This window comes from Streptomyces sp. NPDC102283, assembly GCF_044766265.1.
In the GTDB taxonomy this organism is placed as follows: Bacteria; Actinomycetota; Actinomycetes; order Streptomycetales; family Streptomycetaceae; genus Streptomyces.
In genome coordinates this window covers 1-54845 of record NZ_JBIWLQ010000017.1, presented here as the reverse complement: position 1 = coordinate 54845, position 54845 = coordinate 1, and the positions used below count along the sequence as shown (strand labels likewise).

Below are 54845 nucleotides of genomic sequence, written 5' to 3'. Positions count from 1 at the left end.
TCCAAGCTGCGATCGTGCTGATCGCCCAGGGGAGCGCCCATCGGCTTCGTGAGGCCGTACGACTCGCCATTACCGACTGGCGCGACCTGCTGATCGCGGCTGAGTTGGCTCACGAAAGCTGGCCCGACCGCTTGCGCGCCGAACTGGGGCCTCGAACGTGATCGGGCTCGGAGCCAGAGACGGATCGAGGCAACGGTGACAGCGCCGTGGAAGACGTACCAGCACGCGCTGGGCCCGAGAAGGGGGGCCCTGGACCGGCGAGGCACTCGCGGCGCCTGAGCAGGAAGATCCACCTCGCCTGCGTGGTCCCGCACAATCGTCGAGTCGACGTACACGATCGACCGGTCGACCTCCCCGACCGCATCCGAGGCTGCTGGACGTGGGCCAGGAACTGGTATCAGGTCCCGTCCGCCCAACAGTGGCGGAGCCGTTCGTAGACCGTCTTCCACGGCCCGTACCGTTCCGGCAGGTCCCGCCGGGCGGCACCCGTGGACAACTTCCACAGGATGCCGTTGAGGACCCGCCGCCGGTCCCGCACCGGCCGCCCCATCCGAGGCGCAGCCGGCAACGGCCCGACCGCTTCCCAGCCTTGATCAGTCACTTCATGACGACGCACCACGAACGGTCCTACGCCCCACCGACATTGCGGGTCAATACACCTAGGGCCGCGGCACGTTGCGGAGGTTGGAGCGGGCCATCTGGAGCATCCGGCCCACCCCGCCGTCGAGCACGATCTTGCTGGCGGAGAGCGCGAAGCCGGTGACCATGTCGGCGCTGATCTTCGGCGGGATGGAGAGCGCGTTCGGATCGGTGACCACGTCGATGAGCGCGGGGCCCTTGTGCTTGAAGGCGTCCTGGAGCGCGCCCTGCAACTGCTTGGGCTTCTCCACGCGTACGCCGTAGGCGCCGGCCGCGCGGGCGATGGCGGCGTAGTCGGTGTTCGCGTTGTTCGTCCCGTACGACGGCAGGCCCGCCACCAGCATCTCCAACTCGACCATGCCGAGAGAGGAGTTGTTGAACAGGACGACCTTCACCGGCAGGTCGTGCTGGACCAGGGTGAGGAAGTCGCCCATCAGCATGGAGAATCCGCCGTCGCCGGACATCGCGACGACCTGCCGGTTCAGGTCGGTGAACTGGGCGCCGATCGCCTGCGGCAGGGCGTTGGCCATCGAGCCGTGGCTGAACGAACCGATCACCCGCCGCTTGCCGTTGGGTGTCAGATAGCGGGCCGCCCACACGTTGTTCATGCCGGTGTCGACGGTGAACACGGCGTCCTCGTCGGCCATCTCGTCCAGCACGGAGGCGACGTACTCGGGGTGGATCGGAACGTGCTTGTCGACCTTGCGGGTGTAGGCCTTGACCACGCCCTCCAAGGCGTTCGCGTGCTTCTTCAGCATCCGGTCGAGGAACTTGCGGTCGGACTTGGGCTTCACCCGGGGCGTCAGGCAGCGCAGGGTCTCGCGCACATCGCCCCAGACCGCGAGGTCGAGCTTGGAGCGGCGGCCGAGGTGCTCGGGGCGCACATCGACCTGGACGATCTTCACGTCGTCCGGGAGGAAGGCGTTGTACGGAAAGTCCGTGCCGAGCAGGACGAGGAGGTCGCACTCGTTGGTCGCCTCGTACGCGGCGCCGTAACCGAGCAGCCCGCTCATCCCGACGTCGTAGGGATTGTCGTACTGGATCCACTCCTTGCCGCGCAGCGCGTGCCCGACCGGAGACTTGATCTTCTCGGCGAACTCCATGACCTCGGCGTGCGCCCCGGCCGTGCCGCTGCCGCAGAACAGCGTCACCCGTTTGGCCTCGTCCACCATGCGGCAGAGGTTGTCGATCTCGTCGTCGCCGGGCCGTACGGTCGGCCGTGCGGTGACGAGGGCGTGCTCGATGCTCTTCTCCGGGGCGGGCCTGGAGGCGATGTCGCCCGGCATCGAGACGACGCTGACGCCGCCGCGCCCGATGGCGTGCTGGATCGCCGTCTGGAGCAGCCTCGGCATCTGCTCCGGGTTGGAGATCATCTCGTTGTAGTGGCTGCACTCCTGGAACAGCAGCTCCGGATGGGTCTCCTGGAAGTAGCCGAGGCCGATCTCGCTGGAGGGGATGTGCGAGGCGAGGGCCAGGACCGGGGCCATCGAGCGGTGCGCGTCGTACAGGCCGTTGATCAGGTGCAGGTTGCCCGGACCGCAGGAGCCGGCGCAGGCCGCGAGCGCTCCGGTGACCTGCGCTTCCGCACCGGCCGCGAAGGCGGCGGTCTCCTCGTGGCGGACGTGGATCCAGTCGATGGCCGGGTTACGCCGGATGGCGTCCACCACGGGGTTCAGACTGTCGCCGACAACGCCGTACATGCGTTTGACGCCTGCCCTGGCGAGGATGTCGACGAACTGCTGCGCCACGCTCTGCTTGGCCATGGGTGCGCACCCTTCCTTGCCCGTGCTCCGTGCACTTCGGCTGTCCGGACTCCGGAGCACGAAACGCCGTTCCGCCCGGCTCCGGAGTCCATCAACCCACGGCGTGCCCGGTTACGCCTCCCAGACGGCGGCGCAGGTGCGGTCGTCGGCGTACCCCTTGATCCGGAGCTGGGTGTCGGCGAGGAAGGCGGGCAGTCCGGGCGGTCCGCCGCTCCCCCAGCGCTCGGCCAGCTCGCCGGGGAGCACGGCCTCGCCGCGCATCGGCTCGGCCAGTCCGTTGCTGCACAGCAGCAGGGTGTCGCCGGGCCGCGCCACGGAGGCCCGGAAACGGAACGGCTCGGCGGGCTGTCGGGCGGGGCCCTCGGCGTTCGGGGACGGTGGCGCGGCGATCTGGAGATCCATGGTCAGCCGGTCCCCGTCCGGGCCCTCCTCCTGCTCGTCGCCCGCCCGCCCGGTGCCGCCGCCCTCCGGGGCGAAGGGCTCCAGGTCCTGCCAGATTCCGTCGCGGAGGCGGAAGAGGCCGCCGCTGCCGACGCCGAAGAAGACCCGGGTGCGGCAGTCGGGGTCGGCGGACAGCAGGAGGCAGCGGAGGCTCGCGGTGTACGCGTCCGGTGCGACGCCGAGTTCGGCGGCGCGGGCGCGCAGCTTGCCGTACGTACGGTCGGTGAGCCGGTGCAGCCCGGCCTTCAGGTCGCCCCTGCGGCCCGCTCTTATGTCCTCGGAGAGCCGGATGTGGCTGCGGGCGACGGCCCCGCCGATCCAGCGGCAGGCGTCGGCCGCGGCGAGGTGGGCCGCTTCGCCGTCCCGTCGGCCGCCGGCCACGGCCACGAGGACGAGGGCGCTCTCGGCGGCCCCGAAGCGGGCGGTGAGCAGCCCGTCGCGCCGGGGTTCTCCGCGGAAGCGGGCGGAGTCGCCGCGTACGGAGGCTGCGCGCAGGGTGTACGTCCCGTACCGCGCGCCGTCCAGGACGGTGTCGGGGCCGAGACCGTCCAGATTCTCCGAAGTGGCGGAGGGCAGGGCGGCGGGCTCGGCGTCGTAGGTGGGCGGCCGGTCCCCGAGGTGCCCGACGGCCGGCCGGCCGCCGTCCGTGTCGGCCGCGGCGAGGTCCGGCAAAAGCACGTGCGGCGCGCTGGAGCCGGGCACGAGGTCGGGCTCGGACGCCTCCGGCACGCGCGGTGCGGCGAACGTCCGGGGGCCCGGCTGCCCTGCGGGTGCCTCCCAGGGAGCGGGAAAGACAGTGGTGCGGGGTACGACCGGCTCCGGCCCGGCGCGCACGGCCGATTCTGATTCCGGCACCGGATGCTGCTTCGGCACCGAACGCTGACCGGGCACGGCATCAGCAGCCCGCTCAGGCTGCCGGTCGCGCTTCGCATACGGGTCCCAGGCCGACCGGGGGTCGGGCATGAGCTCCGGAGCCGCTTCAGGATCCGGGGCGGGGTCCGGCAACGGCTCCCGTCGCGTCACCACGGACCGGCCCTGCCCGGGCGGCGGGTACGCATCCGCGTCCGGCTCCTCGTACCGGTCGGCGTACGGGTCCCCGTACGCGTCCTCGTACGGGTCCGGGACGGTCTCGCGCCCGGTGTCCCGATGGTCGCCCACCGTGCTCTCCACCGGGCTGCCCACCGTGTCCGACACGGAGTCGAAGCGGTCGTCGAGGCTGTCGGCCGCACGGCCGGGGCCGGTGTCCCGCGCGGTCCCGTCGTACAGCTTGCGCCACCAGTCGTCCTCGTGGGCGGCGGGCTTCTCCCCCTGCTGACTCATGCCCATATTGTCCACCGCCGAGGCGGCCCGAAAACGGGGCATCGGGAAAATGTGGCCCGTAAATGGGCCCGCCGGGCGGCCCCACCCCCCACGGGAAGGACGCCCGGCGGACCGGTCGGGGTGAGCGGCGTCCCGGTGATCGGCCGTTCGTAGGATCGGCCGATCACCGGTTCAGCGGCTCATGAGCTGCTCGCCGCTTCAGCGCACGACGTACGCGTCCTTGACGGTCTGGACCACGGAGTTGCCGTTCGCGTCGATCAGTTCCGTCCGCAGCGTGACGGACTTCCCGGTCGCGTCCGCGTGGTCGACGGTCGCGGTCCAGCGGCCCGCCTGCTGTGCGGTGGTGGCCGCGTGCCAGGTTCCGCCGCCGTCGTAGCTGAAGGAGACCTTCGCGCCGGTGAGTTCGCCCGGCGCGTATCCGGCGTGCCCGGTCACGCCGAGCCCGATCTTCTGGCCGTTCTTCGCGGGCACGGTCTTCATGCCGTCGGACGGCACGTCGTAGCGCGGGAAGAGCAGCGGGAGCCCCTGCGACGCCACGTCCGGCTTCCGCTCGGAACGGAACGCCCAGGTGGTCTCCGTCCGCGTGGACCGCTTCCAGACCGCCGCGGGCGCACCGATCTTCGTGGTCATCAGGGTCAGTTCGTACGCGGCGTCCTCGGCGGGCACCGCGAAGGCGCCGAACGGATAGCCACTGCTGCCGACGAGCTCGCCCTCGCGTTCGAGTCGCATTCCGCCGATGTCGCCGAACGATCCCTGCTGGCCGATGTGTTCGGAGTCGGTCATGAACGCCGGCGCGGCACCGATCATGTTGTCCTGGCGTTCACCCGCGAGCAGCTCCGCACCCGCCGCGTCACGCGGGGCACCGGGGACCAGCAGGCCCCGGTACCACTCCTCCTCGACGGTCCGACCGGCTTGGTACGTACGGGGGTTGCCGGTCATCTGCTCGCCCCAGGGAAAGCTGGAGGAGAGCGTCTTCTGCCAGACGGTGTCCCCCGTCGTGTAGAACTCGGTGCGCTTCCCGGGGGCCGCGACCACGGCGAGCGAGGATGCGCCGAAGGTGGCGCCGTAGGGCCGGGAGACCAGGAGGGTGTCGACGAAGTCGGCTGCCACGCCCATGGATTCATGGGTGGAGACGACCGAGCCGAGCTTCTTGTCGCGGACCTTGTAGGTGCGGTCGGAGGTGATCTGCCCCGTCTCCGGGAACGACAGGTTGTACACGAACGGGCTGACGGCCGTGGCGGTCCAGGAGAACTCCGCCTTCCCCTTGCCGAGCGCCGTCCTCAGCACGGCCGCCTCGTCCGCCCGCAGGCCGAGGACCGGAAGGGGCGCCGCCCCGTAGCCGACGGACGGCTTCCAGTCGCCTGCCGAGGGGCGGTGCACCAGAAGCGCGGTCGCTCCGGCGGCCTTCGCGGCCCGCGCCTGGGCCAGGACGGTCGCGGACTCGTCGCCCACTTCCACCAGGGCGATCCGGCCCTTCACTCCGGCGGCCTCCAGCTCCGCGGCGCTGCCCGCACCGGCGTCGACGACCTCGGCGCGGCCGGTGCCGTCGAGGTTGACCGCTCCCGTCGTGGCGGGTCGGGGGTGCAGGTCCGCTCCGCCGGCCAGGGAGAACTTCTTGACCTGCGGAGCGTAGGCGCGCCAGACGGAGGCGAACTCGAAGTCCCCGTCACGCGCCTTGCCCTGGACGTCGACCAGGTAGTCCTTGATCAGCCCGGTGCCGGCGATGGACCCCGAGTGCAGCCAGGTGTCGTCCCACGAGCGCCCGAACGCGAGGGTCGCACCGCGTGTCTCGGCGACCCGGTCCTCGGTCCGTACCTTCAGGCGGTGGGCCTTGCGGGCGTCGAGGACCAGCGTGGTGTCCTTGGTCACGTTCAGCTGAGGACGGGCCAGATAGCCCACGGATCCTACGAGTTGGCCGGTCGCGTCCGTGGTGTCGGGTGTGGCGATGAAGCTGGAGACGAAGTACGCGCCGGGGCGGACCCGGAAGGTCTGGTCGGTGGCGCCCTCGTTGAACCGACGTTCGCCGGAGGCGGTGTCGGTGCCGATGAGGTCGAGGGACGAGACGCCGTCGGCGGGCTTGCCGCTGCGGTCGACGAGCTTGACGCGCAGCGTGACGGTCTCCGGCGCCACGTACAGGGAGAACGGGGTGGAGACCTTCACTCCCCCGGCGCCTGTGGCGAGGACGCGCCCGGTGACGTCACCGTACTGGGCGGCGGTCAGCCGGGCGTCGGGCGCGAGGGCGAGCGGCACCTCGACGGTCGCCCCGGCGGGCACGGTGACGGACTTCCGGCCGAGCGAGGCGATCGTGGAGCGGACGGTCGAGCCGTCGTTGCCGGTGACGCCCGCGACCTTGAGCGAGAGGGTGACGGGCTTGCCGCTCGTGTTGGTGTAGGGCACGGCGACGGTGGTGCGGTCGCTCTTGTCCTGGGGCCAGTTGAAGGTGCCGCCCTGCACGGCCGGGGCGCCGAGCACGGGCGTACGGATCGCGCGGTCGACGTCGAGACGGCCGCCTCCGGTCTCGCGCACGTCGCCGGGGACGGCGCTGTGCGCCGAGGAGACGAGGGCTGCCTTGATCTGCTGCGCGGTCCAGTCGGGGTGACGCTGCCTCACCACGGCCGCCGCGCCCGCGACGTGCGGGGTCGCCATCGACGTACCGGACAGGGACCGGTAGGACTGTGAGCCCCGGCCGCCCGCGGCGGCGGCGGAGATGGCGACGCCGGGCGCGGCGATCTCCGGCTTGAGGGTGTGCGCGACGATCGCGGGGCCGCGGCTGGAGAAGTTCGCGGTGGAATCGTCGCGGTCGACCGCTCCGACGGTCAGCACGCCGGGTGCGCAGCCGGGCGAGGAGACGGTGTTCAGGGACGGGCCGAGGTTTCCGGCGGCGACCACGAACAGGGTGTCCTTGTTCTTGCCGAGTTCCTCGGCGGCCAGGCTCATCGGGTCGGTGCAGTCGGTGGGTTCGGCGCTGCCGAGGCTCATGGAGACGACGTCGGCCTTGCTGTCGACCGCCCACTGCATGCCCGCGATGATCCAGGAGGCCGCGCCGGAGCCGCTGTCGTTGAGGACCTTGCCGACCATCAGGTCGGCGCCGGGCGCGACGCCCTTGTTCTTTCCTCCGCCGGCCGCGCCGGAGCCGCCGACGGTGGAGGCCACATGGGTCCCGTGGCCCTGGCGGTCGTCGGTACTGGCGGCGTCGGTGAAGTTCTCCGAGGCGGTGATCCGTCCCTGGAGGTCCGGGTGTTCGGCATCCGCTCCGGTGTCCAGGACGGCGACCTTGGCACCGGTGCCGTCGTAGCCGGCGGCCCACGCGAGGTCGGCGCCGACCTGCTTCGTCGACTTGTCGAGACTGGCCTGAACCTTGCGGTCGAGCCAGAGCTTCTTGAGCCCGGCCCCCGAACGGGAACGGGGCGCGGTGAGATCGGCCCAGAACTCGCCGGCCCGCTTCTTGTCGGCCTTCAGCGCGAGTCCGTCGATGACGTCGAGGGCCGCTCCGCGCTCGGCCCCGCGCGGGGTGAGCGGGGCGCGGCGGGCGGTGTCGCCGGTGTAGGTGGCGATCAGCGGGACAGCGTCGGCGCGGCTGTCGTCGTAACCCTGGCGGATGAGCCCGGTGACGTTGAACAGCTCCTCGTCCACGGTGCCCGCGGCGAGCGCGGGCACGGCGGACTCGGGGTAGACGTACAGGTCCGGGCCGGACTGCCGGGTCTGCACGAGGGGGACGCTGCCGTCCTCGCGGGGCAGGGCGGTGGCGGCGGACGCACCCGAGGCGTCCTTGGTCACCAGCACCGTGTCACCGGTGACGAGCGTCACGGTGACGGGCTTCGGGTCCGTGGCGGCGGTGGCCGCGCTCCCGGTGATCGGTCTGTTCGGATCCCGCTCGTCCGGTGGCGCGGCCACCGACGGCGCGATCACCGTGACGGCGAGCACGGCGGCGGTCGCCGCTCCGAGTGCCGTACGCGATATCGGGCGCATCGCTCTCTCCAGTTCAATCCAGTACGAAGCAGCCCAAGAGGCCGCATCCCGGAGGTTGTTGGTGCTGCGGTGGCGCCACAGTGGCAGAGGGGCCGGGGGTACAGGGGATGATGTGGGCGGCGGGTTTACGCCGTGGCCTCTTCCCGCCACCCGGGACCCGTCGCAGGGGCGCCTCGATGCGCGATCACCACACCCGGGGAGGTCGGAGAATGCTGGGGGCCATAGGTCTCGACGAGAGACAGGAAACCGCGTACCGCGCGCTCGTCACGGCGGGAGCCGCGGAGCTCGCCGATCTCGCGCACCGGCTGGCGCTGCCCGAGGCGGACACCGAACGGGTGCTGCGGCGGCTGGAGCAGCAGGGCTTGGCCGCACAGTCCTCGGCCCGGCCGGGCCGCTGGGTGGCGGCGCCGCCCGGCGTGGCGCTCGGCGCGCTGCTGCTCCAGCAGCGGCACGAGCTGGAGCAGGCGGAGCTGGCGTCCGCGCTGCTCGCCGAGGAGTACCGGGCCGAGGCGAGCGAACCGGCGGTGCACGACCTGGTGGAGGTGGTGACGGGGGCGAGCGCCGTCGCCCAGCGCTTCCACCAGTTGCAGCTGGGAGCGGTGTCGGAGGTGTGCGCCCTGGTGACGGGCAAGCCGATCGCGGTGACCGGGATGGAGAACGAGTCGGAGGAGCGGGCGACCTCGCGCGGGGTGAGCTACCGGGTGGTGGTCGAGCGCGAGGTGCTGTCGACGCCGTTCGGGATCCTGGAGCTGTCGGCGGCGCTGGGCCGGGACGAGCAGTGCCGGGTGGTGGACCGGGTGCCGACGAAGCTGGTGGTGGCCGACGGGAGCCTCGCGATGGTCCCGCTGACCGGGCGGGGCGCGGAGCCCGCCGCTCTGGTCGTGCACGCCAGCGGTCTGCTGGAGTCGCTGATGGGCCTCTTCGAGGCGGTGTGGCGGGATGCGATGCCGCTGCGGCTGGGCGAGGGCGGCGGGGTGCGCGAGGACGGGGTCGGGCCCGATCCGACGGACCTGGAGATCCTGTCGCTGCTGCTGGCGGGGCTGACGGACGCCAGCGTGGCCAAGCAGCTGGATCTGGGGCTGCGGACCGTGCAGCGCCGCGTCAAGGGCCTGATGGAGCTGACCGGGGTCTCGACGCGGCTCCAGCTGGGCTGGCACGCGTACGAGCGTGGCTGGGTGGCCCGTACCGAATCGGCCTGAGGCGGCGTCGGCGCAGGTCGACGCGGGTGGGCGGGGAGGTGCGCTGACGGGCGGGGCGGGGCACTCTCCGGCAGGCTGGTCAGATGAGTGTGTGGCAGCTCGTCGCCGTGGGCCTGGTCATGCTGCTGGGCCTGGTCGGGGTGCTGGTGCCGGGGGTACCGGGCCAGGCGATCGTCTGGGCGGCGGTGCTGTGGTGGGCGCTGACGGACATGACGTCGGCCGCCTGGGGCGTCCTGATCGGCGCGACGGTGCTGATGCTGCTGAACCAGGCCCTCAAACCGCTGCTGCCGCCTCGCCGCCCGGGTGAGTCCGGGGCGCCTCGCCGAACCTTGCTGATCGGCGGGGTCGCGGGGATCGTGGGCTTCTTCGTCCTGCCCGTGGTCGGCGGAATCCTCGGGTACGTGGGGGCCCTCTTCGGCGCGGAGCGACTACGGCTGGGGAGCCGGGGAGCGGGCTGGGCGTCGGTGCGCTCGGTCATGCGGGCGACGGGCTACGCGGTGCTGGTGGAGCTGTTCTGCTGCCTGCTGGTGGCGGGCGCCTGGCTGGGCGCGGTGCTCTGGGGCTGACGCGTCGATCCGGCCCGACCGGAGCCCCTCGGCGGCCGGGGTCAGCCCATGACGGCCGCCCCCGCCATCTCCAGATGACGCACGGCGTACGAGCGCCAGGGTCGCCACCGCTCCGCGCCCGGCGTTCCGTACGGGTCGATGTCGGGGTCGCCGAGCGCCCGCATCCGGATCAGGGCGGCGGTGCGCCGGCCGATCCCGGGCAGCGTCAGCAGCGTCCGTTCCGCCTCGTCGCGGTCGGCCCCGGCGTCCAGTCGCAGCCCGCCGTCGGCGAGCGCGGCGGCCAGCGCCGCGAGGGCCGGGTCCTCGGCGGAACCGGCGAGCACGTCCGGCTCCGGGAACACATGGGTGAGCCCGCCGCACGGCACGTCCAGCGCCTTTCCGTACCGCTCGACCAGCTCCCCGGCGGCCTCGCGCCCCACCAGGGTCCGCACCGCCGCCTCCTCCGGGTCGGCCGCGCCCGGCGAGCGCAGCCCGGGGCGGGCGGCGACCAGCGGGGCGAGCCGGGGGTCGGCGGCCAGCGCCTCGTCCACGGCGTACGGGTCGGCGTCCAGGTCGAACAGGCGGCGCACCCGCTGGACGGCGGTGGTCAGGTCGCGGAGGTCGGTGAGCTGGATCCGGGCCTCCAGCCAGGGGCCGCCGGGCGTGGCCTCGTCGACCGCGACGAGGCCGGCCCCGTACGGCAGTCGCAGGGTGCGCCGGTAGGTGCGGCGGCCGGGCGGGCCCGCCATCTCCTCGACCCAGGCGACCGCTCCCGCGGCCAGCAGGTCGAACAGGGCGGCGGTGGCGTACGAGCCCCGGTGGGCGAGCCGCAGCGGGATCCCGGCCCGGGTCCCCTCGCGGCGTCCGCCGCCGAGCCCCGTACCGGCCTCGGCGCGCAGGGCGCTGGGCGTGCGGGCGTAGATCCGCCGGATGGTGTCGTTGAACTGCCGGACGCTGGCGAACCCCGCGGCGAAGGCGATCTCGGTGACCGGCAGCCCGGTGGTCTGGAGGAGTACCCGGGCGGTGTGGGAGCGCTGGGCACGGGCGAGCGCGACGGGTCCCGCGCCCAGCTCGGCGTTGAGCTGGCGCTGGACCTGCCGGGCGCTGTAGCCGAGCCGCCCGGCGAGTCCGGGGACGCCCTCGCGGTCCACGACGCCGTCGCCGATCAGGCGCATGGCCCGGCCGACGACGTCCGCGCGGACGTTCCAGTCGGCGGAGCCGGGCACGGCGTCCGGCCGGCAGCGGCGGCAGGCCCGGAAGCCGCCGGCCTGGGCCGCCGCCGCGGTCGGGTAGAAGCGCACGTTGGCGCGTTTGGGCGTGACGGCGGGGCAGCTCGGCCGGCAGTAGATGCCGGTGGTCACGACGGCGAAGAAGAACGCGCCGTCGAACCGCGCGTCGCGGCTGCTGACCGCCTCGTACCTGGTCCGTTCGTCCATCACACCGTCCAGTGTGCGGCAGCCGGGGCTGCCGCACTCGCGGTTTTCGGACGTCGAACCGGTCGTCCCGGGCTACCGCAGCCGGCCGCGCTTGGCCTGTACGGCCGCACGCCCCTCCGCGCCCTTGCGCTTCCAGTCCCGCAGGATCTCGGAGCGCACCCGGGCGTCGGTCTTGGCGACGATCCGCTGGTTCTCGCGGATCAGCTTGCGGTAGCTGTCGAGCCGCCGCTCGGGCAGGACACCGTCCGCCAGCGCGCCGAGGACGGCGCACCCCGGTTCGGCCTCGTGGGCGCAGTCGTGGAACCGGCACCGGGCGGCCAGCTCCTCGATCTCGGAGAACACCTCGCCGACCCCGGTCCCCGCGTCGTACAGGCCCACTCCGCGGAGTCCGGGGGTGTCGATGAGGACGCCCCCGTGCGGCAGGACGAGCAGATTGCGGGTCGTCGTGGTGTGCCGGCCCTTGCCGTCGACGTCCCGGGCGGCCTGTACGTCCATGACGTCCCTCCCGAGCAGGGTGTTGGCCAGAGTGGACTTGCCCGCGCCGGAGATGCCGAGGAGCACGCTCGTACCACCGGAGACGACGGCGCCGAAGACGTCGAGCCCCTCGCCCGTGGTGGAGCTGACGGGCAGCACCTGGACGCCGGGCGCGATCGCCTCGACGTCCCCGACGAGGTGGGACAGCGTGACCGCGTCGGGCACCAGGTCCGCCTTGGTGAGCAGCACGATCGGTTCGGGGCTGTGGCCCGCGCCCCGGCCGTCACCGAGCAGGGCGGCGCCGCTGGAGCTGGACAGGGCGAGCGCGAGGAAGCGCTCCAGTCGGCCGAGGTCCAGCTCCACGGCGAGCGAGACGCAGATGGCGATGTGGTCGATGTTGGTGGCGAGCACCTGCCCCTCGGACCGCTGGGAGGAGGTGGAGCGGACGAAAGCGGTGCGGCGGGGCAGCAGCGTACGGACGAAGCGCGGATCGCCGTCGGCGTCCAGCGCCACCCAGTCGCCGGTGCAGACGATCCGCATCGGGTCACGGGGCACGACGAACGCGGTGTCGGCGCGGACGGGACCATCGGCGGTGACCACGTCGCACTGACCGCGGTCCACCCGCACGACGCGTCCCGGCACGAGCCCCTGCTCGGCGTACGGGGAGAACGCGGCCGCCCAGTCCTCGTCCCAGCCGTACGGAGTCAGCGGGTGCGAGAGGGAAGGAGCGGTGAGGAACGAGAAAGACAAGGGAAACCCTTCACAGGGTGGCCCCGGCACGCGCGCTCGGCGCGGGAATGAGGGAAGTCGGTCAGCCGGTGGCCACGGGGATGAGGACGATGCTCTTCCGGTTGTGGGCAGTGCCCATCGCAACGACAGTCATCAATGTCCTCACCTCCTGGTTCTTTCCGTTTCCGTGCCGAGGCGTCATGGCGACGCCCGGAACAGTGGCCAGACTAGCCGGGCCCCCGGGAGCGGCGTCAACAGCTTTTCCGCGCACCTCCGATGGAGACGGCCGGACCGGGGCGTTCGCCGGAGTTGGTCGCACTTCTCCCCCGATCGGGTGATACGCATGCATAGAGCCTGGTCCGGGGCCGTTAGGGTGCCGAGCATGACCACACCCCAGGCCTCCACCGGCACGTTCACCCAGGCCCAGTTGGGCACGCAGATCCTGATCGGCTGGAGCGGCCGGCAGCCCGACGCCGACCAGGACACCGCCTTCCTCCTCGCCTACTCGCTGGGCGACGGGCAGGACGGTCCGGAGGTCGGCCGCGAGGCCATGCGCGCCGCACTGGAGCGCGCGGGCCTCCACGTCGGCGGCCCGATCCAGGACGCGGGCGAGACCCCGAACATCCAGGCGAAGCTCCTCGTCCAGGCGGGGCGGGCCGTCCTGACACTGCCTCACCTCACGGCGCAGTACCCCGCCCCCGCGGAGTGGCTGGCCGCCGCGCACGCCCAGGGCCAGGTGTACGGGATGTTCGCCACCAGTCCGTGGCCGGACGCCGTTCCCGGGCAGCCGGTCAGCGAGGACCGGCTGCGGGCCTTCGCCACCGACGTGGAAGTCGTCCGCACCGCCGCCCACTGCCTGCTCCCGGTCCGTTCCCTGGGCTGAGGAGCCGCTCCGCCCGCCGCTCCGGACGTACGACGAGGCCCACCACCCCCGTGGAGTGGTGGGCCTCACCCGTGCGGCGTGCGACTCGCGGCGCGCGACGGGGCCGTTGTCGCGAAACGAGGACGGGCGGCCCGGAGTGTGATCTCCGGACCGCCCGCTCTCAACACGTCAGGCTGTGCTGCGTCAGTTGTTGCCGACGCCGTTGCCCGAGAGGACCGGGATGTCGTCCAGGATGTGCGACAGCGGCTCGTCGCCCTTGGCCTGGGTGGAGTTGTCGGCGCACTGCTGGTTCTGCGGGTTGGACAGGACGTTGACGTCCTGGACCGCGATCGGCACGAGGCCGATGAGCGAACCGACGTTGGCCTTGAGGGGCAGGCCGACGCAGAGCTTGTTCAGGGTGCCCTGGACGAGCTGGTTCTGCGGGCTCCAGTTGCCCTCCGTCTCGGCGTTGCCGATCTCCGACTCGGCACCGTTGCCGTTGACCGTGGTGGTGCCACCGTCGTTGCCGATCGCCATGGCCGTGGGAGCCGCGACTGCGGACAGACCGAGCAGGGACACGGCCACTGCAGCGCCGGCCATCATCTTCTTCATCAACTTCACCTTTCGGAGCGTCCCGTTGTGGAACGTCCTGATCAACTGCCACCACCCCCGATCGGTTGCGCACCACCACTCAAATGGGTTCGTTCCGGCGCAAGGTCGACGCCACTCCTCAGCCCTCGGGGCCTCGCCCTCCGGCGGACTCGAGCCCGGGCCCCTCGCCCGAGGAGCGCGCCGACGGCACGAAACCGCCGCGCCGAGGGGCCTGTTCCCGGGGCGGCTCCGAGTAGGGGTGGCCGTGTCCGGCCGCCTGCCACTCGGCGACGAGCCGGTCGTAGATCGGTGTGTCGCCCGACGCGGCCCACCGCTCCGGGCCCTGTGGGGTCTGACTGTCGTACGGATCCATACAGAGGCCCTACCCGGCCCGGCACGGATCGTCAGCCGGGGCTACGGCATCCGGCCCAACCGGACAACCCGGCCGGAGGCGGGCGCCGCGACACGACGAAGGGCCAGTCCGTCCGGTCCGGCGAAGACGATCGCCGTACGGATGGACTGGCCCCACGCGGGTCGGCCGGAGCGGACCGGAGCTAGCTGGTCAGTTGTTGCCCGCGCCGTTACCGGAGAGGATCGGGATGTCGTTCAGCAGGTGCGACAGGGCCTCGTCACCCTTGGCCTGGGTGGAGTTCTCGGTGCACTGCTGGTTCTGCGGGGAGGACAGCACGTTGATGTCCTGGAGCGAGATCGGCACGACGCCGATGAGGGAGCCGAGGTTCGCCTTGGCCGGGAGGGCGATGCAGGGCTTGTTCAGCGAGCCCTGGATGAGCGCGAACTGCGGGCTCCAGTCACCGTGGGTCTCGGAGTTGCCGTAGGCCTGCGAGGCGCCGTTGCCGTTGACCGTGGTGGTGCCGCCGTCGTTGGCGATGGCCATGGCGGACGGGGCGGCAGCGGCGGAGATGCCGACGACCGAGGCGGCGACGGCAGCCGAGGCCATGATCTTCTTGAACATGAAAGAGCCCTTCTGGGGAGTGGTGCGGATCGGTGAGAGAAGCAGGTGGAACGGTCGTGCAGCGACGATCAGCCGCCGAGGGGAACTCCACCGAGCAGCGGAGCGGCGCCCTCGGCCACACCGGTTGCCTGGCCCGCCAGCTTGCCGACCGTGCCGTCCTTCGAGACCGTCTCGGCGGTCTCGGCGACCGTGCCCACCAGCGGGTCCACGACCTGCGGGGCACTGGCCATCACCTGGTTGAGGCCACTGTCGAGGCTGAAGTTGGGGGCCGTGGGCGTAGTAGCGGCGAAGGCGGGAGCGGCCGCTCCGAGGGCAGCCACGGAACCGGCAACGAGGGCGGCGGTCTTCGCGTACTTCACTTTTCTGGTTCCCTTCTGCGCGGCATCTGTTTCGGTCACGTTCCCGTGCCGCACACAAGCTTTCTTTACCTGTGACTTCTGCCGCTTTCCCTCTGATCAACGATCCGGTCGCTTTCGGGAAACTGCGGGGCGGTGATTTTCTCCGGCGCCTTCCGTGATTCCGGCCTTCGGAGCCTGGCCGCGAAAAGGCCCCGGACGGCTTCCGCCGTCCGGGGCCCACCGGTTACGGGCGCGCGGCCCGGCCGGTCAGAGGGTCACTTGTTGATGCAGGTGTTGCCGAACGCCGGGTTCAGCGCACCGATCACGTTGACGGTGTTGCCGCAGACGTTGATCGGAATGTGGATCGGGGCCTGGATGATGTTGCCGGACAGCACGCCCGGGGAGTGCGCGGCAATGGCCTCGGCACCCGAGTCGGCCATGGCCGGCGCCGCGGCACCCATCGCCATGAGCGTACCGGCGGCGACTGCGGCAACCTTGGTGAACTTCACTTTTCGTCCCTTTCCTGGGTGGAGTCCGATGCGGTCACGCATTTCGTGCCCGCCCGAGCCCCATCCTGATCGCTCGCGACTTCAGCGCTGTCCCACGTAACGATGAACGCCCGGGACGGGAACTGTTCGACGGGCGGATTCCCGTATATCCGCCCGAATGCCGCAATGCCTGTGGGCCGCGGCGAAGACCAACACCCCGCGCCCGCGCCCCGGGGACGGCGACGGGCCCGAGCCGTTCGGTGGAGGAACGCCGAGGGCTCGGGCCCGAAGTAGGGCGGCGCGGATCAGTTGTTGCCGGCGCCGTTGCCGGAGAGGATCGGGATGTCCTCCAGGATGTGCGACAGGGCCTCGTCACCCTTGGCCTGGGTGGAGTTCTCGGTGCACTGCTGGTTCTGCGGGGAGGACAGGACGTTGATGTCCTGCACCGCGATCGGCACGAGGCCGATGAGGGAGCCGAGGTTCGCCTTGGCCGGGAGGGCGATGCAGGGCTTGTTCAGCGATCCCTGGATGAGCGCGAACTGCGGGCTCCAGTCACCGTGGGTCTCGGAGTTGCCGTACGACTGCGAAGCACCGTTGCCGTTGACCGAGGTGGTGCCGCCGTCGTTGGCGATGGCCATGGCCTGCGTCGCGCCGAGACCGAGGATGGAGGCGGCGACAGCGCCCGTAGCCAGAACCTTCTTGATCACGATTAACCCTTCTCGTACTGGTCGCCCCGTGGCGGAGCCCCCTGGTCAACTCGCAGCCGGGCGTTAGGTTCCGCCCATTCACCCGAATGCCTGACATGGGGGTTGTCCCCATCTCCGTTCGTACGACCGCCCGTTCGTGAAGGAATAGCGCACGACACTCCAGCATCCGTCATCCGAACGGGTGGACGAGCACAGAAGGTTCCGCGACCCCGTCCCTTACCCGAGAGAACACGCGTCTCTCGTCAACACCATGGACAGGCACAGCAGTTGAGGGCGAATCGTTTTTCTTTCTCTGCGAACCGGGATGCGCGGACGCCGACGAGACTACCCGTTCGAGTGATTACACAATTTCCACCCACCTCCGAGTTTCCCGCATGAGTCTGAGTCGTTATGGCAGTCGTCCAGCGCGCACGTTTCCACCACTTTCACCATGGCTTCGCCGCAGGATCCGGCTCTGCCGCGACTCCGCTCGACGGCTGCTCGTCCCCGCGCGCGAAGCACCCACGCGAAGTCCTCGCGAATGTCCTAAGGAAGGGCAAGTAATGCGACAGGTCTTGAACAGAAGCATCATCGTCATGGCGGCCGCATCAGGTCTGCTGGCGGCGGTCGGCGGCACCGCGCACGCCGACGCGTCGGCCGAGGGCGCGGCCGTCGGTTCGCCGGGGGTCGGTTCGGGCAATGCGGTGCAGGTGCCGGTGCACGTCCCGGTCAATGTGTGCGGCAACACCGTCAATGTGATCGCCCTGCTGAACCCGGCCTTCGGCAACAAGTGCGTGAACGCCGACGGCCCGAAGCACGGCCACCCGCCGGTGGACAAGCCCCCGGTGGACAAGCCCCCGGTGGACAAGCCGCCGGTGGACGAGCCGCCCGTGGACGAGCCGCCGGTCGACGAACCGCCCGTGGACGAGCCGCCCGTGGACGAGCCGCCGGTCGACGAACCGCCCGTGGACGAGCCGCCCGTGGACGAGCCGCCGGTCGACGAACCGCCGGTCGACCAGCCGCCCGTCGACCAGCCGCCCGTCGACGAGCCCCCAACCGACACGCCCGGTACCGACACGCCCGGCTCGGACACGCCCGGGTCCGGTGCGCCCGGGTCCAACGCCCCGGACGCGCGCCTGGCCGACACCGGTGCCGCCGCCGATCTGGGTCTGGCCGCCGGCGCGAGCGCCGCGCTGCTGCTCGGCGGTGCGGTGCTGATGCGCCGCACGCGTGGCGCGCGGGACTGATAGAGCTCCTGCGGAAGAGCGAGGTCCGGCCGGACAGCGGGGACTGTCCGGCCGGACCTTCTGCATGTGCGCCCGCGGCTGTCACGCCGACGGATGCGGGCTACGGACGCAGGCTCCAGAGAATGTCGCGCGACCCGACCGGATCGGGACCCGGGGCGCTGTCCCCCGGTCGCCGTTCGGCGGTGATCCTCGCGCACTGCACATAGCCTCCACCTGATCGGGAAGCCAGGCGGACGATGACGAAGGATTCTCGCCACTTCTCGTCCACGCCGGAACCGGCGAAGACGTCCCTGAACTCCTCCTCGTCCACGGAATGCAGCTTCAACGCCTCGTACCGCATGGTGAGCCGCATGGCGGCGACTCCTTCGAAAAGGAGGTCCACCTCGTCGCACGGGGACTCGTCCGAAGCGGATCGGAGCAGAAGCTGCGAGTGCCCGATCCCGTATTTCCACACCCGGAACGTGAGGTCGGATTCGAAGATCACGGAAGCCGGATCGTTGCTGTTCACATGGATTCCTGTTCTTCAGTCCGCGATGCGTTCGAAGACCGCGGCAAGGCCCTGGCCGCCGCCGACGCACATCGTCTCCAGGCCGTACCGGCCCTCGCGGCGGTGGAGTTCGCGGGTGAGGGTGGCGAGGATGCGGGCTCCGGTGGCGCCGACCGGGTGGCCCAGTGAGATGCCCGAGCCGTTGACGTTGATCCGCTCGACGTGGTCCTTCTCGCCGAGGCCCAGCTCCCGGGTGCAGGCTAGCACCTGGGCGGCGAAGGCCTCGTTCAGCTCGATCAGGTCGAGGTCGGCGAGGGTGAGGCCCGCCCGGTCGAGCGCGGTGCGGGTGGCGGCGACCGGGGCGATGCCCATCGTGGCGGCGGGAACTCCGGCTCGGGCGCAGGAGACGAGGCGGACCAGTGGGGTGAGGCCGAGCCGTTCGGCGGTGCCGGCGCTGGTGACCAGGCAGGCGGCGGCCGCGTCGTTCTGGCCGCTGGCGTTGCCCGCGGTGACGGTGGCGTCCGGGTCGGACTTCGCCATCACCGGCCGGAGGGAGGCGAGTTGTTCGGCGGTGGTGTCGGGGCGGGGGTGTTCGTCGGCGGTGACGGTCGTCTCGCCCTTGCGGGTGCGCACGGTGACGGGGACGGTCTCCGCGTCGTAGCGGCCCTCGGCCGCGGCGCGGGCGGCGCGCCGCTGGGACCGCAGGGCCAGGGCGTCCTGGTCGGCTCGGCTGATCCCGTGCTCCCGGCGCAGGTTCTCCGCCGTCTCGATCATGCCGCCGGGGACCGGGTGGTTGACGCCTCCGGCGGTGACGCGCCCCCGGGCGAGTGCGTCGTGGAGCTGGAGGCCTGGGCCCTTGATGCCCCAGCGCCCGTCGTGGGTGTAGTAGGGGGCGGCGCTCATCACGTCGACACCGCCCGCGATCACCACATCGCTGAATCCGGTCCGGATCTGCATCGCCGCGTCCAGCACCGCCTGGAGCCCGGAGCCGCAGCGGCGGTCGATCTGGGAGCCGGTGACCGTGGTGGGCAGTCCGGCGTCCAGGGCGGCGACCCGGCCGATGGCGGGGGCCTCGCTGGTGGGGTAGGCGTGGCCGAGGATCACCTCGTCGACCCGGGCCGGGTCGATGCCGGTGCGGGCGACGATCTCCGCGATGACGTGAGCGGCCAGCGCGGCCGGGGTCTGCTGGGCGAAGGCCCCGCCGAAACGGCCGATGGGGGTGCGCAGGGGTTCGCAGATGACGACGTCGATCGGCACGGCGGAGCCTTCCTTCAGGGCGACCGGGCGACGGGCGGTCGCGGGTGGTGGGTGGTGGGGTGACCTTCGCATCCGGTGACTGAGCGGGTCCAATACCGGATGTGCCCGGTTTTCAGAGGCCCGACGTCTCAATCGGCCCTCCGCCCGGCCCGCGTACGGGGGTCGGCAAGGCGTCCCGGGCGACGGCGAGTACGGCGTGCAGGGCGGCGGAGGGGTTGTCGGCACGCCAGGCCAGGGCCGCTTGGCGGCGGACGGGCGGTCCGGTGAGGGGCCGGTAGACCAGGCCGCTCTGCTGGATGTGGCGTACGGAGGTGACGGTGAGGGTGACGCCGACCCCGGCGGCGACGAGCGCCATGATCGTGTACGAGTCGGGGGCCTCCTGGACGACGCGCGGAGTGAACCCGGCGCTCTCGCAGGCCTCGGTCATGGCGTCGCGCACGGTGGAGCCGGAGTTGGCGGGGAAGGAGACGAACGGTTCGTCCGCCAGCTCGGCGAGCGGCACCGCCTCGTACCGGGCGAGCGGGTGGTCGAACGGCAGGGCGCACAGCAGCTCCTCCTCGTCGATCACCCGGTGCTCCACTCCGGGCCGGGTCACCGGCAGCCGGACGAAGCCCAGGTCGAGGGAGCCGTCGGCGACCCGGGACAGGGCGACGTTGGCGTACGTCTGGCCGGTCATGACCAGTTCGAGGCCGGGGTGTGCGGCGCGCACGGCGCGGGTGAGGCGGGGCAGCGTCTCGTGGCTGGAGGCTCCGGCGAAGCCGATGGTCACCCGGCCGTACTCGCCCCGGCCCGCCGAGCGGGCGGCCCGGACGGCGGTGTCGAGGTCGTCGAGGACGGTCCGTACGGGGTCGAGGAAGGTCTCCCCCGCGCCGGTGAGCCGGACGGAGCGCGTGTTGCGGCGGAACAGCTGGACGCCGAGTTCCTTCTCCAGCTGCCGGATCTGCTGGCTCAGGGGCGGCTGTGCCATCTGGAGGCGTTTGGCTGCCCGGCCGAAGTGCAGTTCCTCGGCCACGGCGAGGAAGGCCTTCAGGTGGCGCAGTTCCATGGGGGCACCCCCTCGCGTCATTGATATGCCCCGGGTCTTGATCCGACCTTAATTCGGTATTGGACAGCCATCAATGGGTGCTGACACCGTGGGGTCCGCGTACGTGGACGACGAGGAGAACCGTGGACCGGACGGCCGGCAAGGTCATGTCGATGAGGGAGGCCGTCGCCGCCTTCGTCCGCGACGGGGACACCGTGAGCCTCGAAGGGTTCACCCATCTCATCCCGACCGCCGCGGGCCACGAGATCATCCGGCAGGGCCGGCGCGGGCTCACCGTCGTGCGGATGACGGCGGACATCGTGGTGGACCAGATGCTGGCGGCCGGGTGCGTGACTCGGCTGGTCTCCTCCTTCGTGGGCAACTCCTCCGCCGGTTCGCTCGGGGAGCTGCGGCGGCGGATCGAGCACGCCGACCCGGAGCCGCTGGCGTTCGAGGAGTACAGCCACTACGGGATGGTGTGCCGCTATCTCGCGGGGGCGCAGCGGCTGCCGTTCTACCCGCTGCGCTCGTACGCGGGCAGCGACCTGCCGTCCGTCAACCCCGGCATCCGCAAGGTCCTCTCGCCCTACCCGGCCGCCGACGGCGGAGCCGAGCAGATCTACGTCGTGCCGCCCGTCAACCCGGACGTGACGATCGTCCACGCGCAGCGCGCCGACCGCCGGGGCAACACCCAAATCTGGGGGCTGACCGGCGTCCAGGCCGAGGCGGTGTTCGCGGCGGAGAAGGCGGTCGTGGTGGTGGAGGAGTTGGTGGCGGACGAGGTGGTGCGCTCGGACCCGAACCGCACACTGATCCCGGCCCACGCGGTCGACGCGGTGGTGGTCTGCCCGCGCGGGGCGCACCCCTCGTTCGCGCAGGGCTACTACGACCGGGACAACGCCTTCTACCGCTCCTGGTCGGCGATCAGCAAGGACCCGGCACGGTTGCGGGAGTGGCTGGCGGAATGGGTACACGGCACCGCCGACCACGCGGAGTACGTGGCGAAGCAGGGCGAGGAGTTCTGGGCGGGGCTGGCGGTCGGCGAGGCACTGAGCGAACCGGTGGACTACGGGAGGCGGCTGTGAGCGAGCAGGACCCGAGAACCACGCGGCCGACCACCTCCTCCGAGCTGCTGTCCGTCGTCGCCTCGCGTGAACTGGCAGGACGCCGCACGGTGTTCGCGGGTATCGGGCTGCCGACGCCGGCGACCGAGCTGGCGCGGCTGACCGTCGCGCCGGGCATCGAGGTGGTGTACGAGTCCGGGGTCTGCGGGGCGCACCCCTCCCATCTGCCGGAGACCATCGCGGACGCCGTCCTGATCACCGGGGCGGAGGCGGTGGTGTCGATGCCCACCCTGTTCGGCTCGGTGCTCCAGGGCGGGCACATCGACGTGGGATTCCTGGGGGCCGCGCAGATCGACCGGTGGGGCAGCCTCAACACCTCGGTCATCGGCGACTGGGACCGCCCCTCGGTCCGGCTGCCGGGTTCCGGTGGCGCGGTCGAGGTGATGGCGAACGCCAGGGAGGTGTTCGTGGTGATGCGCCGCCACACACCGCGGTCCTTCGCCGAGACCCTCGACTTCTGCACCACGCCGGGTCCGGACCGGGCGCTGGCGGACGGGATCCGCCCGCTGGGCGTCGGCGTCACCCGGGTCATCACCGAACTGGGCGTCCTCGCCAGGGAGGGCGTCGGCGACGAGCTGCGGCTGGTCGCCGTCCATCCCGGGGTCAGCGTCGAACAGGTGCGGGCCGCGACCGGCTGGGAGCTGAGGACGGCCGGCACGGTGGTGACGACGGCCCCGCCGACCGCCGCCGAGCTACGGCTCCTGCGGGACGATGTCGACCCCGACCGTGTCTACCTCCGCTGATGAACGCGTCCGCCCCCGTCGAAGCACCGTCTCTGCCGTCGTCGAAGCACCGTCTCCGTCCCCGTTGAGAACCGTCGCTGTCTTTGCTGAAAGGGCTCCCACCGCCATGCGTATCAGGATCGTCGGAGCCGGGGCCATGGGCCGCGGCATCGCCCAGTGGGCGGCGAGCGCCGGTCACACCGTAGAGCTCGGGGACGTACGGCCCGAGGCGGTGTCGCAAGCTCTGGACTTCGTCGCCTCGATGCTGGACCGGGCCGTCGCCAAGGGCCGCATGCCGGCCGCCGGGCGGGACGCCGCCGTGGCCCGGCTGGTGCCGCTCGCCGAGCCGTGGGCGGCGGGCCCGGAGGTGGAGCTGGTGATCGAGGCCGTCCGGGAGGACCTGGCGACCAAGGCAGAGGTGTTCGGGAAGCTGGAGCGGGCACTGCCCTCCTCCGCCGTCTTCGCGACCAACACCTCCTCCCTGTCGGTGACCCGGATCGCCGCGACGCTCCAGGACCCCTCGCGCCTGGCCGGGCTGCACTTCTTCAACCCGGTGCCGCTGATGAGGATCGTCGAGGTGGTGCCGGGCGCGGCCACTCGCCCGGAGATCCCGGCCCTGCTGACGGAGCTGGTGGAGGGCTGCGGGCACCGGGCGGTGACCGTCGCCGACACGCCGGGCTTCCTGGTCAACCACGCCGGGCGGGGGCTGGTGACCGAGGCACTCGCGCTGCTGGAGGAGTCGGTGGCGGGCCCGGCGGAGATCGACCGGATCGCCCGGGACGTGCTGGGGCTGCGGATGGGGCCCTTCGAGCTGATGGACCTGACCGGTCTCGACGTGACGGCCGCCGTGATCGACTCGATCTGGCAGGGTTTCCGGTACGAGGACCGGCTGCGCCCGTCCTTCCTGACGCCGAACCGGGTGGTGGCGGGGCTGCACGGACGTAAGACGGGCCGTGGCTGGTACGCGTACGGCGAAGGGGCGTCCGGCCCCGCGCCGGAGAGCGCGGTCACCGGGGACGCGGAGCGCCCGGTGTTCCTTGCCCCGGGCGGGCGGGCGGAGACCGCCGCGTACGAGGAGGCCCTGGCCGGGTCCCTGGAGGCGGCGGGGGTCCGGGTCGAGCGGGGCGCGGGGCCGTCCGCGTCGGCCGTGGTGCTGGTGCCCGTCTGGGGGACGCCGGTGTCGGCGGCGGTCGCGGAGGGCGGGCTGCCCCGGGAGCGTACGTTCGGCCTGGAGGTGCTGCCCCCGGCGGGGCGGCGGCGGGTCCTGGCGGTGACGGCTGCGGGCGACCCGGCGGCCGCCCGGGACGCGCGGGCGGTGCTGGCTCGGGGAGCCGAGGGCGAGGAGCCGTACGCGGTGTCGGTGGTGCGGGACACCGCGGGCACGGTCGCGCAGCGGCTGCTGTCCTCCGTCGTCGCGGTCGGCTGCTCGATCGCGGAGCGCTCGCTCGCCGCGCCTGGTGACATCGACCTGGCGGTGACCACGGGGCTCGGCTATCCGTACGGGCCGCTGGCCTGGGGCGAGCGGATCGGGGCGGCGAGGCTGCTGGAGCTCCAGCGGTCGCTGCACGCGACGACGGGTGACCCGCGCCACCGGCCGACGCGGTGGATCACGGAGCGGGCCGCGCTGGGCCTGGCCGTGACCGACCCGGGCACCTCGCCGGCCGACTGCCTGGGGTGAGGCCCGCCGCTCCTAGGTGGTCCTCAGCGCTTCCGGGCGTATGTCACGACCCGGGCGACGGTGATGAGGAGTCCCAGAAGCCCGATGCCGAGGGTCCCGAGGGTCGCCCGGTTCGTTTCTCCGGCCAGCAGTCCGCCCACTCCGCCGACGAGTCCGCCGATGGCCATGAACACACCGAGGACGAGGCCACGCGAGCTGCGGGGCCGGAGCAGATGCCGCAAGCTCGGGCCGCGGCGGCCGGACGGCGGCGCACCGGCGCGGCGACGGCCGGACGGCGGTGTGTCCCGGGGAGCTTCATCGGTACCTCATCTCGAATTCGATCATCGGCGATCTCCTGGGGGCGTCGACCGGCGGGGCAGGGGACAGGAGCGCGACCGGTCGCACGGCGCGGACGGAAACCCGGGCCGGGCGACCGATTCGTACAAGACCGTCGGGGCGCCGCGTGCGTACGGTCGGGGCATGACTCCACGATTCGACGCGATCAGCATCATCACGGCGGACCTGGCGGCCTCGCTCGCCTTCTACCGCAGGCTCGGCCTCGACATCCCCGAAGGGGCGGAGTCCGCACCGCATGTCGAAGTGACCCTGCCGGGCGGGCAGCGGCTGCTGTGGGACACGGAGGAGGTCATCGCCTCGTTCGACCCGGAGTGGCAGCGGCCCTCGGGCGGCGAGCGGCTCGGTCTGGCGTTCGTCTGCGACAGCCCGGCGGAGGTGGACGCGGTGTACGCGGACCTCGTCGAAGCCGGGTACACGGGCCATGCGAAGCCGTGGGACGCGGTGTGGGGGCAGCGCTACGCAGTGGTCCTGGACCCGGACGGCTGCGGGGTGTCGCTGTTCGCTTCCGCGTCGCCCGCCGAGAAGTAGGCCCCGAGCGTCGTCCCGGCGAGGGCGCGCATCTCGCGGGCCAGGTGCGCCTGGTCGACGCAGCCCGCCGTGGAGGCCGCCTCGGCGTAGGGCAGGCCGGCGCGGACGAGGGCCAGGGCCCGCTGGAGGCGGAGGATCCGGGCCAGCGTCTTGGGTCCGTAGCCGAAGGCTGCCAGGGAGCGGCGGTGCAGCTGGCGGGCCCCGAGGCCGACCTCGGCGGCCGTCGCCGCGACGGAGCCGCCGCGCCGCAACCGGTCGGCGACGGCCGCCGTGAGCGGGTCCGGCGGCCCGGAGTCGGCGGCCAGGCCCAGGGCGTAGTCCTCCAGGGCGGTCGCGGGGTCGGCGGCCCGGTCGATCCGGTCGACGAGCCCGCCGACGGCGGCACGGGACCAGAGGTCGGCGAGTTCGACCCGGTGGTCGCGCAGTTCGTGCGCCGGTACTCCGAGGAGCGCGGGGGCGGTTCCGGGCGGGAAGCGGATCGCGACGCAGGAGCCACGGTCACGGGGGTCGACCTGGAAGGCGCGGGTGTCGGGTCCGGCGACGACCAGCCGGCCGGCGGACCAGATCAGGTCCATGCAGCCGTCGGGAAGGACCGACCGGGTCGGGCCCGGCGGTCCTGGCGGGGCGTCCAGGGTCCAGACGACGGCCCCGTCCAGCCGGGACGGCCGTTCCTGGTACCGCTGGTGTTCCCGGGGCATGCCTCCACGCTAAGGGCTGTCCCGTAATCCCTGGTGGATCAGCGTGCGGCGTCAGATGCGGTGCATCGCAAGGCGGAGGGACGTCCGCATACTGGATGTATGCGGATGTTCCGACAACGCGGCGAGGTGCCGTAGCTGTCGTCGCGCGCCCGCCAGGGATTACGGGACAGCCCTCAGGCCCTGTCGTCAGGCTCCGGCCAGCCGCGCGGCGCCGTGCGCGCGACAGGACCCGGCGCGGTCAGCGGGAGGGCGGTTCCTCCGCCGGCCCGGACGTCCCGGGCTCCGCGGTCCCCCCGGACTCCTTGGGTTCCCTCGCGTCCCTGGGGTCCTTCTCCCAGGTCGCGTGCAGCCGGGACTTCACGTCGTCGGGCGGCAGGAAGCGGGACCAGCGCTCGGGGAACTCGGAGGGCATGTACGCGGGACCGTCGTCCTCATCATCGTCGTCGTCCGTTCCGGCGTAGGCGGCCGAGCGGGTACGGGCGACGAACTCGGCGGCCTGCGCGGCCCGGACGCGTTCGGTGGCCTCGCGGGCGGCGGCCGTGGCGAGCGAGGGCCACACCCGGTCGATGGCCGCGTTGACCGCGGCGCCGACCAGGACCGCGAAGGCGGAGATGCCGATCCACAGCAGGACGGCGATCGGCGCCGCCAAGGAGCCGTAGATGGTGGGGCCTTCGACCGTGTTGGTGAGGTAGATCCGGAGCAGGAAGCTGCCGAGCACCCACATGCCGAGCGCCATCAGGGCCCCGGGGACGTCCTCGATCCAGGGCGAACGCACCGGCACGGACACGTGGTAGAGCGTCGTGAGGAACGCGACGCCCAGCAGCATCACGAGCGGCCAGTACAGGACGGCTATGACCTCGGTGCCCCACGGCACCAGTTCGACCACCCGGTCCGGGCCGACGACCAGCAGCGGCAGCACCACCGCACCGATCAGCAGGGCGACGACGTACAGCAGGAAGGCGAGCAGCCGGGTCTTGACGATGCCGCGGTGGCCGTCGAGTCCGTACATGACGGTGATGGTGTCGATGAAGACGTTCACCGCGCGGGAGCCGGACCACAGGGCGATGGCGAAGCCGATGGAGATGATGTCCGGGCGCGCCCCGGTCGTGACGTCGGCGAGCAGCGGTTTGGCGAAGTCGTTGACCCCGCGCTCGGACAGCACCGTCTGGGCGGCGGAGAGGATGTTGCGCTCGATGGAGGCGACGGTGGTGGTCGTCGTCCACTCGTCGACGTAACCGAGCAGTCCGATCATGCCGAGCAGCAGCGGGGGCAGCGAGAGCAGGGTGAAGAACGCCGCCTCGGCCGCGAGTCCCAGAATGCGGTACTCGATGCACGAGTTGACGGTGTCCTTGAGCAAGTGCCACGCCATGCGTCGTTTGGAGACGTTGCGGTAGAGCACTCGCGCCCGGTGGAGTCGGCCCGGTGGCCGCTCGGGTGTTTCCTTTGCTGCCTGCACCTCCTTACCGTATCGGCATGGCAGCCACCACCCACACCGTGACCAATCAGGTTCCGCCGCTGGTCGGCCATGACGTCTTCGCCGCCGACCGGGCCCTGACCGAGGCCGTCGAGCGACATGCCGCGCCGGAGGTCCTGCCCGTGGCGCTGGAGGAGCTCGGCGAGCTCGGGCGGGCCGCGGGCTCCGCCCAGGCCCAGGACTGGGGCGCGCAGGCGAACGCGTTTCCGCCCGTCCTGCGCACCCATGACCGCTATGGGCATCGCGTCGACGAGGTGGAGTTCCATCCGTCCTGGCACCGGCTGCTGGGCCACGCGGTGTCGGCCGGGCTCACGGACGCCTGGGGGCGTCCGGCCGGTCATGTCCGGCGCGCGGCGGGGTTCCTGGTCTGGACGCAGGCCGAGGCGGGACACGGCTGTCCGCTGTCGATGACGCATGCCGCGGTGCCCGCGCTGCGGACCGATCCGGCGCTGGCCGCCGAGTGGGAGCCGCTGCTGACCTCGCACACGTATGTGAAGGGGCTGCGGACTCCGCGGGAGAAGACCGGGGTGCTCCTCGGGATGGGCATGACCGAGAAGCAGGGCGGCACCGACGTGCGGTCCAACACGACGCGGGCGGAGCCGCTGGCCGGCGAGGGCGAGTATCTGCTCACCGGTCACAAGTGGTTCTGTTCGGCGCCGATGTCGGACGGCTTCCTGGTGCTGGCGCAGGCGCCGGGCGGACCGACCTGCTTCCTGCTGCCGCGGGTGCTCCCGGACGGCACGCGCAACGTGTTCGCGATCCAGCGGCTCAAGGACAAGCTGGGCAACCGGTCCAACGCGTCCGCCGAGGTCGAGTTCGACGGGACCTGGGCCCGTCGGGTCGGTGAGGAGGGGCGCGGGGTGCGCACCATCATCGAGATGGTGGCGGCCACCCGGCTGGACTGCGTGGTGGGTTCGGCGGCGCTGATGCGACAGGCGGTGGCGCAGGCGGTCCATCACAGCACGTACCGAAGTGCGTTCGGCGGGCCGCTGATCGACAAGCCCCTGATGCGCAACGTGCTGGCGGATCTGGCACTGGAGTCGGAGGCGGCGACGGTGCTGGCGATGCGGCTGGCCGCCGCGTACGACACGGACACGGCCGAGGAGCGCGCCTTCCTGCGGCTCGCGGTGCCCGCCGCGAAGTACTGGGTCACCAAGCGCTGTCCCGCCGTGGTGGGCGAGGCGCTGGAGTGCCTGGGCGGCAACGGGTACGTGGAGGAGTCGGGGATGCCGCGGCTGCTGCGCGAGGCGCCGCTCAACTCGATCTGGGAGGGCTCGGGCAATGTGCAGGCGCTGGACGTGCTGCGGGCGTTGCAGCGGGAGCCGGGGGCGCTGGACGCGTTCCTGCGCGAGGTCGGCCGTGCGCGCGGGGCGGATCACCGGCTCGACGCGGCGATCACGGGCCTGCTGACGGAGCTGGCCGACCTGGAGGGCATCGAGGCGCGGGCGCGGCGTCTGGTGGAGCGGATCGCGCTGGTGCTCCAGGGGTCGCTGCTGGTGCGCTGGGCTCCGCCGGAGGTGTCGGACGCGTTCTGCGCCTCGCGGCTCGGCGGGGACTGGGGCTCGGCGTTCGGGACGCTGCCGCACACGCTGGACCTGGCGTCGGTGGTGGCACGGGCCCGGCCGGACGGCGCGTAGCGGCGAAGGGCAGGGAAGCTACGGAGGGCAGGGGAAGCGACGGAGGGCCGGGGAAGCGACGGAGGGTGGTGCTGCGCCGACACGGCACCACCCTCCATGCTTCTGCACCACCGGGCGACCGGGACAGACCCGGCGCACAGTGTTCTGCCACTCTGGTACGGGGCCGCGGGACACCGCCAGAGTTGCAAAGGGTTGCAACCATTGTGTGGACTGATCGGCGGTCCGGCCGGGTGACCGGCAGGCCGGGCCGGGCGGGGAAGCGTTCGGGGGGAACGGGGACCATGACGGAGACAGGTTCTGCGGGGGTGGTGCGGGTGACGGGCCAGGGGGCGGGCCGCCAGGCGACCCGGTCGCTCCACCGGGCGCGTGAGGCGCGGCTGGCGGGGGCGCGGTCCGAGGTCGCGCCCCGGGCGGAGATCGACGCCTCCTGGGACCGGGTGGTGCGCAGCGGCATCGACCCCGACCAGTCGCCGGAGAGCGAACTGCTGCAGGCGGACGAGATCGAGCACCGGCGCCACAGCACGGCGCTCGGCGAGCTGATGCCGTTGCTGCGGAAAGGGCTGGCCTCGATCGCGGACGCCGCGCAGCAGATCATGGTGGTGACCGACGCGGAGGGCCGGGTGCTGTGGCGGCAGGGTCATACGGGGGTGCTGCGCCGGGCCCACGCCATCTGCCTGGAGGAGGGGGCGGCCTGGGCCGAGTCGGCGACCGGGACGAACGCGATCGGGACGGCGCTGGCCGCCCGGGTCCCCATCCAGGTCCACTCGGCCGAGCATTTCATCCGGGCCCTGCACGGCTGGACCTGTGCGGCGGCCCCGGTCCGGGATCCGCGCGACGGGCGGCTGATCGGGATCGTGGACATCAGCGGGCCGGCGTCCACGTTCCACCCGGCGACGCTGGCCCTGGTCGACTCGGTGGCCCGGCTCGCCGAGGGTGAGATCCGCACCCGTCACCTGGCGGAGATCGACCGGCTGCGCGCGGTGGCCGCGCCGATCCTGTGCCGGATCGGCGGGCGGGCGCTGGCGGTGGACGCGCACGGGCGGCTGGCGGCGGTGACCGGGATGGCTCCGGTGGACCGGCTGCCGCTGCCGAAGGCGCTGGGGCCGGGCCCGGTGTGGCTGCCCTCGCTCGGCATGTGCCGGGTCGAGCCGCTGCCGGGCGGCTGGCTGGTGCAGGTGGACGACGGCGGTGCGGAGGGGGCGCCGCGACGGGTGGTGCTGGACCTGAGCCGGCCCCGGGCGCTCGCCGTGCGGGTGACCGGGCCGCTGGGGAGCCGCACCCAGCGGCTCTCTCCGCGTCACGCGGAGATGCTGTACGCCCTGGCGGTGCACCGGCAGGGGCGGTCGGCCTCGGAGCTGGCGCGGGACATCTTCGGGGACGGCACCCGGACGGTGACGGTCCGGGCCGAGGTCTCCCGGCTGCGACGTCAGCTGGCGGAGGTGCTGGCGCACCGCCCGTACCGCTTCGGCGACGGGGTGGAGGTGGAGGTGATCCACCCGGAGGACCGCGCGGATCTGCTGCCGCACTCCCGGGCGCCGGTGGTGGCCGAGGCCCGCAGGCCGGCTCCGACCGCCTGAGGGGGCTGACGCCCGAGAGGGGTGGCCGTGCGGGGCGTGGCCTTCGCGGGCGGGGCCGCGATGCGAGGGCCGGCGGGGGCCGCCGTGCGGGGGCGGGCGGCGGCATGGTTCTCTGGCCGTCATGAGCGATACCCCGCAGCCCGCAGCCCCGACCTCCGAGGTGACCGTCTGGTCGCTGGAGCAGACCTCGCCCGACGATCTCCGGCCCGCCGCCGTACCCGAGGGCGATCTGCGCATCGTCCGGTCCGAGGTGGTGCTGCCGGAGTTCAGCCGGTTCCTCTACTCCGCCGTGGGCGGTGACATCCAGTGGACCGACCGGCTGGGGATGACGTACGCCCAGTGGCAGGAGGCTCTTCAGCGGCCCGGGGCGGAGACCTGGGTGGCCTACGAGAACGGGACGCCGGCCGGGTACGTCGAGCTGAATCCGCAGGACGACGGCGTGGTCGAGATCATGTACTTCGGGCTGATCCCGGCGTTCCGGGGGCGGCGGATCGGCGGCCACCTCCTCAGCTACGGGGTGGCGCGCGCCTGGGACCTGGCGGAACGCTGGCCGGAACGCCCGGCGACGAAGCGGGTGTGGCTGCACACCTGCTCGAAGGACGGCCCGCACGCGATGGACAACTACCTGCGGCGCGGCTTCCGGCTCTTCGACACGAAGACCGAGGTGGAGCCGGACGTGGCGACGCCGGGTCCTTGGCCCGGGGCGTACCCCTCCTGATCACCTGTACCCAAGGGGCAGCTGTGGGGTTGGTGGAGCGGTCGCTCCACCAACCCCACAGCCGCAGGGCGTACGCCTTGACCGGACCGGCCCGACCTTCCCGTAACCCGTAGCGCCAACGCGCGGTCTCGACCGGCGTCGTGGGTCACCGATCCGGCCGACACCGGTCGCGCGGCGGTTCAGACGGCGTGGACGACGAGCTTGTTCTGTTGGCCGTCGAAGACCTGGCCCAGGGCCCGGGCGTCCGGGCCGTTCGCGGCGAACATCCCGGTCCTGTCGACGTGGACGGACAGGGTGCTGTGGCGGTCGATCACGTCGGAGATGCCGCGTCCGTGAATGGTGTCCGCCCAGGCGTCGAGGTTCCGGCCGAACCAGGCGGGCAGCCCGCAGGGCACGGCCACCGCGTCCCAGAAGTCATCGAGCGTCTCGATCCGGCGGCCACACAGGTCGATCACCAGCTCACTTTCCGTCATATCGGCATCCTATCCGGACCGTCCTCGCCACTGCCCGTACAGGGAAGCCGACCCGGCGGTAGCGCCGATCGGGTTCCCTCCACACCAATGACCTGCGCCGGAAGAAGTTCAGCCGTGGCAAGCCGTGTCCCTGGCACTCGCCTGCTGTTGCAGAAGTGTGACTACTCTGCGCAACCTTCGCCGTGTGGCAGCCGCCGCCCTGTTCCTGACCGCCGCGCTCGCGTCCCCGGCCGCTTCCACCGCCGCTCCCCTCCCGACACCGTTGTTCCCCTCGGTGCGGTCGGCCGAGGTCATCGAGCCGGCTCTGCCGGTCGAGGAGTTCCCCGGGCAGGTCCAGGAAGCCTGCGAGATCTGGAAGGACCTGGCGTGGCCGCGGTCCTCCCGGCCGACCGACTACCCCGTCGCGGACACCCGCCTGGTCATCCGCGGCAGCAACGTCTACCGCAACCGCTCCGGTGACCTGCCTCTGGACGGCCACTACCGCGAGTACGACGTCAACCCCCGTAACCGGGGCGAGCACCGCGACGCCGAACGCGTCGTCCGCGACGAGGACACGCACACCGTCTGGTACACCGGCGACCACTACGACAACTTCCAGGAAGTCTCCTCCGGTTGCGAGTGACGAGGGCTGCCGGCGAGGAGCGCTTCCACGCGAGGTCCGGGTCGGTGACGGCACCCGTCCGCGGGCCCGTGTCCTGCGCGCCGAACTGCGGGACCGGCCGAGTGCGGATGCCCGCCCGACAGCTCGCGCCCGGCCGGTCCCGCACCGGGAAGGCCCCGGTGCGCGCCGCGATCTTCCCCGTCGGGGAAGCCGTCCGCAATCGTTGCCCAGGTGATGGCTGTACGAGGTCGCGGGGAGTACCAACTCCCTGCCCTTTCAAGGGTTCTCATGCCTTTCTTGGGCAGACTGCCGTACCGTCGGTTCATGCGAAGAGGACGGCTCTTGTCAATGGTGGCGGTCCTGGGCGGCCTGCTGGTGAGCGGGTGCACCTCGTCGGGAGAGGCGGCGGGCCCTGCTGTGCCGAGCGCCTCGGGCGATGAATTCGCACCCTCCTACATGCAGCAGATCATGGACTCTCAGCTGGACCGAAGCGTGTCCGAGCTGAGCGAGGGTGTGGTCCACCGCCCCGAGCCGAAGCGAGCCCTGAAGATCTCACCTTGCCGACTGGTGGAACTGACCGGTGGTGCGCGCATTGCCGACGAGAAGGCGGCCGCCCGCAAGTCGGTGCCCGTACCGGCCTTGTACGAACTTCGGTCGGAGCGGCACGAACCCGGCTTCAGCGTCAGCATCTACCTCCTGCCCCGACGGACCGACAAGGCCGAACTGCTCGCCGCTGTACTCACCGCGGCCCGCGACTGCGGTCCGCGTACTGCCCATGCCCCGGCATCCGCCCTCTCCCGTTCCAAGGCGCCGCTCACCACCGCCGCGCAGGTCACCTCCACCGAGCACGGCCCGGGGGTGGCCGTGCTCAGCGACGCCCGGTACGACCCTGGGCAGTCGTCACCCGGGCCGGACTGGAGGGTGGGGCCGGACGGAAAGCTCGCCCCCGTCACCGAGCCGCCTCCTGCGTCGAGTCGGCCGCTCACTCCGAAGGACACGTCCCTGGAGTACGGACAGGCGTTGGTCTACGGCACGAACGGCCGCTTCCTCGTCGAGGTGCTCAAAGTCGCCGACAGCGGGCCGTCGGACCCGACCCCGGCGCCGGACGAGCAGCCGAGCGGCCCAACGGCCACCAAGGCGCTGGAAATCCTCAGCACCCTGCTGACCGGCTTCCAGGGCGTCCCCGAGTAGTTCCCCGCAGGAGGTTCCGGGGACTCTGGAAGGCGGGTGAACGCGCGTTCCTCCGAGTCCGTCATCGACCTGGCCGGGGCATGCCTGCGACCGTCCCTGCCCCGACCGCCACGGAACCCATTCCTGCACCGCATGGCACACATGCCGTCCCGTCGCTGGTGGAACGCGTCACCGCCGCCCTACCGTCTACCGGGGCGGCCGTGCACCGGTCGCCCCGATCACCGCGGGGACCCGTTTTCCCCTGCCGAACGAGGGGAGTTCCGTGTTACGAGGACGCAGGTACCGAGGCGGCCGGCAGATACGCGGAGGTCGTGACCGAGGCCTCCCTGGCCGGCCCGCTCGCCGACCTGATCACCACGACGCCGCGACGGGCCGCCCCGGACGCGTCCTCGTGCCGCTGCTGCTCACAGCCGTCACCGCCGTACTGCTCACCGCCTGCGCGGGAGCCGGCTCCGAACCGTCCACGGGCGGCACGACGCCGTCCGCACGACCTGCCCCGACAGCGACTCCGTCTCCGAGTCCGACCCGCCCGCCGTCCCCGACCGCCTCGCCGACACCGAGTACGGCCGCCGAGATGGCCGAAGCCGTCACGCACTGGTACCGGTACGGAGGCGAGACGGCGATGGTCAGCTTGATCGAGGAAGCCGTGAAGGCGCAGTCCGGTCGCCCCGGCGAGTCGGAGGATTTCGCCCTCGTGATCCTGGACTTCAGCGGTCTCGAGGGGGCGCTCAGCACAGTCCGGATGCTCGGTTCGATCCCCGACCCCAGGACCCAGCGGACCTGGTCCGCCGCCCTCGACCGCCTCGACGAGGGCTCGCGTGAGGTTCTGGCGTCGGCACCGGAGGGCAGAACGTTCCAGTCACCCGCGGAGGCCGGACAGGCGTTGCGGGGGTGGAACACCTTCGACGAGGGGCTCAAGAGCCTCAAGAAGACCGAATCGAGACTCGACCGCACCTTCGGATTGAAGCCGCCGTCGGACCCGTGGGGAGAGGGATAGCCCCCTGGTCCGGTCCCCGCGTCGCACACCTGCGAACTCCCGGGCCGGCACCGGGCGAACTCCTGGTGCGAACCGACCGAGGTCTCGGCGTCCGGCCGGATTCCCTCCCGCCTGTCGACGACCGTCGGGGCAGCAGGGCTCCAAGGGCTTTCCCGTCGGCGATCGCGGGACGGCCCTTTCGCCCTTCCAGAGCTGCCGGGTGGGCGTTTTGTCAGCAATGGCGGTGACACACTCCGTGATCAGCGCCACATCGTCCCACCCTTCGAGACCCAGCCGTCCACATAGCGGATAGTGGTGGACTGCCCCGAGATGCGCGTGACACGCTTCCGCCATGTCTGGAACTGGAATTGCCTTGGTGAGTCGACGCCACGTCGACCTCTGCCGCATGTCCAGCGCCATCTGTCCGGCGAGCTGAGAGTCCCAGCGCCGCCGCACCCCTTCCCTCTGAACCGCCCTGCGCACCGCCGCGCCTCAGCGCGAGTGTGCCGCTCAGAGCCGCCCTCCCGCAGTCCCGAAGGACGTATTGTCATGGCCGCTACCCCGGAACAGCCTGCGACCACCACGCCCCGCCGCAAGGCCGGACGCCACCGTGGCGAGGGTCAGTGGGCCGTGGGCCACCACACCCCCCTGAACGGGAACGAGCAGTTCAAGAAGGACGACGACGGTCTCAACGTACGGACACGTATTGAGACGATCTACTCCAAGCGCGGCTTCGACTCCATCGACCCGAACGACCTGCGCGGACGTATGCGCTGGTGGGGGCTGTACACCCAGCGCAAGCCGGGCATCGACGGCGGCAAGACGGCCGTGCTGGAGCCGGAGGAGCTGGACGACGAGTACTTCATGCTGCGGGTCCGCATCGACGGCGGCCGCCTGACCACGCAGCAGCTGCGGGTGATCGGGGAGATCTCCCAGGAGTTCGCGCGGGGGACCGCCGACCTCACCGACCGGCAGAACGTGCAGTACCACTGGATCCGCATCGAGGACGTGCCGGAGATCTGGCGGCGGCTCGAAGAGGTGGGCCTGTCCACCACCGAGGCCTGTGGTGACACCCCCCGCGTGATCCTCGGCTCCCCCGTCGCGGGCATCGCCGAGAACGAGATCATCGACGGCACGCCGGCGATCGACGAGATCCAGCGGCGGTTCATCGGCAACCCCGACTTCTCCAACCTGCCCCGCAAGTTCAAGTCGGCGGTCTCGGGCTCCCCTCAGCTGGACGTGGCGCACGAGATCAACGACATCGCCTTCGTCGGCGTGAACCACCCGGAGCACGGACCCGGCTTCGACCTCTGGGTCGGCGGCGGCCTCTCCACCAACCCGAAGCTCGGGGTGCGGCTCGGCGCCTGGGTGCCGCTGGACGAGGTGCCCGACGTGTACGGCGGCGTCATCTCGATCTTCCGTGACTACGGCTACCGGCGGCTGCGCACCCGCGCCCGCCTGAAGTTCCTGGTCGCGGACTGGGGCCCGGAGAAGTTCCGCCAGATCCTTCAGGACGAGTACCTGAAGCGCGAGCTGGTCGACGGGCCCGCGCCCGAGCAGCCCGCCCAGACCTGGCGCGACCACCTCGGGGTGCACCGGCAGAAGGACGGCCGCTTCTACGTCGGCTTCGCCGCGCGGGTCGGCCGGGTCGACGGTTCCACGCTCACCAAGATCGCGGAGCTGGCCGACGCGCACGGCTCCGGCCGGGTGCGGACCACCGCCGAGCAGAAGATGATCGTGCTCGACGTGGCCGAGGAGCAGGTGGAGTCCCTGGTCGCCGGTCTGGAGGCGCTCGACCTGCGGGTCACCCCCTCCCCGTTCCGGCGCGGCACGATGGCCTGCACCGGCATCGAGTTCTGCAAGCTGGCGATCGTCGAGACGAAGGCACGCGGCGCCTCCCTGATCGACGAACTGGAGCGCCGCATCCCGGAGTTCGACCACCCGATCACCATCAACATCAACGGCTGCCCGAACGCCTGCGCCCGTATCCAGGTCGCGGACATCGGTCTCAAGGGCCAGTTGATGCTGGACGAGAGCGGCAACCAGGTCGAGGGCTACCAGGTGCACCTCGGCGGGGCGCTCGGCCTGGAGGCCGGGTTCGGCCGCAAGGTCCGGGGCCTGAAGGTCACCTCGGCCGAACTTCCCGACTACGTCGAGCGGGTGCTCGGGCGTTTCCAGGAGGAGCGCGAGGACGGCGAGCGCTTCGCGACCTGGGCGGCCCGGGCCAGTACGGAGTCGCTGTCATGAGCGAGCGAGCCGCCCCGTTCTACTGCCCCTACTGCGGCGACGAGGACCTGCGCCCCAACGAGACCGGTCACGGCGCCTGGGAATGCGCTTCCTGCAACCGTGCGTTCCAGCTGAAGTTCCTGGGTCTGCTGGCCCGGGGCGTCCAGCGCAACGACGGTGAGGGAGACGGGATATGACGGACACTCTGCTGATCGGACAGCTCAGCGACGAGGATCTGCGGGATCTGGCCGAGGAGGCCGGGCGGGAGCTGGAGGACGCCTCCGCCACCGAGATCCTGAAGTGGGCGACCGGCACCTTCGGGCCGCGCTTCTGCGTCACCTCCTCGATGGAGGACGCCGTGGTCGCGCATCTGGCGTCCCGGGTGATGCCGGGCGTGGACGTGGTCTTCCTGGACACCGGCTACCACTTCCCGGAGACCATCGGGACCCGGGACGCGGTGGACGCGGTGATGGACGTCAACGTCATCACGATCACCCCCCGGCGGACCGTGGCCGAACAGGACGCCGAGCACGGCGAGAAGCTGCACGACCGCGACCCCGACCTGTGCTGCGCGCTGCGCAAGGTGAAGCCGTTGGAGGACGGTCTGACCGCGTACGCCGCGTGGGCGACGGGCCTGCGCCGCGACGAGTCGCCGACCCGGGCGAACACCCCGGTCGTCGGCTGGGACGCCAAGCGCCGCAAGGTGAAGGTCTCCCCCATCGCCCGCTGGACCCAGGACGACGTGGACGCCTACGTCGCCGAGCACGGGGTGCTCACCAACCCGCTGCTGATGGACGGTTACACCTCCGTCGGCTGCGCGCCCTGCACCCGCCGGGTGCTGGAGGGCGAAGACGCACGGGCCGGCCGCTGGGCCGGACGGGGCAAGACCGAATGCGGGCTGCACGGCTGATGACGACTGATCAGGAGACTTCGATGAGCGTGACGGAGACGGGAGCCACGATCTGGCTGACCGGTCTGCCGAGCGCGGGCAAGACCACCATCGCGTACGAGCTGGCGGGCCGGCTGCGGACCGAGGGACACCGGGTGGAGGTGCTCGACGGCGACGAGATCCGCGAGTTCCTCTCCGCGGGCCTCGGCTTCTCCCGCGAGGACCGCCACACCAACGTGGCCCGGATCGGCTTCGTCGCCGAACTGCTCGCCGCCAACGGCGTGAAGGTGCTGGTCCCCGTCATCGCCCCGTTCGCCGACAGCCGCGAGGCCGTCCGCAAGCGGCACGCCACCGAGTCCACCACGTATCTGGAGGTGCACGTCGCGACCCCCGTCGAGGTGTGCTCCGTACGGGATGTGAAGGGGCTGTACGCCAGGCAGGCGGCCGGCGAGATCAGTGGTCTCACCGGGGTCGACGACCCCTACGAGGCGCCCGAATCGCCCGACCTGCGGATCGAGTCGCACCAGCAGACCGTGCAGGAGTCCGCAGCGGCGCTCCACGCGCTGCTCACCGAGAGGGGCCTGGCGTGAGCACCGTCGCCACCGTGCCGGAAGGCACCGTCAACCCGTACGCGCTCAGCCACCTGGACTCCCTGGAGTCGGAGGCGGTCCACATCTTCCGCGAGGTGGCGGGTGAGTTCGAGCGGCCGGTGATCCTGTTCTCCGGCGGCAAGGACTCCATCGTGATGCTGCACCTGGCGCTCAAGGCGTTCGCGCCCGCGCCGGTGCCGTTCACGCTGCTGCACGTGGACACCGGGCACAACTTCCCCGAGGTCCTGGAGTACCGCGACCGCACGGTGAAGAAGCACGGGCTGCGGCTGCACGTCGCCTCCGTGCAGGAGTACATCGACGCCGGGAAGCTCCGCGAGCGCCCCGACGGCACCCGCAACCCGCTCCAGACGGTCCCGCTGACCGAGGCGATCCAGCAGCACCGCTTCGACGCGGTGTTCGGCGGCGGGCGGCGCGACGAGGAGAAGGCGCGCGCCAAGGAGCGGGTCTTCTCGCTGCGCGACGAGTTCTCGCAGTGGGACCCGCGCCGCCAGCGGCCCGAGCTGTGGCAGCTGTACAACGGCCGGCACGCCCCGGGCGAGCACGTGCGGGTCTTCCCGATCTCCAACTGGACCGAGCTGGACGTCTGGCAGTACATCGAGCGCGAGGGCATCGAGCTGCCGGAGATCTACTTCGCCCACGAGCGCGAGGTCTTCGACCGCAACGGCATGTGGCTGACGGCCGGTCACTGGGGCGGGCCGAAGGAGCACGAGGCCGTCGAGACCCGGCTGGTGCGCTACCGCACGGTCGGCGACATGTCCTGCACCGGCGCCGTCGACTCCGACGCCACCACGCTGGACGCCGTGATCACCGAGATCGCCGCCTCCCGGCTCACCGAGCGGGGCGCGACCCGCGCCGACGACAAGATGTCCGAGGCCGCGATGGAAGACCGCAAGCGCGAGGGGTATTTCTAAGATGACCACACACCTCGAATCGGGTGCGCAGTTGAGCGCCACCACCCTGCTGCGCTTCGCCACCGCCGGGTCGGTCGACGACGGCAAGTCCACCCTCGTGGGTCGCCTGCTGCACGACTCCAAGTCGATCCTCACCGACCAGCTGGAGGCCGTCGAGCAGGCCTCGCTGAACCGCGGCCAGGAAGCGCCGGACCTGGCGCTGCTGACCGACGGGCTGCGTGCCGAGCGCGAGCAGGGCATCACCATCGACGTCGCCTACCGCTACTTCGCCACCGCCCGCCGCCGGTTCATCCTCGCCGACACCCCGGGCCATGTGCAGTACACCCGCAACATGGTGACCGGGGCGTCCACGGCGGAGCTGGCCGTGGTCCTGGTCGACGCCCGCAACGGGGTCGTCGAGCAGACCCGCCGGCACGCCGCCGTCGCCGCGCTGCTGCGGGTGCCGCACGTGGTGCTGGCCGTCAACAAGATGGACCTGGTCGACTACGCGGAGCCCGTGTTCGCCGCGATAGCCGAGGAGTTCACCGCGTACGCCGCCTCGCTCGGCGTCCCGGAGATCACCGCGATCCCGATCTCGGCGCTGGCCGGGGACAACGTGGTGGAGCCGTCCGCGCACATGGACTGGTACGGCGGGCCGACCGTCCTGGAGCACCTGGAGACGGTGCCGGTCAGCCACGACCTCACCGCCTGCCACGCGCGCTTCCCCGTGCAGTACGTGATCCGCCCGCAGAGCGCCGAGCACCCCGACTACCGGGGGTACGCCGGTCAGATCGCGGCCGGGGTGTTCCGGGTCGGCGAGGCCGTCTCCGTACTCCCCTCGGGGCGCACCACCACGATCACGGGCATCGACGCGCTCGGGGAGAGCGTCGACATCGCCTGGGCCCCGCAGTCGGTGACGCTCCGGCTGGCCGACGACATCGACATCTCGCGCGGTGACCTGATCGCCCCGGCCGACGACTCCCCCGCCGTCACCCAGGACGTGGAGGCGACCGTCTGCCACGTCGCCGACCAGCCGCTCTCGGTAGGTCAGCGGGTACTGATCAAGCACACCACCCGTACGGTCAAGGCGATCGTCAAGGACATCCCCTCCCGGCTCACCCTGGACGACCTCTCCCAGCACCCGGCCCCCGGGCAGCTGGTCGCCAACGACATCGGGCGGGTCGTCGTGCGCACCGCCGAACCGCTCGCGCTCGACGCGTACGAGGACTCCCGGCGCACCGGCTCGTTCCTCCTGATCGACCCGGCGGACGGTACGACGCTGAGCGCCGGCATGGTGGGCGCCGCGTTCGCCGCGGCGGCCGAAGCCGTCGTGGCGGCCGACGACGACGCCGAGTGGGACTTCTGATGGCCACCGACTTCTTCTCCTCCTTCGCGAAGGAGGGCGGCCGGGTGGGCAGCGGCGCCCTCGGCAGCGGCCAGGGCGGGGTCGGGCGATGTGCGTGATGACGTACGCGCACCGCTCGCGCGCCCTGGACCCCCCGCACCCGTACCGCCGAAGACCTACCGACCTCCCGGCCACACCCCCCTGACCCAGACAGCGGGACGTGAGCGCCGGGCCAACGAGAGGAAAGCCTCCCGTGCCTGCCCCCCGTTCCACCGTTCGCCGCTCCATCGCCGCCGTCGCGGCGCTGCCGCTGCTCGCCCTGGCGGCCACCGCCTGCGGCTACGGCTCCGAGGCCAAGGACGACGACGCCAAGAAGGCGAACGTCTCCGCCGGCGGGAAGAAGCTCTCCACGGACACCGTGAAGATCGGCTACTTCCCGAACCTCACGCACGCCACCGCCCTGGTCGGTATCCAGGAAGGCACCATCCAGAAGGAACTGGGCGGCACCCAGGTCGAGTCCACGACCTTCAACGCGGGCCCCTCGGAGATCGAGGCGCTGAACGCCGGGTCCATCGACATCGGCTTCATCGGCCCCTCCCCCTCCATCAACGGCTTCAGCAAGTCCCAGGGCAAGGGGCTGCGGATCATCTCCGGTTCGGCCTCCGGCGGGGTGAAGCTGGTCGTCAACCCGGACAAGATCAAGACCCTGGACGACCTCAAGGGCAAGAAGATCGCCACCCCGCAGCTCGGCAACACCCAGGACGTGGCCTTCCTCAACTGGATCTCCGAGAAGGGCTGGAAGGTCGACGCCCAGAGTGGCAAGGGCGACGTCTCGGTGGTCCGCTCGGACAACAAGGTGACGCCCGACGCCTACAAGTCCGGTGACCTGGACGGCGCCTGGGTGCCCGAGCCGACCGCCTCCAAGCTGGTGTCCGAGGGCGCGAAGGTACTCCTCGACGAGAAGGACCTGTGGCCGGACAAGAAGTTCGTGATCACGAACATCATCGTGTCGCAGAAGTTCCTCGACGAGCACCCGGACGTGGTCGAGGCGGTACTGAAGGGTTCGGTCGCCACCAACAAGTGGATCAACGCCAACCCCGAAGAGGCGAAGGCGTCCGCCAACAAGGCGCTGGAGAGCCTGAGCGGCAAGCCGCTGCCCAAGGAGATCCTCGACCCGGCCTGGGAGTCCATCGAGATCACCGACGACCCGCTGGCCGACACGCTCAAGACGCAGGCCGGGTACTCGGTGAAGTCCGGCCTGCTCAAGGAGCCGAACCTCCAGGGCATCTACGACCTGGGCCCGCTGAACAAGATCCTCAAGGCCGAGGGCCGGCCCGAGGTCGCCGACGCCGGTCTCGGCGTCAAGTAACCCCGCCCATCCGTACCAGGACGTAAGGATCCCCAGGAGGTGACGACCATGGCGACCACCACCCTCACCAAGGCCGAGGACCGTACGACGGTCGAGCACGCCGCCCGTCTCGCGCACGTCTCGAAGTCCTTCGCCGGACCCACCGGTCAGCAGCTCGTCCTGGACGACATCACGCTCGATGTCGCTCCGGGCGAGTTCGTCACCCTCCTGGGAGCCTCCGGGTGCGGAAAGTCGACGCTGCTCAACCTGGTGGCCGGACTCGACCGCCCGTCCAAGGGGTCCATCGAGACCCCCGGCGGGCGGCCGGCCCTGATGTTCCAGGAGCACGCCCTCTTCCCGTGGCTGACCGCGGGCAAGAACATCGAACTGGCCCTGCGGCTGCGCGGGGTGCCCAAGGCCGCGCGCCGCACCGAGGCGGAGCGGCTGCTCGAACTCGTCCGCCTCGGCGGGGCGTACGGCAAGCGGGTGCACGAGCTGTCCGGTGGTATGCGGCAACGTGTCGCGATGGCCCGCGCCCTCGCCCAGGACAGTCAACTGCTGTTGATGGACGAGCCGTTCGCGGCGCTCGACGCCATCACCCGCGATGTGCTGCACGACGAGCTGACCCGGATCTGGCGAGAGACGAACGCCTCGGTCCTCTTCGTCACGCACAACGTGCGCGAGGCCGTACGGCTCGCGCAGCGCGTCGTGCTGCTCTCGTCCCGGCCCGGCCGGATCGCCCGGGAGTGGACGGTCGACATCGAGCAGCCGCGCCGTATCGAGGACACCGCCGTGGCGGAGCTGTCCGTCGAGATCACCGAAGAACTGCGTGGGGAGATCCGCCGACATGGCCAGCACTGACATCACGTCGAGCCGGAAGCGGCCGGACGGGGCGGCCGGACCGGCCGACGCGAAGCCCGACGATCTGGCGGGCCTGGAGGCCGGGCTCGACGCCCTGGACGCCGTGCAGATCAACCGCACCCCGGTGCGCGAGGTCCTGCTGCGCAAGGTGCTGCCGCCGGTCGTGGCGGTGGCGCTCGTCCTGGTGATCTGGGAACTGCTGGTCCGCGCCCAGGTCACGGAGGTCTACAAGCTGCCGCCGCCGTCCGCGGTGTGGGACAGCGCACGGGAGATGTGGCTGGCGGGCACGCTGCTGGAGGTCGTCTGGACCAGCGTCTCGCGCGGTCTGCTCGGCTTCCTGCTCGCGGTCGCCATCGGTACGCCGCTGGGGCTGCTGGTCGCCCGGGTGAAGCTGATCCGGGCCGCGATCGGCCCGATCCTGTCCGGGCTCCAGTCGCTGCCGTCGGTGGCGTGGGTGGCCCCGGCGGTGATCTGGCTCGGGCTCAACGACCAGATGATGTTCGCGGTGATCCTGCTGGGCGCGGTGCCCTCGATCGCCAACGGGCTGGTCTCCGGCGTCGACCAGGTGCCGCCGCTGTTCCTCCGGGCGGGCCGCACGCTGGGCGCGACCGGGCTGCGCGGGACCTGGCACATCGTGCTCCCGGCGGCGCTGCCCGGCTATCTGGCGGGCCTCAAGCAGGGCTGGGCGTTCTCCTGGCGCTCACTGATGGCCGCCGAGATCATCGCGTCCTCCCCCGAACTGGGCCTGGGGCTTGGGCAGTTGCTGGAGAACGGCCGCAGCAACTTCGACATGCCCGGGATCTTCCTCTCGATCCTGCTCATCCTGTTCGTCGGCATCGCGATCGACCTGCTCATCTTCAGTCCGCTGGAGCGGTGGGTCCTGCGCAGCCGCGGTCTCCTCGTCAAGAACTGAGCCCTCCCATGACGCACCCCACTCTCCTCGTCATCGCCCACGGCAGCCGCGATCCGCGGCACGCCGCGACCGTGCACGCGCTCACCGAGCGGGTCCGGGCCGAGCGGCCGGGGCTGCGTGTGGAGACCGCGTATCTGGAGTTCAACGCCCCCTCCGTGCCCCGGGTGCTGGAACGCCTGGCCGGGGAGGGGGCGGACGAGGTCGTCGCCCTTCCGCTGCTGCTCACCCGGGCGTTCCACGCCAAGACCGACATCCCCTCGGTCCTGCGCGAGGCCCGCGCCCGGCTGCCCCGGCTGAACATCCGCCAGGCCGACGTGCTCGGCCCGTCCCCGCTGCTGAACGCCACGCTCGGGCGGCGGCTGCGGGAGGCCGGGATCCGTCCCGGCGACATCCCCCGGACCGGGCTCGTCCTGGCCTCGGCGGGATCCACAGACCCGGAGGCGATCGCAGTGATCGCTGAAATCGCGCGGGAGCTGCGGCACACCGGTTGGTGCGCCGTGCGGCCTGCGTTCGCCTCCGCACTCCTTCCGCGCACCGAGGAGGCGGTGCGTTCCCTGCGCGCCGAGGGCGTGGAGCGGGTGGCGGTGGCCCCGTACGTCATCGCGCCCGGCCGGCTCCCCGACCGCATCGCGGCCGGGGCCGAGGCGGCCGGCGCGGACGTGCTCGCCGATGTGCTGGGCGCGGCACCGGAGTTGGCGCGGCTGCTGCTGGACCGGTACGACGAGGCGCGGGTGACGGTGGGGGCGTCGCTGTCGGCGTGAGGGCCGGGGCGGAGAGTCACACGGTGCACCCGGGAAACCGGGGGCGCCTGCGCCCGCGTGTCTCCTGTCATCGGTCGGGACCGACCTGTCGCGTATCGCCGAGGACTCCGTGAACCACTCCGATCTCCCCGCCAAGGTCCCCTCGCTGGCGGCCGGCATGGCAGCCGCCGATCACAGCCCGGCCGACCAGCTCGTCCAGACACGCCACCGGGCCGCGCTCGTGGCGAGCTGGGACATCACGCCCGGCTCGACGGTCCTGGAACTGGGCTGCGGCCAGGGCGACATGACCGCAGTCCTCGCCGAGGCGGTCGGGCCCGAAGGACGCGTGGTGGCCGTCGACGTGGCCGACCCCTCCTACGGGTCACCGGTCACGCTCGGGGAATCGGCGGACCGGCTCGTGTCGGGCCCGCTCGGGGCCCGCATCGACTTCCGTTTCGGCACCGACGTCCTCGACCCCTCGGTCGACTTTCCCGACAGTGCTTTCGACCATGTGGTGCTCGCGCACTGCTCCTGGTACTTCGCCTCGGTGGGGCAACTGCGGGACACCCTCGCCCGGGTACGCCGGTGGGCGCGGCGGCTGTGGTTCACCGAGTGGGACCTGACGCCCACGTCCGGCGACCAGCTGGCGCACCTCCTCTCCGTGCTGATCCAGGGGCAGATCGAGGCCGCGGGGTCGCGTGGCCCGGGCAACGTCCGCACGCCCTTCTCCCGTGAGGAGTTGCTGCGGATCCTGCCGGAGACCGGCTGGGCGGCCGAAGGCGGCGGGCCGGTCGACACCGAAGGTCTTCAGGACGGCGACTGGGAGGTCGCCGCCTGTCTCGACCTGGTCGCAACGGCGGAGCGTCTGGCGTCGCTGCCCGAGCCGGTGCGCCGGCTCGTCCTCAGCCAGGCCGACGTCCTCCGGGCCCTGGCCGTGCCGCGCGGCAATCGTCCGCTCGCCGCGTACGCGGTCACCGCGCGCCGACCTGCGCCCCACCCGGCGGATCAGTCGTAGGACAGCCCGCCGGACCGGGCGCGCTTCAGCTCGAAGAAGCCCGGGTGGTTGGCGAGGACCCGGAAGCTGTCGAAGAGTTCGGCTGCCTCCGCGCCACGCGGGATCGCGTTGAGGACCGGGCCGAACCAGACCGTGCCGTCGACGTGGATCGTCGGCGTGCCCACGTACGCGCCCTGCTCCGGATCCTTGCCCGCGTCGTGGCCGCGGGCCACCTCCTCGTCGTACGCCGTGGAGTGCGCCGCTTCCGCCAGCTCGGCCGGCAGGCCGAGTGCGGCGAGCGAGGCGACGATCACGGCGTCGAAGTCCTCGTCCTTGTGCTGGTGGATGCGGGTGCCGAGCGCGGTGTAGAGGTCCCGCAGGACCCCGTCGCCGTGGGTGGCGGCCGCGGCGACCGCCACCCGGGCCGGTCCGATCGACTTGTCGACGAGCTCGCGGTACCAGTCGGGCAGGTCGTTGCCCTCGTTGTGCAGGTAGAGGCTCATGGGGCGGAAGCGCAGGTCGATGTCCCGGTGCCGCTCCACCTCCAGCATCCAGCGGGAGGCGATCCAGGCGAACGGGCAGGCGGGGTCGAAGAAGAAGTCGACGGTGGTGCGGTCTTTGGTGCTCATGGGCCCAGCCTAGGAAGCGATGGGCCTGGGGGCCCGGGCCAATCCGACCCGGGTGCCGTGGGCCATTCGCGGCTGTTCCGGCCGCTCAGGCGAGGGTCCTGCCCGGCTCCTCCGGCTCCGGGGTGTGGTGTGGACGACGGCGAGGACCACCAGCCAGACCGCCGGCGCACCGCCGTCGGGGAGGACCACGGCGCCCTCGACGATCAGCCCGATGAGCACGGTCGTCGTCACCAGCCGCAACCGCCTGAGCGGCCTGGACACCACGCTCGACATCCCCGTCGAGCTGCTGGAACCCGAGGCCGCCGTCGAGCTGCTGGTGCGCGTGGCCGGACGCGGGAGCGACGCTGCGCCCTCCGGCGCCCTGGCCGAGCCGGCCCGCCTGTGCGGCTACCTCCCACTGGCCCTGCGCCCCGTGGGCGCCATCCTCGCCGACCTCGACGCCGGGACGCCGGTGCGGGGCATGCGCTCGGCGAACCGGCCGCTCGAACAGCTGGCCGAGGAAGGCCGCGGCCCATCTGGACGACGCCCTGAACCTGCACCGTGCGGCCAACGACCGCACGGGACAGGCCCGGACCCACGCGGAGCTGGCAGCCCTGGCCCGCGTCCGCGGGGACGACGTCGCGGCCCGTCGCCACGAGACCGCCGCCGCTTCGCTGTTCGGGCGGGGCGACGGCACGTAGCGCCGCGGCCGACCGGCACACCCGGCGCCCCGGTGCGTCCGGCCTCCTCGGAAGGCTCAGATCTCGGCGAGGGGGCCGGCGAGCGGGTCGTCGAGGGGATCGTCGTCGAACGGGGTCGCCTGGTGGAAGTAGAGCCGCCAGCCCTCCGGCGTCAACCGCCACAGGGAACTGCGGTGCGAGCGGATTCCCCTGGACTCCGTGTCGAAGGTGAGATGTACGAGGTCGGCGCAGAGCTGCGCCCCCCGCATCCGGGAGGCGGTGAGCGGGCCGGGACGCGGGGCGTCGTCCGCGGTGAGCGAGGCGATGATCGTCTCCCGGGTCCAGAGCCGGCCGCTGGTGCCGATCTCCCGGAACTCGGGGTGCAGCAGCGACGCGAGAAGCTCGGCGGAGGCCCGTACCACCGGGTCCAGCAGGCGCAGTTCGCCCTCGATCGCCGCCGCCAGGGCGGGCGAGGGCTCAGCCACGGGTCAGCTCCACGAGCTTCGCCACGGTGTTCCAGTTGCGGCTGGTGGCGGTGAGGCCCTTGACGTGCCGGGGGCGCCCCAGCGCGACCGCCAGCCTGGAGCGGCCGAGCCCGTCGGGGGCGTAGAGGTACAGGCAGCGGTCGCCGAGCCGGAACTCCTCCGGCAGGAAGTCCTCCGCCGCCAGGTCCGCGAAGCGGTCCGCGTCCACGGGCCGGTCGAAGAAGGTGACGTGGAGCTGCCTGCCCTCCAGCTCGGCGGCGGGGAAGGGGCACGCCGCGGCGACGGCGGCGAGATAGCCGGCGTCGCGGACGAGGCAGTCGACGGCGAATCCGAACTGCCGGTGCAGGGCCTGCTCCAGGGCGGCTGCCAGCGCGTCCTCGTCGTCGCTGTCGCTCCGGAAGACGGCGTTGCCGCTCTGCAGGTGGGTGGCGATGCCGGTGTGCCCCAGTTCGGTGAGCACGGTGCGCAGTTCGGGCATCGGGACCCTCTTGCTGCCGCTCACGTTGATCCCCCGCAGCAGCGCCGCGTACGTCGTCGTCATGGCCACCCACCTTAGGCCCTGACGCGCGGATCGGGCCGGATTGGGGGCGGGCGCGACGGGTCTCCCCGGGAAACGGCGCAGCCGCCGCGCCCCGTGGGGGAGAGCGCGGCGGCTGCTGTGCGCGGGGGCCGGGCGGCCGGGGCGTGACCCCTGCCGCCCGGCGTCCGGTCGGAACCGGGGTCCTACTCGACGACCTTGAGGAGCTTGTTGGCCGTGCCCTCGGTGGCGTTGCTGATGGCGTCCGGGGTGGCTCCCTCGGTGAGCGCCGTGGCGACGGCCTCCGGGGTGGCGTCCTGGTTGCCCGCCAGGTAGACGGCGGCCGCGCCGACGACGTGCGGGGTGGCCATGGACGTACCGGAGATGGTGTTGGTGCCGGTGTCGCTGTCGTTCCAGGTGGACGTGATGTCCGAGCCCGGGGCGTAGATGTCCACGACCGGACCGTAGTTGGAGAAGTCCGACTGCTCGTCGGCCTCCGTGGACGAGGCGACGGTGATCGCCTCGGGGACGCGGGAGGGCGAGCCCTGCCCGGCGTCGCTGGACTCGTTGCCGGCGGCCACGCCGAAGGTGATGCCCGCGGCGATGGCCTTCTGGACGGCCTCGTCGAGGGCCGGGTCGGCACCGCCGCCGAGGCTCATGTTGGCGACGGACGGGCCCTTGGCGTTGGCGGCGACCCAGTCGATCCCGGCGATGACCTGCTCGGTGGTGCCCGAGCCGTTGTCGTCCAGGACGCGGACGGCCACGATGTCCGCCTTCTTGGCGACGCCGTGCGCGGCCCCGGCTATGGTGCCCGCCACGTGGGTGCCGTGCCCGTTGCCGTCGTCGGCGTCGTCGTCGTTGTCGACGGCGTCGAAGCCCGAGGTGGCCCGGCCCTCGAAGTCCTCGTGGGTGACGCGGACACCGGTGTCGATGACGTACGCGGTGACGCCCTCGCCGCCGGTGTCCGGGTAGGTGTAGGCGTTGTCGCCCGCGGTCTCGGTCTGGTCGATCCGGTCCAGACCCCACGACGGCGGGTTGTCCTGGGTGGCGTCGATGCTGAACTTCTTGTTCTGCACCACCTTGGCGACGGCCGGGTCGGCGGCGAGGCGCCCCGCCTCGGCCTCCGAAAGGCCGCTGGCGGAGAAGCCGTTGATGCTGGAGGAGTAGTTGCGCTTGAGCTTGCCGCCGTACTCCTTCGCGAGCTCGGACTTGTCGGCCTTCTTCTCGTCCAGCATCACGATGTAGCTGCCGGACACCGCGGTCGCGGCGTCCGCGCCGTAGACCGTGCCCATGGGAGCCGGTGCGGCTCCGGCGTACGAGGTGCCGAGAAGGGTGACTCCGGCGGCGGCCGCCACGGCGGTGATCGCGGCGGTCAGCTTGATGCGACGGGTGCGCTGGTGCTTGGCCATGAAGAGGGGTCTCCTCGTCAAACTCTGTGGGGGGATTGGCCCTCGGCCGGAAGATCTCCGGGGGCTGGCTCGAAACCCTGACCGATTGACGAGCACAGATCAAGACCTTCATGAGGGTGTGACTTGCTCAACAAGGTTGCGTAATAAGAAATCGGCCACGGCTGGTCACAACGGCCACGGAGAGCGGTCGGGCGTCCGGCTCGCCCGGATCGACCGGTCGCGAGCCACCCCACCAAGGCGCTCCGCCGCGCATATCGCCTGCTCAGAGCCGCACATGAAACATCGGACGCGCATCGCCCGGCCACCGCGGTGGCGTCGCCGATGCCCGTGGGACAGGAGTGACCGCACGTGAAGACACGTGAAGGTCCGTGAAGGTGTGCGCGGGAGGGGTGAACACCCGGCCCCTGGTGTGAAATCGCGAGGGCGTGCGTGCAGATGCGCCGACCGGACCCGGCGCGACAGCGGCTTCACCGAGCCGAAACACGGACGTCCCGCCCCGGATAACCGCTGGTCGCGGCGGACGGGGCGGGACGGGACACGTCCGGATAGCGCTCAGGCGGTTCCGCTCAGCGCGACAGCTCGGCCTCGATGAGGTCGGCGGCCCGCGAGGTGCCGCCCTCCCGCGCCATCCGCTCGCTCAGCCGGCCGCACCGGGCGGCCACTTCGGGGTCGTCCACCAGGGCGAGCACGGCCTCGCGCAGGCTCGCGGCATCGGCCTCGTCCATCGGGAGGTGCCGGGCCACGCCCAGCGACTGGAGCATGTCCGCGTTGCCGAACTGGTCGACGGCCTGGGGAACGGCGACCATCGGGGTGCCGGTGGCGAGCCCCTCCTGGCTCCCGCCCGCGCCGGCGTGGGTGATGAAGGCGTCGGCCTGCTTGAGGACGGCCAGTTGCGGCACCCAGGTGCGGACCTCCACATGGCCCGGTACGTCTCCGAGTTCGGCGGGGTCGACGTGCGCGCCGATCTGGAGCACCACATGCCAGCCGGGCAGGCCGCGGAAGGCCTCGACGCACTCCCGGTAGAAGGCGGGCTGCTTGGTGAAGGAGGAGCCCAGCGACACCAGGAGCACCTTCTCCGCCCCGGCCGGCCGGACCCACTCCCCCTGGTCCGCACGGTCGCCCTGACAGGCCCCGACGAACGTGTACATCTCGCGGTTCACCCGGTCCGCGTTCGGCTGGAGGGCCTCGGGGATCAGCACGATGCCGAAGCGCGGGCGGGCCACGAAGTCGTCGCTGGGGACATGGCCGAGGCCGTTCTCGGCGAGCCAGTCGTCGAAGCGCGCGTAGTACGCCTTGCCGCGCTCGGTCCGCTTCAGCTCGGCGGTCATCGGCTCACCGACCTCCTGCTCGTACCCCTCCCAGGGGACCAGGTTGGGCCACAGGGAGACGGCGGGGACGCCCCAGCGGTGGGCGAGGACCCGGGCGGGATAGGAGGTGATGTCGTGCAGGACGAGGTCGGGTTCGTCGCCCGCGAAGGCCTCGGCGAGCTGCGGGAGCGCCTGGAGCGCGTCATCGAGGAAGGGTTCGATGTTGTCGATCAGCTCGGTGCCCCAGGCATCGGGGTCGTCGTCGGTCGGCAGGGTCGAGGTGTAGATCACCGGCCGGGCGCCGGTGGCGGCGACCTTCTCGGCGAAGGAGGCCGGGACGGCGTAACTGACGCGGTGTCCACGGTCGACCAGTTCGCGGATGACGTCGAGGCTCGGGTTCACATGTCCGTGGGCGGCGATGGAGAACATGGCGATGTGGGCACGCGGGGATTCCGTCATGCCGCACACCGTAGACGAGACGAGACGTCTCGTGCAACCTCTCTTCCTGGTCGGGATCAGCGCTGATAGCGGGCCAGCACCCGGTTTCCGTCGTCCACCAGCCGTTTTCGCAGCTCGTCGGTGTCGATCGCGCCGCTGTAGTACTCCTGGAGCGCGGGGGTCGCCACCTTGTCCTTCCATTCCGGGTAGCCGCGCACCGACTGGGCGGGCGCCGGCCGCAGCCCCTGCGCGAGGGCGGTGCCGACGGCCCAGCCGTGCTCGGCCGTGCTCAACGACGGGTCGGCCAGGGCCTCCGTACCGGTGGGCAGCATCCAGTCGCCCCGGGCGAGGCGCACCATGTTCGAAGGGCGCAGCAGGAAGTCGATGAACGCGACGGCCTCCTCCTTGTGCGGACTCTCCTCGGCGACCGACAGCGTCTGCGGGCTCACGCCCTGGACGGAGCCGCCCGCGCCCGCGGGCATCGGCAGCACCGTCCAGCCGAACCCCTCGGGAGCCTGCTGGATGATCTGCTGACGGTAGGAGAAGCCGAGCGGGAGCATCGCGTACTTGCCGCCGAAGAACCCGGGCAGCGCGTCCGACCCGCCCATGCCCAGTGCGCTGCGGGCCGCGCTGCCGTCGGTGTTGACCTGGTCGCGGATGGTGCCGGCCACCACGCCGTCGCCGTCCTCGAAGCGCAGGACCGCCTTGCCGTCCTCGTCGCGGTGGAAGAGCTGCCCACCGCCGGACAGGCCCAGGTTGAGGGTGACGGAGACCGGCTCCTTCAGCGGCCAGGCGACCCCGTACCGCCCCTCGCCCGTCAGCTCGTCGGTGACCTCGCGGAACTCCTCCCAGCTCCAGGGGTGCTCCGAGGTCGGGACGCGCGCGCCCGAGGCCTTCAGCAGCTTCGTGTTGGCGATCAGGACGCGGGGCTCCTGGAGGAAGGGCACCCCGTGGACGCCCTCACCGAACGTGGTGGTGCGCCAGGACTGTTCGGGGATGTCGGCCTTGAGCCGGTCGGGGAGGAGGGGGCGCAGGTCGGCGAGGTAGCCCCCGTACGCGAAGTCGGCCAGGTCGTCGGAGGCGTCGTGGATGACGTCGGGGGCCTCACCGCCCTCGAAGGAGGTGAGCAGCTGGTCGTGGACGCTGTCCCAGCTGCCCTGGACGTAGTCCACCTGGACCTCGGGGTGGGCCGCGTTCCACTCCCTCACCAGCTGCTTGTTGGCATCGACGGACTCCTTCTGCCAGGCCAGCGACTGGAACCGGAGCCGGACCGTGCCGTCCGCGTCCCGCCCGTCGTCGCCGTCGCCCGAACAGCCGGTGAGCAGCAGGGCAAGTGCGGCGACGGCGACCGCCGCCCGCCGGGCCGCGCCGCGCATCAGTTCTTCACCGCCCCGGCCGTCATCCCGCCCGTGATCCGCCGCTGGATGAGGGCGAAGAGGACGAGGGAGGGGAGCGTGGCGAGGAAGGCGGCCGCGGCGAGCGGACCGAGGTCGGCCACACCCTCCGCGCCGAGGAAGTGGGTGAGGACGACCGGCAAGGTCTGCTTCTCCGGGGTCTTGAGCAGGACGAGCGCGAAGAAGAACTCGTTCCATGCGGTGATGAACGCGAACAGCGCCGTGGCGACGATCCCGGGGGCGAGCAACGGCGCCACGACCGAGACGAGCGTCCGCACCCGGCCCGCCCCGTCGACGGCGGCGGCCTCCTCCAGCTCGGTCGGCACGGCCCGTACGTAGCCGGCGAGCATCCACAGCGCGAAGGGCAGCGACCAGACGACGTAGACCATGACCAGCCCCCACAGGGTGTTGATCAGGTGCAGGTTCTTCAGGATCAGGAAGAGCGGGATGATCACCAGGACGAACGGGAACGCCTGGCTGACCACCACCCAGCCCGTCGCGGCGGTGGCGAGGCGGCCCCGGTGGCGGGCCATCACATAGGCCATCGGGGTGGCGATCACGACGGCGATCACGGCCGCGCCGAGGGCGGCGATCAGGGAGTTGGCCGCGGCCTGGAGCAGCGGCTGCTCGTCGAAGGCCTGCCGGAAGTTGTCCAGGGTGGGCTGCTCGGGGATCCAAGTGGGGTGCAGCGAGCCCAGTTCGCGGGCGGGCTTGAAAGCGGTCGAGATCAGCCACACGAACGGGAACGCGAGGAAGACCAGGTACGCCAGGAGCGCCAGGTACTGAGCGGCCCGCGCGGGCCTGCCGGTGCGCAGCCCGGTCGACTCCCGCCCTGCCCGTGCCGGCCCCGCCGTTCGTCGCCTCATCGGTCCTCGCCTCCCCTGAGCCGGCCGACGAGGTAGAGGGCGAGGAGCACGGAGATCACCGCGACCATCACACAGCCCATCGCCGCGGCGTAGCCGAACTGCCCGTAGCGGAAGGCCTCCTCGTAGGCGAAGAGCATCGGCAGCCTCGTCCGGCCGCCGGGTCCGCCGCTGGTCAGGACATAGACCAGGGCGAAGGAGTTGAAGTTCCAGATCAGGTTGAGCGCGGAGATCGCGAGCGCGATCGGTTTCAGGGCGGGCCAGGTGACGGTACGGAAACGGCGCCACGCGCCCGCTCCGTCCAGGGCGGCCGCCTCGTGGAGTTCGCGCGGGGTGTTCTGGAGTCCGGCGAGGAGGGCCACGGTGGTCTGGGGCATGCCCGCCCAGATGCCGACGAGGATCACGGCGGGCAGCGCGGTGGCGAGGCCGGTCAGCCAGTCCCGGCCGTCACCGAGTCCGAGGTCGCGGACGGTCTCGTTGAGGATCCCGGCGTCCGGGTTGTAGACGAGCCGCCACATGATGCCGACGACGACCTCGGGCATCGCCCAGGGGATGATCGCCAGCGCCCGGGCCAGCCAGCGCATCCGCAGGTTCTGGTTGAGCAGCAGGGCGAGTCCGAGTGCCAGCAGGAACTGCGGGACGGTGACGCCCACGGCCCAGAGCAGGCCGATCCGGAACGAGTCCCAGAACAGGGTGTCGTGCAGCAGGTCCTGGAAGTTCAGGGCGCCGATCCACTGGGTGGAGCGGGTGCGGCCGGACTGCGCGTCGGTGAAGGCGAGAGCGATGCCGTAGAGGAGCGGTCCGACGCTGAGGATCAGGATCGGGATGAGCGCGGGCAGCACCAGGAACCAGGCGGCCCGGTCCCCGAACGCCTTGCGTTCCGGACGGCCCGGCCGCCCCGGACGGCCGGAGCCCCCCGCACGTCCGCCCCGCCCGCCCTGCCCGTCGCGTCCGCCCTGTCCGTCCGGCCTGTCGCGCCCGCTGTGCGGGCCGTCCGGTCCGGGCCGCTTCGCCGCGGTCACCGATGTCACGAAGAAGACCCCTCTGTCCTGTATCTCACTGATGCACCTGAGATGGACTTCATCCCGTTCCGGCTGCCGTGGAGGCCTCCGTCATCGTGCTGACGGGTCATCGGTTCGTCAAGGTGGCCTGCGGGGATGCAAAATCGCACCCATGGACGAGATGCGAGCGCGCGAGGTGCTGACGGCCGCCGGTTTCCCCGGTACGGCGGAGCTGCTCGCGCTGGGGGAGAACGCGGTCTTCGCGGCAGGCGACCTGGTGATCAAGGTCGGCCGGGACGCCACCGGCCACCCCGAGCTGCGCGAGCGGGCGGAGCGGGAGACGGCCCTCGCCGACTGGCTCGCCGCGTCCGGCGTCCCGGCCGTCCGCGCGGCCGAGCGCGGGCCCCGCCTGGTCGAGGGCCACCCCGTGACGCTGTGGCACCGGCTGCCCGACCCCGTACGCCCCGCCGAGCCGCGCGACCTCGCACCGCTGCTCTCCCTGGTGCACGCGCTGCCCGCCCCGGTCGGCCTCACCCTGCCGCGCCGCGAGCTGCTGGGCGGCGTGGAGCGCTGGCTGAGCCTGGCGGGAGAGGCGATCGACCCGGCGGACGCCGACTACCTCCGCGAGCGCCGCGACGGCTTCGCGGCCGCGGCCGCCGCGCTCGTTCCGCATCTGCCGCCGGGACCGATCCACGGCGACGCGCTCCCGCGCAACGTCCATGTCGGGCCCGACGGCCCGGTCCTGGTCGACCTGGAGACGTTCTCCGCCGACCTGCGCGAACACGACCTGGTCGTCCTCGCCCTCTCCCGCGACCGCTACGGCCTCGACCCCGCGGCGTACGACGCCTTCACGTCCGCGTACGGCTGGGACGTCCGCGAGTGGGAGGGGTGCGCGGTGCTGCGCGGTGCCCGGGAGACGGCCAGCTGCGCCTGGGTCTCCCAGCACGCCCCGGCCAACCCGAAGGCGCTCGCCGAATTCCGCCGCCGGGTGGCGTCGCTGCGCGAGGGCGACGCGGCGGTTCGGTGGTATCCGTTCTAGTCTTCTGAGTCAGGAATTCTGTTCAGATATGAGGCGAGGCGTTCGAGGATCTCGTCCGCGGTCTTGGTCCAGACGTAGGGCTTGGG

The 54845-nt window shown here is 71.8% G+C and carries 54 protein-coding genes and 2 pseudogenes (1 of these 56 running past the window's edge); 28 read left to right on the top strand and 28 right to left on the bottom strand.

Annotated features, from left to right (window positions below; all coding sequences use genetic code 11):
• Positions 1-161, top strand: partial view of a hypothetical protein gene (locus tag ACIRJT_RS28875; RefSeq protein WP_403914637.1) — the 3' portion only. The gene continues 139 nt to the left of window position 1, outside the view; the window shows 161 of its 300 coding nt (coding positions 140-300); the start codon falls outside the window, past its left edge; its stop codon occupies positions 159-161.
• Between the two features lie 141 nt (positions 162-302).
• Here ACIRJT_RS28875 and ACIRJT_RS28870 read toward each other — a convergent pair.
• The 4 genes and pseudogenes from ACIRJT_RS28870 to ACIRJT_RS28855 form a co-directional block, all read right to left on the bottom strand.
• A pseudogene (locus ACIRJT_RS28870) lies at positions 303-655 on the bottom strand (transposase); the annotation flags it as partial.
• A 4-nt stretch (positions 656-659) separates the two neighbouring features.
• A complete protein-coding gene (locus tag ACIRJT_RS28865) occupies positions 660-2402 on the bottom strand; it encodes a pyruvate dehydrogenase (RefSeq protein ID WP_403914635.1) in 1743 nt (580 codons plus the stop codon).
• A gap of 111 nt (positions 2403-2513) precedes the next feature.
• Positions 2514-4163, bottom strand: a complete 1650-nt coding sequence (locus tag ACIRJT_RS28860; protein WP_403914632.1) for a protein phosphatase 2C domain-containing protein — start codon at positions 4161-4163, stop codon at positions 2514-2516.
• Between the two features lie 198 nt (positions 4164-4361).
• Positions 4362-8132 (bottom strand): S8 family peptidase, encoded by a 3771-nt coding sequence (locus tag ACIRJT_RS28855; protein ID WP_403914629.1) that lies wholly within the window; start codon positions 8130-8132, stop codon positions 4362-4364.
• 209 nt (positions 8133-8341) lie between these two features.
• Between ACIRJT_RS28855 and ACIRJT_RS28850 the strand changes: the two genes are divergently transcribed.
• Positions 8342-9331, top strand: coding sequence for a helix-turn-helix domain-containing protein (locus tag ACIRJT_RS28850; RefSeq protein WP_403914626.1), 990 nt, complete (start codon positions 8342-8344; stop codon positions 9329-9331).
• Positions 9332-9414: 83 nt separating this feature from the next.
• Positions 9415-9897, top strand: coding sequence for a DUF456 domain-containing protein (locus ACIRJT_RS28845; RefSeq protein WP_403914623.1), 483 nt, complete (start codon positions 9415-9417; stop codon positions 9895-9897).
• Between the two features lie 41 nt (positions 9898-9938).
• On the opposite strand, the gene ACIRJT_RS28840 is transcribed toward ACIRJT_RS28845, so the two are convergent.
• Complete coding sequence (locus ACIRJT_RS28840; protein ID WP_403914620.1) at positions 9939-11312, bottom strand: DNA-3-methyladenine glycosylase 2 family protein; 1374 nt, start codon at positions 11310-11312, stop codon at positions 9939-9941.
• Between the two features lie 72 nt (positions 11313-11384).
• Positions 11385-12536 carry a ribosome small subunit-dependent GTPase A gene (gene rsgA / locus ACIRJT_RS28835; protein WP_403914618.1) on the bottom strand — a complete coding sequence of 384 codons (1152 nt, stop codon included), beginning with the start codon at positions 12534-12536 and terminating at the stop codon, positions 11385-11387.
• 361 nt (positions 12537-12897) lie between these two features.
• Between rsgA and ACIRJT_RS28830 the strand changes: the two genes are divergently transcribed.
• Complete coding sequence (locus ACIRJT_RS28830; RefSeq protein ID WP_403914615.1) at positions 12898-13398, top strand: DUF5949 family protein; 501 nt, start codon at positions 12898-12900, stop codon at positions 13396-13398.
• Between the two features lie 183 nt (positions 13399-13581).
• Here the strand turns inward: ACIRJT_RS28830 and ACIRJT_RS28825 are convergent, their stop codons facing one another.
• The 6 genes from ACIRJT_RS28825 to ACIRJT_RS28800 all read right to left on the bottom strand — a co-directional run bounded on the left by ACIRJT_RS28825 (position 13582) and on the right by ACIRJT_RS28800 (position 16474).
• Positions 13582-13989: a rodlin gene (locus tag ACIRJT_RS28825; RefSeq protein WP_097934088.1), complete on the bottom strand. Its 408-nt coding sequence runs from the start codon at positions 13987-13989 to the stop codon at positions 13582-13584.
• 118 nt (positions 13990-14107) lie between these two features.
• On the bottom strand, positions 14108-14341 hold the full coding sequence (locus ACIRJT_RS28820; protein WP_403914612.1) for a hypothetical protein: 234 nt from the start codon (positions 14339-14341) through the stop codon (positions 14108-14110).
• A gap of 189 nt (positions 14342-14530) precedes the next feature.
• Complete coding sequence (locus tag ACIRJT_RS28815) at positions 14531-14941, bottom strand: rodlin (protein WP_007449038.1); 411 nt, start codon at positions 14939-14941, stop codon at positions 14531-14533.
• 68 nt (positions 14942-15009) lie between these two features.
• A complete protein-coding gene (locus tag ACIRJT_RS28810; RefSeq protein WP_403914608.1) occupies positions 15010-15300 on the bottom strand; it encodes a hypothetical protein in 291 nt (96 codons plus the stop codon).
• A 254-nt stretch (positions 15301-15554) separates the two neighbouring features.
• Complete coding sequence (locus tag ACIRJT_RS28805) at positions 15555-15788, bottom strand: chaplin (RefSeq protein ID WP_403914605.1); 234 nt, start codon at positions 15786-15788, stop codon at positions 15555-15557.
• 284 nt (positions 15789-16072) lie between these two features.
• Positions 16073-16474, bottom strand: a complete 402-nt coding sequence (locus tag ACIRJT_RS28800; RefSeq protein ID WP_381967436.1) for a rodlin — start codon at positions 16472-16474, stop codon at positions 16073-16075.
• Between the two features lie 542 nt (positions 16475-17016).
• Here ACIRJT_RS28800 and ACIRJT_RS28795 point away from each other — a divergent pair.
• The gene (locus tag ACIRJT_RS28795) at positions 17017-17700 is read left to right on the top strand and encodes a chaplin family protein (RefSeq protein WP_403914602.1); all 684 of its coding nucleotides are present in this window, start codon (positions 17017-17019) and stop codon (positions 17698-17700) included.
• Positions 17701-17800: 100 nt separating this feature from the next.
• Here the strand turns inward: ACIRJT_RS28795 and ACIRJT_RS28790 are convergent, their stop codons facing one another.
• The 3 genes from ACIRJT_RS28790 to ACIRJT_RS28780 form a co-directional block, all read right to left on the bottom strand.
• The gene (locus tag ACIRJT_RS28790; RefSeq protein WP_403914600.1) at positions 17801-18208 is read right to left on the bottom strand and encodes a hypothetical protein; all 408 of its coding nucleotides are present in this window, start codon (positions 18206-18208) and stop codon (positions 17801-17803) included.
• 15 nt (positions 18209-18223) lie between these two features.
• Complete coding sequence (locus tag ACIRJT_RS28785; protein ID WP_403914598.1) at positions 18224-19444, bottom strand: acetyl-CoA C-acetyltransferase; 1221 nt, start codon at positions 19442-19444, stop codon at positions 18224-18226.
• A gap of 112 nt (positions 19445-19556) precedes the next feature.
• Positions 19557-20489 carry a LysR substrate-binding domain-containing protein gene (locus ACIRJT_RS28780; RefSeq protein WP_403914596.1) on the bottom strand — a complete coding sequence of 311 codons (933 nt, stop codon included), beginning with the start codon at positions 20487-20489 and terminating at the stop codon, positions 19557-19559.
• Between the two features lie 122 nt (positions 20490-20611).
• On the opposite strand from ACIRJT_RS28780, the gene ACIRJT_RS28775 reads away from it, so the two are divergent.
• The 3 genes from ACIRJT_RS28775 (at position 20612) to ACIRJT_RS28765 (ending at position 23992) form a co-directional block, all read left to right on the top strand.
• Positions 20612-21553, top strand: coding sequence for a CoA transferase subunit A (locus ACIRJT_RS28775; protein WP_403914593.1), 942 nt, complete (start codon positions 20612-20614; stop codon positions 21551-21553).
• On the top strand, positions 21550-22335 hold the full coding sequence (locus tag ACIRJT_RS28770; RefSeq protein WP_403914590.1) for a CoA-transferase subunit beta: 786 nt from the start codon (positions 21550-21552) through the stop codon (positions 22333-22335). Before ACIRJT_RS28775 ends, ACIRJT_RS28770 begins: the two co-directional genes overlap by 4 nt.
• Before the next feature lie 106 nt (positions 22336-22441).
• A complete protein-coding gene (locus tag ACIRJT_RS28765) occupies positions 22442-23992 on the top strand; it encodes a 3-hydroxyacyl-CoA dehydrogenase (protein ID WP_403914587.1) in 1551 nt (516 codons plus the stop codon).
• Positions 23993-24015: 23 nt separating this feature from the next.
• Here ACIRJT_RS28765 and ACIRJT_RS28760 read toward each other — a convergent pair whose 3' ends face one another.
• Entirely contained in the window at positions 24016-24159 is a 144-nt protein-coding gene (locus ACIRJT_RS28760) for a hypothetical protein (RefSeq protein WP_403914585.1), read from the bottom strand.
• 292 nt (positions 24160-24451) lie between these two features.
• Between ACIRJT_RS28760 and ACIRJT_RS28755 the strand changes: the two genes are divergently transcribed.
• Complete coding sequence (locus ACIRJT_RS28755) at positions 24452-24856, top strand: VOC family protein (protein WP_403914583.1); 405 nt, start codon at positions 24452-24454, stop codon at positions 24854-24856.
• Here ACIRJT_RS28755 and ACIRJT_RS28750 read toward each other — a convergent pair.
• On the bottom strand, positions 24784-25554 hold the full coding sequence (locus ACIRJT_RS28750) for a DUF6597 domain-containing transcriptional factor (protein ID WP_403914580.1): 771 nt from the start codon (positions 25552-25554) through the stop codon (positions 24784-24786). The two genes, ACIRJT_RS28755 and ACIRJT_RS28750, sit on opposite strands and share 73 nt — an antisense overlap.
• A 238-nt stretch (positions 25555-25792) precedes the next feature.
• Positions 25793-27010 (bottom strand): YihY/virulence factor BrkB family protein, encoded by a 1218-nt coding sequence (locus tag ACIRJT_RS28745; RefSeq protein ID WP_403914578.1) that lies wholly within the window; start codon positions 27008-27010, stop codon positions 25793-25795.
• 17 nt (positions 27011-27027) lie between these two features.
• On the opposite strand from ACIRJT_RS28745, the gene ACIRJT_RS28740 reads away from it, so the two are divergent.
• The 3 genes from ACIRJT_RS28740 to ACIRJT_RS28730 all read left to right on the top strand — a co-directional run bounded on the left by ACIRJT_RS28740 (position 27028) and on the right by ACIRJT_RS28730 (position 30960).
• A complete protein-coding gene (locus ACIRJT_RS28740; RefSeq protein WP_403914576.1) occupies positions 27028-28665 on the top strand; it encodes an acyl-CoA dehydrogenase family protein in 1638 nt (545 codons plus the stop codon).
• A 281-nt stretch (positions 28666-28946) separates the two neighbouring features.
• Positions 28947-30242: a GAF domain-containing protein gene (locus ACIRJT_RS28735; protein ID WP_403914573.1), complete on the top strand. Its 1296-nt coding sequence runs from the start codon at positions 28947-28949 to the stop codon at positions 30240-30242.
• Positions 30243-30363: 121 nt separating this feature from the next.
• On the top strand, positions 30364-30960 hold the full coding sequence (locus tag ACIRJT_RS28730) for a GNAT family N-acetyltransferase (RefSeq protein WP_403914570.1): 597 nt from the start codon (positions 30364-30366) through the stop codon (positions 30958-30960).
• Positions 30961-31139: 179 nt separating this feature from the next.
• On the opposite strand, the gene ACIRJT_RS28725 is transcribed toward ACIRJT_RS28730, so the two are convergent.
• Complete coding sequence (locus ACIRJT_RS28725) at positions 31140-31433, bottom strand: barstar family protein (protein ID WP_403914567.1); 294 nt, start codon at positions 31431-31433, stop codon at positions 31140-31142.
• A 184-nt stretch (positions 31434-31617) separates the two neighbouring features.
• Here ACIRJT_RS28725 and ACIRJT_RS28720 point away from each other — a divergent pair, with 184 nt between their 5' ends.
• The 15 genes from ACIRJT_RS28720 (at position 31618) to ACIRJT_RS28650 (ending at position 45039) form a co-directional block, all read left to right on the top strand.
• A complete protein-coding gene (locus ACIRJT_RS28720) occupies positions 31618-32055 on the top strand; it encodes a ribonuclease domain-containing protein (protein WP_403914564.1) in 438 nt (145 codons plus the stop codon).
• Positions 32056-32376: 321 nt separating this feature from the next.
• A complete protein-coding gene (locus ACIRJT_RS28715) occupies positions 32377-33225 on the top strand; it encodes a hypothetical protein (protein WP_403914561.1) in 849 nt (282 codons plus the stop codon).
• Between the two features lie 574 nt (positions 33226-33799).
• A complete protein-coding gene (locus tag ACIRJT_RS28710) occupies positions 33800-34222 on the top strand; it encodes a hypothetical protein (RefSeq protein ID WP_403914559.1) in 423 nt (140 codons plus the stop codon).
• A gap of 331 nt (positions 34223-34553) precedes the next feature.
• Positions 34554-34637, top strand: coding sequence for a putative leader peptide (locus tag ACIRJT_RS28705; RefSeq protein WP_316944184.1), 84 nt, complete (start codon positions 34554-34556; stop codon positions 34635-34637).
• A 113-nt stretch (positions 34638-34750) separates the two neighbouring features.
• Positions 34751-36448 carry a nitrite/sulfite reductase gene (locus ACIRJT_RS28700; protein WP_403914556.1) on the top strand — a complete coding sequence of 566 codons (1698 nt, stop codon included), beginning with the start codon at positions 34751-34753 and terminating at the stop codon, positions 36446-36448.
• Positions 36445-36624: a hypothetical protein gene (locus tag ACIRJT_RS28695; protein WP_403914553.1), complete on the top strand. Its 180-nt coding sequence runs from the start codon at positions 36445-36447 to the stop codon at positions 36622-36624. Before ACIRJT_RS28700 ends, ACIRJT_RS28695 begins: the two co-directional genes overlap by 4 nt.
• A complete protein-coding gene (locus ACIRJT_RS28690) occupies positions 36621-37337 on the top strand; it encodes a phosphoadenylyl-sulfate reductase (protein WP_403914550.1) in 717 nt (238 codons plus the stop codon). Before ACIRJT_RS28695 ends, ACIRJT_RS28690 begins: the two co-directional genes overlap by 4 nt.
• Positions 37338-37360: 23 nt before the next feature.
• Positions 37361-37906 (top strand): adenylyl-sulfate kinase, encoded by a 546-nt coding sequence (cysC, locus tag ACIRJT_RS28685; protein ID WP_403914547.1) that lies wholly within the window; start codon positions 37361-37363, stop codon positions 37904-37906.
• A complete protein-coding gene (gene cysD, locus ACIRJT_RS28680; protein WP_403914544.1) occupies positions 37903-38838 on the top strand; it encodes a sulfate adenylyltransferase subunit CysD in 936 nt (311 codons plus the stop codon). The genes cysC and cysD overlap by 4 nt, the downstream gene beginning before the upstream one ends.
• Before the next feature lies 1 nt (position 38839).
• On the top strand, positions 38840-40183 hold the full coding sequence (locus ACIRJT_RS28675) for a sulfate adenylyltransferase subunit 1 (protein ID WP_403914542.1): 1344 nt from the start codon (positions 38840-38842) through the stop codon (positions 40181-40183).
• 232 nt (positions 40184-40415) lie between these two features.
• Positions 40416-41531, top strand: coding sequence for an aliphatic sulfonate ABC transporter substrate-binding protein (locus tag ACIRJT_RS28670; protein ID WP_403914539.1), 1116 nt, complete (start codon positions 40416-40418; stop codon positions 41529-41531).
• A gap of 48 nt (positions 41532-41579) precedes the next feature.
• Entirely contained in the window at positions 41580-42371 is a 792-nt protein-coding gene (locus ACIRJT_RS28665; protein ID WP_069756437.1) for an ABC transporter ATP-binding protein, read from the top strand.
• The gene (locus tag ACIRJT_RS28660; protein ID WP_403914536.1) at positions 42358-43284 is read left to right on the top strand and encodes an ABC transporter permease; all 927 of its coding nucleotides are present in this window, start codon (positions 42358-42360) and stop codon (positions 43282-43284) included. Before ACIRJT_RS28665 ends, ACIRJT_RS28660 begins: the two co-directional genes overlap by 14 nt.
• Positions 43285-43292: 8 nt before the next feature.
• The gene (locus ACIRJT_RS28655; RefSeq protein WP_403914533.1) at positions 43293-44045 is read left to right on the top strand and encodes a sirohydrochlorin chelatase; all 753 of its coding nucleotides are present in this window, start codon (positions 43293-43295) and stop codon (positions 44043-44045) included.
• Positions 44046-44154: 109 nt separating this feature from the next.
• Positions 44155-45039, top strand: coding sequence for a class I SAM-dependent methyltransferase (locus ACIRJT_RS28650; protein ID WP_403914530.1), 885 nt, complete (start codon positions 44155-44157; stop codon positions 45037-45039).
• Here ACIRJT_RS28650 and ACIRJT_RS28645 read toward each other — a convergent pair.
• From ACIRJT_RS28645 to ACIRJT_RS28605, 9 genes and pseudogenes are all read right to left on the bottom strand, one after another.
• Complete coding sequence (locus tag ACIRJT_RS28645; protein WP_403914528.1) at positions 45030-45647, bottom strand: DsbA family protein; 618 nt, start codon at positions 45645-45647, stop codon at positions 45030-45032. The two genes, ACIRJT_RS28650 and ACIRJT_RS28645, sit on opposite strands and share 10 nt — an antisense overlap.
• 9 nt (positions 45648-45656) lie before the next feature.
• The gene (locus ACIRJT_RS28640; protein ID WP_403914526.1) at positions 45657-45908 is read right to left on the bottom strand and encodes a hypothetical protein; all 252 of its coding nucleotides are present in this window, start codon (positions 45906-45908) and stop codon (positions 45657-45659) included.
• Between the two features lie 475 nt (positions 45909-46383).
• A complete protein-coding gene (locus tag ACIRJT_RS28635; protein WP_403914523.1) occupies positions 46384-46791 on the bottom strand; it encodes a DUF4440 domain-containing protein in 408 nt (135 codons plus the stop codon).
• Complete coding sequence (locus ACIRJT_RS28630; RefSeq protein ID WP_403914520.1) at positions 46784-47332, bottom strand: DUF1697 domain-containing protein; 549 nt, start codon at positions 47330-47332, stop codon at positions 46784-46786. The genes ACIRJT_RS28635 and ACIRJT_RS28630 overlap by 8 nt, the downstream gene beginning before the upstream one ends.
• 182 nt (positions 47333-47514) lie before the next feature.
• Positions 47515-48717 (bottom strand): S8 family serine peptidase, encoded by a 1203-nt coding sequence (locus ACIRJT_RS28625; protein WP_403914518.1) that lies wholly within the window; start codon positions 48715-48717, stop codon positions 47515-47517.
• Between the two features lie 566 nt (positions 48718-49283).
• Positions 49284-50550 (bottom strand): annotated as a pseudogene (mgt, locus tag ACIRJT_RS28620) (macrolide-inactivating glycosyltransferase).
• A complete protein-coding gene (locus tag ACIRJT_RS28615; protein ID WP_403914515.1) occupies positions 50540-51838 on the bottom strand; it encodes an ABC transporter substrate-binding protein in 1299 nt (432 codons plus the stop codon). Before ACIRJT_RS28615 ends, mgt begins: the two are co-directional and overlap by 11 nt.
• On the bottom strand, positions 51838-52722 hold the full coding sequence (locus tag ACIRJT_RS28610) for a carbohydrate ABC transporter permease (RefSeq protein WP_403914512.1): 885 nt from the start codon (positions 52720-52722) through the stop codon (positions 51838-51840). The genes ACIRJT_RS28615 and ACIRJT_RS28610 overlap by 1 nt, the downstream gene beginning before the upstream one ends.
• Positions 52719-53750 carry a carbohydrate ABC transporter permease gene (locus ACIRJT_RS28605; RefSeq protein ID WP_403914509.1) on the bottom strand — a complete coding sequence of 344 codons (1032 nt, stop codon included), beginning with the start codon at positions 53748-53750 and terminating at the stop codon, positions 52719-52721. The genes ACIRJT_RS28610 and ACIRJT_RS28605 overlap by 4 nt, the downstream gene beginning before the upstream one ends.
• 142 nt (positions 53751-53892) lie before the next feature.
• Between ACIRJT_RS28605 and ACIRJT_RS28600 the strand changes: the two genes are divergently transcribed.
• Complete coding sequence (locus tag ACIRJT_RS28600; RefSeq protein WP_403914507.1) at positions 53893-54759, top strand: phosphotransferase enzyme family protein; 867 nt, start codon at positions 53893-53895, stop codon at positions 54757-54759.
• Positions 54760-54845 lie beyond the last annotated feature (86 nt).

What these genes read in the sequence shown, in the direction of transcription:
- ACIRJT_RS28865 (WP_403914635.1), bottom strand. Translation starts at nt 2,402, where the DNA reads ATGGCCAAGCAGAGCGTGGCGCAGCAGTTCGTCGACATCCTCGCCAGG.
- ACIRJT_RS28860 (WP_403914632.1), bottom strand. Translation starts at nt 4,163, where the DNA reads ATGAGTCAGCAGGGGGAGAAGCCCGCCGCCCACGAGGACGACTGGTGG.
- ACIRJT_RS28855 (WP_403914629.1), bottom strand. Translation starts at nt 8,132, where the DNA reads ATGCGCCCGATATCGCGTACGGCACTCGGAGCGGCGACCGCCGCCGTG.
- ACIRJT_RS28850 (WP_403914626.1), top strand. Translation starts at nt 8,342, where the DNA reads ATGCTGGGGGCCATAGGTCTCGACGAGAGACAGGAAACCGCGTACCGC.
- ACIRJT_RS28845 (WP_403914623.1), top strand. Translation starts at nt 9,415, where the DNA reads ATGAGTGTGTGGCAGCTCGTCGCCGTGGGCCTGGTCATGCTGCTGGGC.
- ACIRJT_RS28840 (WP_403914620.1), bottom strand. Translation starts at nt 11,312, where the DNA reads ATGGACGAACGGACCAGGTACGAGGCGGTCAGCAGCCGCGACGCGCGG.
- ACIRJT_RS28830 (WP_403914615.1), top strand. Translation starts at nt 12,898, where the DNA reads ATGACCACACCCCAGGCCTCCACCGGCACGTTCACCCAGGCCCAGTTG.
- ACIRJT_RS28825 (WP_097934088.1), bottom strand. Translation starts at nt 13,989, where the DNA reads ATGAAGAAGATGATGGCCGGCGCTGCAGTGGCCGTGTCCCTGCTCGGT.
- ACIRJT_RS28820 (WP_403914612.1), bottom strand. Translation starts at nt 14,341, where the DNA reads ATGGATCCGTACGACAGTCAGACCCCACAGGGCCCGGAGCGGTGGGCC.
- ACIRJT_RS28815 (WP_007449038.1), bottom strand. Translation starts at nt 14,941, where the DNA reads ATGTTCAAGAAGATCATGGCCTCGGCTGCCGTCGCCGCCTCGGTCGTC.
- ACIRJT_RS28795 (WP_403914602.1), top strand. Translation starts at nt 17,017, where the DNA reads ATGCGACAGGTCTTGAACAGAAGCATCATCGTCATGGCGGCCGCATCA.
- ACIRJT_RS28780 (WP_403914596.1), bottom strand. Translation starts at nt 20,489, where the DNA reads ATGGAACTGCGCCACCTGAAGGCCTTCCTCGCCGTGGCCGAGGAACTG.
- ACIRJT_RS28765 (WP_403914587.1), top strand. Translation starts at nt 22,442, where the DNA reads ATGCGTATCAGGATCGTCGGAGCCGGGGCCATGGGCCGCGGCATCGCC.
- ACIRJT_RS28760 (WP_403914585.1), bottom strand. Translation starts at nt 24,159, where the DNA reads ATGGCCATCGGCGGACTCGTCGGCGGAGTGGGCGGACTGCTGGCCGGA.
- ACIRJT_RS28755 (WP_403914583.1), top strand. Translation starts at nt 24,452, where the DNA reads ATGACTCCACGATTCGACGCGATCAGCATCATCACGGCGGACCTGGCG.
- ACIRJT_RS28750 (WP_403914580.1), bottom strand. Translation starts at nt 25,554, where the DNA reads ATGCCCCGGGAACACCAGCGGTACCAGGAACGGCCGTCCCGGCTGGAC.
- ACIRJT_RS28740 (WP_403914576.1), top strand. Translation starts at nt 27,028, where the DNA reads ATGGCAGCCACCACCCACACCGTGACCAATCAGGTTCCGCCGCTGGTC.
- ACIRJT_RS28735 (WP_403914573.1), top strand. Translation starts at nt 28,947, where the DNA reads ATGACGGAGACAGGTTCTGCGGGGGTGGTGCGGGTGACGGGCCAGGGG.
- ACIRJT_RS28730 (WP_403914570.1), top strand. Translation starts at nt 30,364, where the DNA reads ATGAGCGATACCCCGCAGCCCGCAGCCCCGACCTCCGAGGTGACCGTC.
- ACIRJT_RS28725 (WP_403914567.1), bottom strand. Translation starts at nt 31,433, where the DNA reads ATGACGGAAAGTGAGCTGGTGATCGACCTGTGTGGCCGCCGGATCGAG.
- ACIRJT_RS28710 (WP_403914559.1), top strand. Translation starts at nt 33,800, where the DNA reads ATGGCCGAAGCCGTCACGCACTGGTACCGGTACGGAGGCGAGACGGCG.
- ACIRJT_RS28705 (WP_316944184.1), top strand. Translation starts at nt 34,554, where the DNA reads ATGTCTGGAACTGGAATTGCCTTGGTGAGTCGACGCCACGTCGACCTC.
- ACIRJT_RS28700 (WP_403914556.1), top strand. Translation starts at nt 34,751, where the DNA reads ATGGCCGCTACCCCGGAACAGCCTGCGACCACCACGCCCCGCCGCAAG.
- ACIRJT_RS28695 (WP_403914553.1), top strand. Translation starts at nt 36,445, where the DNA reads ATGAGCGAGCGAGCCGCCCCGTTCTACTGCCCCTACTGCGGCGACGAG.
- ACIRJT_RS28690 (WP_403914550.1), top strand. Translation starts at nt 36,621, where the DNA reads ATGACGGACACTCTGCTGATCGGACAGCTCAGCGACGAGGATCTGCGG.
- cysC (WP_403914547.1), top strand. Translation starts at nt 37,361, where the DNA reads ATGAGCGTGACGGAGACGGGAGCCACGATCTGGCTGACCGGTCTGCCG.
- ACIRJT_RS28675 (WP_403914542.1), top strand. Translation starts at nt 38,840, where the DNA reads ATGACCACACACCTCGAATCGGGTGCGCAGTTGAGCGCCACCACCCTG.
- ACIRJT_RS28665 (WP_069756437.1), top strand. Translation starts at nt 41,580, where the DNA reads ATGGCGACCACCACCCTCACCAAGGCCGAGGACCGTACGACGGTCGAG.
- ACIRJT_RS28660 (WP_403914536.1), top strand. Translation starts at nt 42,358, where the DNA reads ATGGCCAGCACTGACATCACGTCGAGCCGGAAGCGGCCGGACGGGGCG.
- ACIRJT_RS28655 (WP_403914533.1), top strand. Translation starts at nt 43,293, where the DNA reads ATGACGCACCCCACTCTCCTCGTCATCGCCCACGGCAGCCGCGATCCG.
- ACIRJT_RS28645 (WP_403914528.1), bottom strand. Translation starts at nt 45,647, where the DNA reads ATGAGCACCAAAGACCGCACCACCGTCGACTTCTTCTTCGACCCCGCC.
- ACIRJT_RS28630 (WP_403914520.1), bottom strand. Translation starts at nt 47,332, where the DNA reads ATGACGACGACGTACGCGGCGCTGCTGCGGGGGATCAACGTGAGCGGC.
- ACIRJT_RS28625 (WP_403914518.1), bottom strand. Translation starts at nt 48,717, where the DNA reads ATGGCCAAGCACCAGCGCACCCGTCGCATCAAGCTGACCGCCGCGATC.
- ACIRJT_RS28615 (WP_403914515.1), bottom strand. Translation starts at nt 51,838, where the DNA reads ATGCGCGGCGCGGCCCGGCGGGCGGCGGTCGCCGTCGCCGCACTTGCC.
- ACIRJT_RS28610 (WP_403914512.1), bottom strand. Translation starts at nt 52,722, where the DNA reads ATGAGGCGACGAACGGCGGGGCCGGCACGGGCAGGGCGGGAGTCGACC.
- ACIRJT_RS28600 (WP_403914507.1), top strand. Translation starts at nt 53,893, where the DNA reads ATGGACGAGATGCGAGCGCGCGAGGTGCTGACGGCCGCCGGTTTCCCC.